At 70.1% G+C, this 56,262-nt stretch carries 54 protein-coding genes and 2 pseudogenes (2 of these 56 only partly in view); 25 read left to right on the top strand and 31 right to left on the bottom strand.

Features of this window, described 5'->3' with window-relative positions; all coding sequences use genetic code 11:
* Together FDO69_RS20060 and FDO69_RS20055 are read left to right on the top strand one after the other, a co-directional pair.
* Positions 1–235: the end of an alkaline phosphatase family protein gene (locus FDO69_RS20060; RefSeq protein WP_104781228.1), read on the top strand. It extends 962 nt beyond the left edge of the window; the window shows 235 of its 1,197 coding nt (coding positions 963–1,197); its start codon lies off the left edge, out of view; the stop codon is at positions 233–235.
* 64 nt (positions 236–299) lie between these two features.
* Positions 300–950 (top strand): thymidine kinase, encoded by a 651-nt coding sequence (locus FDO69_RS20055; protein WP_104781227.1) that lies wholly within the window; start codon positions 300–302, stop codon positions 948–950.
* 21 nt (positions 951–971) lie between these two features.
* Here FDO69_RS20055 and FDO69_RS20050 read toward each other — a convergent pair whose 3' ends face one another.
* Positions 972–1,775, bottom strand: coding sequence for a VOC family protein (locus FDO69_RS20050; protein WP_104781226.1), 804 nt, complete (start codon positions 1,773–1,775; stop codon positions 972–974).
* A gap of 250 nt (positions 1,776–2,025) precedes the next feature.
* On the opposite strand from FDO69_RS20050, the gene FDO69_RS20045 reads away from it, so the two are divergent.
* Positions 2,026–2,877 carry a sulfurtransferase gene (locus tag FDO69_RS20045; RefSeq protein ID WP_104781225.1) on the top strand — a complete coding sequence of 284 codons (852 nt, stop codon included), beginning with the start codon at positions 2,026–2,028 and terminating at the stop codon, positions 2,875–2,877.
* Positions 2,878–2,940: 63 nt separating this feature from the next.
* On the opposite strand, the gene sepH is transcribed toward FDO69_RS20045, so the two are convergent.
* The 3 genes from sepH to FDO69_RS20030 form a co-directional block, all read right to left on the bottom strand.
* A complete protein-coding gene (gene sepH / locus FDO69_RS20040; RefSeq protein WP_104781224.1) occupies positions 2,941–3,978 on the bottom strand; it encodes a septation protein SepH in 1,038 nt (345 codons plus the stop codon).
* A gap of 671 nt (positions 3,979–4,649) precedes the next feature.
* Complete coding sequence (locus FDO69_RS20035) at positions 4,650–5,969, bottom strand: D-arabinono-1,4-lactone oxidase (RefSeq protein WP_104781223.1); 1,320 nt, start codon at positions 5,967–5,969, stop codon at positions 4,650–4,652.
* Positions 5,929–7,167 (bottom strand): MFS transporter, encoded by a 1,239-nt coding sequence (locus FDO69_RS20030; protein WP_104781222.1) that lies wholly within the window; start codon positions 7,165–7,167, stop codon positions 5,929–5,931. Before FDO69_RS20030 ends, FDO69_RS20035 begins: the two co-directional genes overlap by 41 nt.
* A 173-nt stretch (positions 7,168–7,340) precedes the next feature.
* Here FDO69_RS20030 and FDO69_RS20025 point away from each other — a divergent pair, with 173 nt between their 5' ends.
* Together FDO69_RS20025 and FDO69_RS20020 are read left to right on the top strand one after the other, a co-directional pair.
* The gene (locus tag FDO69_RS20025; protein ID WP_104781221.1) at positions 7,341–8,468 is read left to right on the top strand and encodes a ferrochelatase; all 1,128 of its coding nucleotides are present in this window, start codon (positions 7,341–7,343) and stop codon (positions 8,466–8,468) included.
* Positions 8,469–8,476: 8 nt separating this feature from the next.
* The gene (locus FDO69_RS20020) at positions 8,477–9,292 is read left to right on the top strand and encodes an inositol monophosphatase family protein (protein ID WP_104781220.1); all 816 of its coding nucleotides are present in this window, start codon (positions 8,477–8,479) and stop codon (positions 9,290–9,292) included.
* A 118-nt stretch (positions 9,293–9,410) separates the two neighbouring features.
* On the opposite strand, the gene FDO69_RS41265 is transcribed toward FDO69_RS20020, so the two are convergent.
* Entirely contained in the window at positions 9,411–9,584 is a 174-nt protein-coding gene (locus FDO69_RS41265) for a hypothetical protein (RefSeq protein WP_167526644.1), read from the bottom strand.
* A 414-nt stretch (positions 9,585–9,998) separates the two neighbouring features.
* On the opposite strand from FDO69_RS41265, the gene FDO69_RS20015 reads away from it, so the two are divergent.
* The 4 genes from FDO69_RS20015 to FDO69_RS20000 all read left to right on the top strand — a co-directional run bounded on the left by FDO69_RS20015 (position 9,999) and on the right by FDO69_RS20000 (position 13,603).
* Positions 9,999–10,652: a response regulator transcription factor gene (locus tag FDO69_RS20015; RefSeq protein ID WP_053670977.1), complete on the top strand. Its 654-nt coding sequence runs from the start codon at positions 9,999–10,001 to the stop codon at positions 10,650–10,652.
* Positions 10,653–10,658: 6 nt separating this feature from the next.
* Positions 10,659–11,891: a sensor histidine kinase gene (locus FDO69_RS20010; protein WP_104781219.1), complete on the top strand. Its 1,233-nt coding sequence runs from the start codon at positions 10,659–10,661 to the stop codon at positions 11,889–11,891.
* A gap of 406 nt (positions 11,892–12,297) precedes the next feature.
* On the top strand, positions 12,298–12,594 hold the full coding sequence (locus FDO69_RS20005) for a DUF4193 domain-containing protein (RefSeq protein ID WP_003993510.1): 297 nt from the start codon (positions 12,298–12,300) through the stop codon (positions 12,592–12,594).
* A gap of 13 nt (positions 12,595–12,607) precedes the next feature.
* On the top strand, positions 12,608–13,603 hold the full coding sequence (locus FDO69_RS20000; RefSeq protein ID WP_104781218.1) for a hypothetical protein: 996 nt from the start codon (positions 12,608–12,610) through the stop codon (positions 13,601–13,603).
* Between the two features lie 145 nt (positions 13,604–13,748).
* Here FDO69_RS20000 and FDO69_RS19995 read toward each other — a convergent pair whose 3' ends face one another.
* Complete coding sequence (locus tag FDO69_RS19995; RefSeq protein WP_104781217.1) at positions 13,749–14,207, bottom strand: DUF3093 domain-containing protein; 459 nt, start codon at positions 14,205–14,207, stop codon at positions 13,749–13,751.
* Between the two features lie 58 nt (positions 14,208–14,265).
* Here FDO69_RS19995 and FDO69_RS19990 point away from each other — a divergent pair, with 58 nt between their 5' ends.
* From FDO69_RS19990 to FDO69_RS19955, 8 genes are all read left to right on the top strand, one after another.
* Complete coding sequence (locus FDO69_RS19990; protein ID WP_104781216.1) at positions 14,266–14,850, top strand: PaaI family thioesterase; 585 nt, start codon at positions 14,266–14,268, stop codon at positions 14,848–14,850.
* A 188-nt stretch (positions 14,851–15,038) separates the two neighbouring features.
* A complete protein-coding gene (gene dut / locus FDO69_RS19985; protein ID WP_104781338.1) occupies positions 15,039–15,608 on the top strand; it encodes a dUTP diphosphatase in 570 nt (189 codons plus the stop codon).
* Position 15,609: 1 nt separating this feature from the next.
* Positions 15,610–16,362 carry a DUF3710 domain-containing protein gene (locus tag FDO69_RS19980; RefSeq protein WP_104781215.1) on the top strand — a complete coding sequence of 251 codons (753 nt, stop codon included), beginning with the start codon at positions 15,610–15,612 and terminating at the stop codon, positions 16,360–16,362.
* 159 nt (positions 16,363–16,521) lie between these two features.
* A complete protein-coding gene (locus tag FDO69_RS19975) occupies positions 16,522–17,697 on the top strand; it encodes an alginate lyase family protein (RefSeq protein ID WP_104781214.1) in 1,176 nt (391 codons plus the stop codon).
* Between the two features lie 175 nt (positions 17,698–17,872).
* A complete protein-coding gene (locus FDO69_RS19970) occupies positions 17,873–20,416 on the top strand; it encodes a sensor histidine kinase (protein ID WP_104781213.1) in 2,544 nt (847 codons plus the stop codon).
* Positions 20,413–21,093 (top strand): response regulator, encoded by a 681-nt coding sequence (locus FDO69_RS19965; protein ID WP_104781212.1) that lies wholly within the window; start codon positions 20,413–20,415, stop codon positions 21,091–21,093. Before FDO69_RS19970 ends, FDO69_RS19965 begins: the two co-directional genes overlap by 4 nt.
* A gap of 135 nt (positions 21,094–21,228) precedes the next feature.
* Complete coding sequence (locus FDO69_RS19960; RefSeq protein WP_104781211.1) at positions 21,229–21,627, top strand: OB-fold nucleic acid binding domain-containing protein; 399 nt, start codon at positions 21,229–21,231, stop codon at positions 21,625–21,627.
* Between the two features lie 3 nt (positions 21,628–21,630).
* On the top strand, positions 21,631–22,365 hold the full coding sequence (locus FDO69_RS19955; RefSeq protein WP_104781210.1) for a DUF3159 domain-containing protein: 735 nt from the start codon (positions 21,631–21,633) through the stop codon (positions 22,363–22,365).
* Positions 22,366–22,457: 92 nt separating this feature from the next.
* Here the strand turns inward: FDO69_RS19955 and FDO69_RS19950 are convergent, their stop codons facing one another.
* Together FDO69_RS19950 and FDO69_RS19945 are read right to left on the bottom strand one after the other, a co-directional pair.
* Positions 22,458–23,132, bottom strand: coding sequence for a potassium channel family protein (locus FDO69_RS19950; RefSeq protein WP_104781209.1), 675 nt, complete (start codon positions 23,130–23,132; stop codon positions 22,458–22,460).
* Positions 23,132–23,803 carry a potassium channel family protein gene (locus FDO69_RS19945; RefSeq protein ID WP_094053911.1) on the bottom strand — a complete coding sequence of 224 codons (672 nt, stop codon included), beginning with the start codon at positions 23,801–23,803 and terminating at the stop codon, positions 23,132–23,134. Before FDO69_RS19945 ends, FDO69_RS19950 begins: the two co-directional genes overlap by 1 nt.
* A gap of 247 nt (positions 23,804–24,050) precedes the next feature.
* Between FDO69_RS19945 and FDO69_RS41260 the strand changes: the two genes are divergently transcribed.
* From FDO69_RS41260 to FDO69_RS19935, 3 genes are all read left to right on the top strand, one after another.
* On the top strand, positions 24,051–24,221 hold the full coding sequence (locus FDO69_RS41260) for a hypothetical protein (protein WP_159030628.1): 171 nt from the start codon (positions 24,051–24,053) through the stop codon (positions 24,219–24,221).
* A 299-nt stretch (positions 24,222–24,520) separates the two neighbouring features.
* On the top strand, positions 24,521–26,572 hold the full coding sequence (locus tag FDO69_RS19940; RefSeq protein WP_104781208.1) for an APC family permease: 2,052 nt from the start codon (positions 24,521–24,523) through the stop codon (positions 26,570–26,572).
* 121 nt (positions 26,573–26,693) lie between these two features.
* Positions 26,694–28,022, top strand: a complete 1,329-nt coding sequence (locus FDO69_RS19935; RefSeq protein ID WP_104781207.1) for a class I SAM-dependent RNA methyltransferase — start codon at positions 26,694–26,696, stop codon at positions 28,020–28,022.
* A gap of 360 nt (positions 28,023–28,382) precedes the next feature.
* Here FDO69_RS19935 and FDO69_RS19930 read toward each other — a convergent pair whose 3' ends face one another.
* The 12 genes from FDO69_RS19930 to FDO69_RS19875 form a co-directional block, all read right to left on the bottom strand.
* A complete protein-coding gene (locus FDO69_RS19930) occupies positions 28,383–29,369 on the bottom strand; it encodes an aldo/keto reductase (RefSeq protein WP_104781206.1) in 987 nt (328 codons plus the stop codon).
* A gap of 65 nt (positions 29,370–29,434) precedes the next feature.
* The gene (locus tag FDO69_RS19925; protein ID WP_104781205.1) at positions 29,435–30,391 is read right to left on the bottom strand and encodes an NADP-dependent oxidoreductase; all 957 of its coding nucleotides are present in this window, start codon (positions 30,389–30,391) and stop codon (positions 29,435–29,437) included.
* A 201-nt stretch (positions 30,392–30,592) separates the two neighbouring features.
* Positions 30,593–31,594, bottom strand: coding sequence for an aldo/keto reductase (locus FDO69_RS19920; RefSeq protein ID WP_104781204.1), 1,002 nt, complete (start codon positions 31,592–31,594; stop codon positions 30,593–30,595).
* A gap of 75 nt (positions 31,595–31,669) precedes the next feature.
* On the bottom strand, positions 31,670–32,941 hold the full coding sequence (locus FDO69_RS19915) for a multidrug effflux MFS transporter (RefSeq protein WP_199838297.1): 1,272 nt from the start codon (positions 32,939–32,941) through the stop codon (positions 31,670–31,672).
* Positions 32,938–33,108: a hypothetical protein gene (locus tag FDO69_RS41255; protein WP_159030627.1), complete on the bottom strand. Its 171-nt coding sequence runs from the start codon at positions 33,106–33,108 to the stop codon at positions 32,938–32,940. The genes FDO69_RS19915 and FDO69_RS41255 overlap by 4 nt, the downstream gene beginning before the upstream one ends.
* A 114-nt stretch (positions 33,109–33,222) precedes the next feature.
* Complete coding sequence (locus FDO69_RS19910) at positions 33,223–34,212, bottom strand: aldo/keto reductase (protein ID WP_104781336.1); 990 nt, start codon at positions 34,210–34,212, stop codon at positions 33,223–33,225.
* Between the two features lie 52 nt (positions 34,213–34,264).
* Positions 34,265–35,308, bottom strand: coding sequence for an NAD(P)-dependent alcohol dehydrogenase (locus FDO69_RS19905; RefSeq protein ID WP_104781203.1), 1,044 nt, complete (start codon positions 35,306–35,308; stop codon positions 34,265–34,267).
* Positions 35,309–35,888: 580 nt separating this feature from the next.
* Positions 35,889–36,851: an amidohydrolase family protein gene (locus tag FDO69_RS19895; RefSeq protein WP_104781202.1), complete on the bottom strand. Its 963-nt coding sequence runs from the start codon at positions 36,849–36,851 to the stop codon at positions 35,889–35,891.
* A gap of 59 nt (positions 36,852–36,910) precedes the next feature.
* A complete protein-coding gene (locus FDO69_RS19890; RefSeq protein ID WP_104781201.1) occupies positions 36,911–38,497 on the bottom strand; it encodes a Na+/H+ antiporter in 1,587 nt (528 codons plus the stop codon).
* Between the two features lie 67 nt (positions 38,498–38,564).
* Positions 38,565–39,368: a DUF2255 family protein gene (locus FDO69_RS42890; RefSeq protein WP_104781200.1), complete on the bottom strand. Its 804-nt coding sequence runs from the start codon at positions 39,366–39,368 to the stop codon at positions 38,565–38,567.
* Positions 39,369–39,433: 65 nt separating this feature from the next.
* Positions 39,434–40,450 carry a zinc-dependent alcohol dehydrogenase family protein gene (locus FDO69_RS19880; RefSeq protein ID WP_104781199.1) on the bottom strand — a complete coding sequence of 339 codons (1,017 nt, stop codon included), beginning with the start codon at positions 40,448–40,450 and terminating at the stop codon, positions 39,434–39,436.
* A gap of 242 nt (positions 40,451–40,692) precedes the next feature.
* Positions 40,693–41,025: a carboxymuconolactone decarboxylase family protein gene (locus tag FDO69_RS19875; protein WP_104781198.1), complete on the bottom strand. Its 333-nt coding sequence runs from the start codon at positions 41,023–41,025 to the stop codon at positions 40,693–40,695.
* Positions 41,026–41,627: 602 nt separating this feature from the next.
* Here FDO69_RS19875 and FDO69_RS19870 point away from each other — a divergent pair.
* Together FDO69_RS19870 and FDO69_RS19865 are read left to right on the top strand one after the other, a co-directional pair.
* Entirely contained in the window at positions 41,628–42,533 is a 906-nt protein-coding gene (locus tag FDO69_RS19870; RefSeq protein ID WP_104781197.1) for a helix-turn-helix domain-containing protein, read from the top strand.
* Between the two features lie 71 nt (positions 42,534–42,604).
* Complete coding sequence (locus FDO69_RS19865) at positions 42,605–43,474, top strand: helix-turn-helix domain-containing protein (RefSeq protein WP_104781196.1); 870 nt, start codon at positions 42,605–42,607, stop codon at positions 43,472–43,474.
* A 114-nt stretch (positions 43,475–43,588) separates the two neighbouring features.
* On the opposite strand, the gene FDO69_RS19860 is transcribed toward FDO69_RS19865, so the two are convergent.
* Positions 43,589–43,939 (bottom strand): helix-turn-helix domain-containing protein, encoded by a 351-nt coding sequence (locus FDO69_RS19860; protein ID WP_104781195.1) that lies wholly within the window; start codon positions 43,937–43,939, stop codon positions 43,589–43,591.
* Positions 43,940–44,259: 320 nt separating this feature from the next.
* On the opposite strand from FDO69_RS19860, the gene FDO69_RS19855 reads away from it, so the two are divergent.
* Positions 44,260–45,498, top strand: coding sequence for an MFS transporter (locus FDO69_RS19855; RefSeq protein WP_199838296.1), 1,239 nt, complete (start codon positions 44,260–44,262; stop codon positions 45,496–45,498).
* A 63-nt stretch (positions 45,499–45,561) separates the two neighbouring features.
* Positions 45,562–46,524, top strand: a complete 963-nt coding sequence (locus FDO69_RS19850) for an SDR family NAD(P)-dependent oxidoreductase (protein WP_104781193.1) — start codon at positions 45,562–45,564, stop codon at positions 46,522–46,524.
* 88 nt (positions 46,525–46,612) lie between these two features.
* Here the strand turns inward: FDO69_RS19850 and FDO69_RS19845 are convergent, their stop codons facing one another.
* From FDO69_RS19845 to FDO69_RS43085, 7 genes and pseudogenes are all read right to left on the bottom strand, one after another.
* The gene (locus FDO69_RS19845) at positions 46,613–47,545 is read right to left on the bottom strand and encodes an NADP-dependent oxidoreductase (RefSeq protein ID WP_104781192.1); all 933 of its coding nucleotides are present in this window, start codon (positions 47,543–47,545) and stop codon (positions 46,613–46,615) included.
* Between the two features lie 176 nt (positions 47,546–47,721).
* Positions 47,722–48,591: a helix-turn-helix domain-containing protein gene (locus FDO69_RS19840; RefSeq protein ID WP_104781191.1), complete on the bottom strand. Its 870-nt coding sequence runs from the start codon at positions 48,589–48,591 to the stop codon at positions 47,722–47,724.
* A 177-nt stretch (positions 48,592–48,768) separates the two neighbouring features.
* Positions 48,769–49,467 (bottom strand): type 1 glutamine amidotransferase domain-containing protein, encoded by a 699-nt coding sequence (locus tag FDO69_RS19835; protein ID WP_104781190.1) that lies wholly within the window; start codon positions 49,465–49,467, stop codon positions 48,769–48,771.
* 25 nt (positions 49,468–49,492) lie between these two features.
* Positions 49,493–49,885, bottom strand: a complete 393-nt coding sequence (locus FDO69_RS19830) for a nuclear transport factor 2 family protein (protein WP_104781189.1) — start codon at positions 49,883–49,885, stop codon at positions 49,493–49,495.
* A 51-nt stretch (positions 49,886–49,936) separates the two neighbouring features.
* The gene (locus FDO69_RS19825) at positions 49,937–50,536 is read right to left on the bottom strand and encodes a flavodoxin family protein (protein WP_104781188.1); all 600 of its coding nucleotides are present in this window, start codon (positions 50,534–50,536) and stop codon (positions 49,937–49,939) included.
* 32 nt (positions 50,537–50,568) lie between these two features.
* Positions 50,569–51,480, bottom strand: coding sequence for an alpha/beta hydrolase (locus FDO69_RS19820; protein WP_104781187.1), 912 nt, complete (start codon positions 51,478–51,480; stop codon positions 50,569–50,571).
* 205 nt (positions 51,481–51,685) lie between these two features.
* Positions 51,686–51,766 (bottom strand): annotated as a pseudogene (locus tag FDO69_RS43085) (IS5/IS1182 family transposase); the annotation flags it as partial.
* Between the two features lie 464 nt (positions 51,767–52,230).
* Between FDO69_RS43085 and FDO69_RS19810 the strand changes: the two are divergent.
* Entirely contained in the window at positions 52,231–53,493 is a 1,263-nt protein-coding gene (locus FDO69_RS19810; RefSeq protein ID WP_138430129.1) for an SGNH/GDSL hydrolase family protein, read from the top strand.
* A 241-nt stretch (positions 53,494–53,734) separates the two neighbouring features.
* Here the strand turns inward: FDO69_RS19810 and FDO69_RS42080 are convergent.
* The 3 genes and pseudogenes from FDO69_RS42080 to FDO69_RS19790 form a co-directional block, all read right to left on the bottom strand.
* Positions 53,735–54,035: pseudogene (locus tag FDO69_RS42080) on the bottom strand (histidinol phosphatase); the annotation flags it as partial.
* 202 nt (positions 54,036–54,237) lie between these two features.
* Positions 54,238–54,789: an EF-hand domain-containing protein gene (locus FDO69_RS19795; protein ID WP_104781184.1), complete on the bottom strand. Its 552-nt coding sequence runs from the start codon at positions 54,787–54,789 to the stop codon at positions 54,238–54,240.
* 134 nt (positions 54,790–54,923) lie between these two features.
* A protein-coding gene (locus FDO69_RS19790) for a molybdopterin-dependent oxidoreductase (RefSeq protein WP_199838295.1) crosses the window boundary here: on the bottom strand, positions 54,924–56,262 show its 3' portion. The gene runs 959 nt beyond the window's last position; only the last 1,339 of its 2,298 coding nucleotides appear in the window; the start codon falls outside the window, past its right edge; the stop codon is at positions 54,924–54,926.

Below are 56,262 nucleotides of genomic sequence, written 5' to 3'. Positions count from 1 at the left end.
GCTCGGCGAGCAGTTCTGGGTGGCATCGCGCGACGAGGCCATCGCCGCGGGCTGGTTCGGCCCGCGGATCGACGAACGGGTCTACGGCAGGATCGGCGACGTGGTCGCGGCCGCCCGGGACGACGTCCTGCTCATCGCCTCCGAGCGGGAGCCGAAGGAGTCGGCGATGGTCGGCAACCACGGTTCGATGACCCCCGCCGAGCAGCTGGTCCCCCTGCTCGAAGTACGCTCCTGAACCCGAAGTACGCTCCCGACACGGCCCGCCCCGACCTCCCATGCCGAAAGGTGCTCAACTCCACATGCCCGAGCTGGTGTTCTTCTGCGGAACGATGGACTGCGGGAAGTCGACGCTGGCTCTCCAGATCGAGCACAACCGCTCGGCGCGCGGCCTGCAGGGCATGATCTTCTCGCGCGACGACCGCGCCGGCGAGGGCAAGCTGTCCTCGCGTCTCGGCCTGGTGACGGACGCAGTGGAGGTGGGGGACGGGCAGGACCTCTACGGCTACCTCGTCGACCACCTCTCGCAGGGCGGCCGCGCGGACTACGTGATCGCCGACGAGGCGCAGTTCCTCGCGCCGGAGCAGATCGACCAACTCGCGCGTGTGGTCGACGACCTGAGCCTCGACGTCTACGCCTTCGGCATCACGACGGACTTCCGCTCCAAGCTGTTCCCCGGCTCGCAGCGGCTGGTGGAACTGGCCGACCGGGTCGAGGTGCTCCAGGTCGAGGCCCTGTGCTGGTGCGGAGACCGCGCCACGCACAACGCCCGCACGATAGGCGGGGTGATGGTCGTCGAGGGCGCCCAGGTGGTCGTCGGCGACGTCACCCACTCCGCGGACGAGGTCGGCTACGAGGTCCTGTGCCGGCGTCATCACCGCCGCCGGATGACCGCGGCGACGTCCCGCGCTGCGGCCCTGTCCCCGGACGTGCTGCCGGTGACGTCCGCGTGACCCCCGGCCGGCTCGCCGGCTTCAGCTCGGGCGTTGCAACAGCGCGAATCGCGCCCCTTCCGGGTCCGCCACATGCGCCACCCGCCCGTGGGCTGTGTCGTGCACCGTCTTGAGGACCTGCCCCCCGAGGTGGTCCAGGTGGTCCAGGGCGTCGTCCACGTCGGCCACTTGGAAGTACGTGACCCAGTGCGGTCCAAGGCCGCGGGGCAGCGCGTGCCCGAGACCGTGGATTCCGGCGACGGGTTCGCCGCCGAGAAGCAGGGACACGTAGTCGAAGTCGGCGGAGACCACCGGCTCCTCCTCGAAGCCGAACACCGTGCGGTAGAACTTGGCGACGCCGGCCGACTCGAAGGTCAGCAGTTCGTTCCAGGCGGGAGTGCCGGGGACGCCCGCGACGGTGGTGCCGAGGTGCGCCGCGGCCTGCCAGATGCCGAAGACCGCGCCGGAGGGGTCGGAGCCGATGGCCAGGCGGCCGGCGTCGGCCGCGTCGAGCGGGCCCACTCCGATCGTGCCCCCGCGGCTGCGCACCGTCTCGGCCGTCAGATCCACGTCCTGCGAGGCGAAGTAGGGCGTCCACGCGATGGGCAGATGGCGGTCCGGCGGCAGCCGTCCGATCCCGGCCACCTCACGCCCGTCGAGCAGCGCGCGCACATAGGGCCCGAGCTGCTGGGGGCCCGGCTGGAACTCCCAGCCGAACAGCGCTCCGTAGAACTCCTCGGTCGCGTCCGGGCCGTGCACCATCAGGCTCACCCAGCAGGGCGCGCCGGGCGCGTGCCGAGCGGGTGTGTCGCTGTTCGGCCCGGCGGACCCCCGTGCGTCGGTCATCGTCACTCTCTTCTCGGCCTCGCGGTGGCCGTGCTCTCCGCAGCCCGGTGGGGCGGCCCTGTGGGGCGTCCCTTGCCCGGGAGAATGCCCGATGCGCGGGCACCTGTGCTCACGGCGCGCTTGTCGGCGGGTGTCGCTCAGCTGTACAGCATGTGGCTGTTCCCGTACGCCACGTGATCGCCCCGCTCCGGCCGAGCAGAGTAGCCGGACACGGACGACTCGGCCACCCCCGTGCGCGAGGATGGGCACCATGAACGCCATCATCTCCGCATCCGACCTCGCCAGGGATCTCACGGGCGCCCGCCCGCCGGTCCTGCTCGACGTCCGCTGGCAGCTCACCGCGGCCAAGGCGGCCGGCGAGCCGCCGTTCGACGGCCGGGCCGCCTACGAGGCAGGTCACCTGCCCGGAGCCGTCTACGTCGACCTGGACCGGGAGTTGGCCTCCGCGCCGGGCGAGGGCGGGCGGCACCCCCTGCCCGACCTCGCGCGCTTCGGTGCCGCGATGCGCCGGGCCGGTGTCTCGGCCGGGACACCGGTGGTCGTCTACGACGGCGGCCAGGGGTGGGCGGCGGCCCGGGCGTGGTGGCTGCTGCGCTGGACGGGTCACCCGGATGTGCGAGTCCTCGACGGCGGGTTGCCGTCCTGGGAGGGTCCGCTGGAGAAGTCCGTGCCGGCTCCGGAGGAGGGTGACTTCGTACCCGAGCCGGGGGCGACGGGGCTGCTCGACGCGGATGCCGCCGCGGCGCTGGCACGGTCCGGGGTGCTGCTGGACGCGCGGGCGGGGGAGCGGTACCGCGGTGAGGTGGAGCCGATCGACCCGGTGGCCGGGCACATCCCGGGCGCGGTGTCGGCGCCGACCACGGAGAACGTGGGGGCCGACGGGCGGTTCCTTCCCGCGGGGGAGCTGCGGGAGCGGTTCAAGGGGCTTGGTGTGACCGAGGGTTCGCGGGTCGGCGTGTACTGCGGTTCGGGGGTCTCCGCCGCACACCAGGTCCTGGCGCTTGCGGCCGCCGGCATTCCCGCCGAGCTGTACGTGGGGTCCTGGTCGGAGTGGTCCTCGGACCCGGACCGGCCGGTCGCCGTCGGCCCGGATCCGCAGTGACCTGACCCGGAGGAAGGGCCGCGCCCGGACGGCGCGGCCCTCGTCCTTCGGTAGCCGGGTCGGCTACTCCTGCTTCTTGCGCCGCGTGCCGAACACGATCTCGTCCCAGCTCGGGACGGCCGCCCTGCGCCCGGGACGTACGCCGTCCGCTTCGGCCTGGCGGTCGGTGGCACCGATGAGCCGGTCACGGTGGCTGCCCACACTGCGCGGCATGAGGACATCCGCGTAGGCGGAACCGGCGGAGGCCGCGGGGGCCGGAGGCTCCTCCTCCTCGACCTCGGCGACGACGACGGGCTCCTCCTCGGTCTCCGCCGGGGGGAGTTCCGGAACCACCAGGTCGCCGCGGAAGCTCGGCACGGCCTCGAGCAGGCTCGTCAGCGAGTCTCTCTCGCCGGTGGTCTCCTCGATCGGCTCGGACGCCTGCGCGGGCAGACTGGGCCGCTCGCGTTCGGGGCGGTCCAGCGGTCTGTCGCGCGGCAGCCGGGCGATCCGGGGCACGAACGGGAAGCTGGGCTCGGGTGCGGACAGGTCGTCGGACTCGCCGATCAGGGAGCGCGCCTCGTCGTCGACGGCCTGGACGAGTCGCCGGGGCGGGTCGTACGTCCAGCTCGCCGAGTGCGGTTCGCCCGCGACGCGGTAGACCAGCAGGACCTCCCAGGTGCCGTCGTCGCGACGCCACGAGTCCCACTGGACGGTGTCCTTGTCGGCGCCGCGCAGCAGCAGCCGCTCCTGCACGGCCTCGCCGAGGGGTGGGCCGGAGTTCTCGCCGGGGCGGCGGACCGGGGTCTTGCGGGCCCGCTCGGCCATGAAGGCGCGCTCGGCGAGCACGGGGCCCTCGAAGCGGCGCACCCGGTCGACGGGGATGCCTGCCATCTGCGCGACCTCTTCCGCGGTCGCGCCGGCACGTATACGCGCCTGGATGTCGCGGGGGCGGAGGTGGCTTTCGACCTCGATCTCGATCTGGCCGAGACGGGGACGGTCGCCGCGCACGGCGGCGCGCAGGCGTTCGTCGATCGGGAGCGTGTACTCCGTAGAGTCGGCAGCCTTCAGCACCAGCCGTGTGCCGTCATTCGAGACGGCCACGACACGCAGTTCGGGCATGGGGACCTCCCGGGTGGTGCCTGCCGACGTCACGTGCGTCGCTGCTTCCGCTAGTCGAGTGTGGCCTGCCCGGGTGCAGCCTGCCACAACCTTGCCGAGTTGCCCGGCGTGTCGGGCGCTGGCCCTGGATCGCCGTTATGGCACGGTTACCTATTCGCAACGCTAAGTGACGAACTCTGTCACCCTGTGCAACTAGCCCCCTCCCGGCGTTCCTCAAGGCCCTGTACACCCTGACGGGAGACCGGACCCAGGGCTCGCAACAGTACTCCATTCGGGCCACGTGCGTGGATTGGCGCGCCGCCCAACTTCTGGCGAGGGGTGGGACTTGGCCTCTCCTGCCCTCATCTTGCGATCTTGAACGTGGGGTACTTCACGTAATCACCAAAATCGGAACCAAGGGTGTGGGCCGGGGGGTACGAGGCCGCCACGCGGGGTAGGCGGCAGCCGCCCCGGCCGACGGCCGGGCCGGCCGGGAAACCTCTCCGCGGTAGGCGAGTTCACTGCTGGCATGTGCTCCCACCCCCCGGCCCGTCCGGCGAAACCGCCGAGCGGGACCACCTCGTCCTCCACCGGCCTCCGTCGGCGAGAGCGGCGGTACGACGCCAAGTCCGGCCCCGACTCCGAGCGCCACGGGGAGCGAGGGCGCGGGGAGCGCCACCCCTGTGCGCCTCCTACGCCCCCAGAACCCTCCGCAAGTAGTCGTTCTGGAACAGCCGATCGGGGTCGAGCCGATCCCGCAGCGCCGTGAACTCGCCGAAGCGCGGATACACCCGGGAGAAGTACTCGGCGTCCCGGGTGTGGATCTTGCCCCAGTGCGGACGGCCCTCGTGGGCGGTGAAGATGCGCTCCGCGGACGTGAAGTACCGCTGGTACGGCGTGCCCCGGAACATGTGGACGGCGATGTACGCGCTGTCCCGTCCGGAGGCGGTGGACAGCGTGATGTCGTCGGCGGGGGCGGTGCGCACCTCGACGGGGAAGCTGACCCTGAGGCCCGAGCGGTCGACCATCGTCTTCAGCTCGCGCAGCGTCTCGACGACGGCCGCGCGCGGAACGGCGTACTCCATCTCCACGAAGCGCACCCGGCGCGGCGACGTGAAGACCTTGTAGGGGATGTCCGTGTAGGTCCGTGCGGACAAGGCCTTGCTGGAGATCTGGGCGATCGCGGGGATCGTGGCGGGCACCGCGCGGCCGACCCAGTTGGCCACCTGGAACACCCCGTTGGAGAGGAACTCGTCCTCGATCCAGCTCTTGAGCTGCGGCACGGGCTTCTCCGGGCCCGCGCTGCGGTTGTTGCGCTTGGTGTTGGTGCTGCCGGTGTGCGGGAACCAGTAGAACTCGAAGTGCTCGTTCTCGGCCCAGAGTTCCTCGAAGTCGGACAGGACCCGTTCGAACGGCATCGGCTCCTCGCGGGCCGTGAGCAGGAAGACCGGCTCGACGGCGAAGGTGATCGCGGTGACGAGGCCCAGGGCGCCGAGGCCGATGCGGGCGGCGGCGAAGACCTCCGGATTCTCCTTCTCGGAGCAGGTGAGAACCGAACCGTCGGCGGTGACCAGCTCCAGGCCCTTGATCTGGGCGGCGATCGAGCCGGAGTCGCGGCCCGTGCCGTGCGTGCCGGTGCTGGTGGCGCCGGAGACCGTCTGCTCCATGATGTCGCCCATGTTCGTGAGCGACAGGCCCTCACGCGCGAGGGCCACATTGAGCCTCTTGAGCGGGGTGCCGGCCTCCACCGTGACCGTCATGTTCTCGCGATCAATGCTGCGGATGCCGGTCAGCAGTTGAGGACGGATCAACACACCGTCCGTCGCGGCTATGGACGTGAAGGAGTGCCCGGAGCCGACCGCCTTCACCTTCAGACCGTCCTCGGCGGCCCGCCGCACCGCGGCGGCCAGCTCGTCGACGGAGGCAGGGGTGACCTCTCGCGCGGGACGCGCTGAGACGTTGCCGCCCCAGTTACGCCACGTGCCGTTCTTTCCGTTCGCTGTGCTGCTCAACGGAGCCTCCCCGACCCGGTGCCGGTCGCTTGAGCCGGCGGAACCCGAGGAAACCCACCGCGACCGCGACGGCCCCGGCCACCGCCGGAACCCCGTACCCCGCACGCGCCCCGGCCGCGTCGATCACCCAGCCGGCCGCGGAGGAGCCGAGTGCGACCCCCACCGCGAGCCCGGTGCTCACCCAGGTCATGCCTTCGGTGAGCTGCGCGCGTGGTACGTGCTCTTCGATGAGGGACATCGTCGTGATCATCGTCGGAGCGATGGACAGTCCCGCAACGAACAGCGCCACGGCCAGAAACGGCAAGTTTCCGACCAGTAGGAGGGGGATCATACTCACGGCCATGGCACATACGCCCAGCAGCCACCGACGTTCCGGCGCCCCGGCGAAGTGCAGCAGCCCGAAGACCATGCCCGCTACACAGGAACCCCCCGCGTACAGGGCGAGGACGACGCTCGCCGCGGCCTTGTGGCCCTCCTCGTCGGCGAAGGCCACCGTGACCACGTCGACCGCCCCGAAGATCGCGCCGGTGGCGACGAAGGTGGCCACCAGGACCTGAAGGCCCGGCGCGCGCAGCGCGCTGCCGCCACCCTTGCGCTCCCGTGGGTGCGGCTCGGGCTCGGTGGCGCGCTGCGCCGTCAGCCAGAACACGCCGACGGCCAGGAAGCAGGCGGCGAGCAGCGGGCCGGCCTCCGGGAACCAGGCCGTGGACAGGCCGATGGAGATGATCGGCCCGAAGACGAAGCACACCTCGTCCACCACGGACTCGAAGGAGTAGGCGGTGTGCAGTTTCGGGGTGCCGCGGTACAGCGCCGCCCAGCGAGCCCGGATCATCGCGCCGACGCTCGGTACGCAGCCGATGCCGGCGCAGGCCGCGAACAGCACCCAGTCCGGCCACCCATAGTGCGCGGCGAACAGCAGGACGGCGGCCGCCGTGAGCGAGATCAGTGTGGCCGGACGCAGCACTCGCCGCTGCCCGTACTGGTCCACCAGCCGGGACACCTGCGGCCCGGCCACCGCGGCGGCCAGCGCGATGGTCGCCGACAGCCCACCGGCGAGCCCGTACCGCCCGGTGAGCTGCGAGATCATCGTGACCACGCCGATGCCCATCATCGACAGCGGCATCCGGCCCAGGAAACCCGCAGCGGAGAAACCCTTGGAGCCTGGGGCTGCGAACAGGGCGCGGTAAGGGCTGGGCAACGGGGTCTCCGCAGGGCTCGGTAAGCTGCGAACGCAGTCGACACAGCTTACGGCTCCGAACGTGCCGACGCACCCGTCCGGCCCAGCGCCGGATCGCCCCGGGCCCGCCCGCCGCCGCGCGCGTGTCACCCCGCCGTTTCCCGGCTGTCGGTGCAGGGTGGCAGGATCGACTCATGCCAGACGCGCGCGATGTCAGCCCCTACGACGCCCTGCTCCTGCTCTCGTTCGGCGGCCCGGAAGGCCCGGACGACGTGGTTCCGTTCCTGGAGAACGTGACACGTGGGCGCGGCATCCCCAAGGAACGCCTCAAGGAAGTCGGGCAGCACTACTTCCTGTTCGGCGGCATCAGCCCGATCAACGACCAGAACCGCGCCCTGCTGGACGCCCTGCGCAAGGACTTCGCCGACCACGGCCTGGACCTGCCGGTCTACTGGGGGAACCGCAACTGGGCGCCGTACCTGACGGACACCCTGCGCGAGATGGTCCGCGACGGCCGCCGCCGCGTCCTGGTCCTCGCCACCAGCGCCTACGCCTCGTACTCGGGCTGCCGCCAGTACCGGGAGAACCTCGCCGACGCGCTCGCGGCCCTGGAGGCGGAGGGCCTGGAGCTGCCGAAGGTCGACAAGCTGCGGCACTACTTCAACCACCCGGGCTTCCTGGAGCCCATGATCGACGGGGTGCTCCAGTCCCTCGCCGAGCTTCCCGAGGACGTCCGGGACGGGGCGCACCTCGCCTTCTCGACCCACTCGATCCCGACGGCCTCCGCCGACACCTCCGGCCCCGTCGAGGAGCACGGCGACGGCGGCGCGTACGTGAAGCAGCACCTGGACGTGGCGCAGCAGATCGCCGACGCCGTCCGGGAGCGCACCGGCGTCGACCACCCCTGGCAGCTCGTCTACCAGTCCCGCTCCGGTGCCCCGCACATCCCGTGGCTGGAGCCCGACATCTGCGACCACCTGGACGAGCGGCACGCGGCCGGCGTCCCGGCGGTCGTCATCGCCCCGATCGGCTTCGTCTCCGACCACATGGAGGTCCTCTACGACCTCGACACGGAGGCGAGGGCCCGGGCCGAGGAGCTCGGTCTGCCGATGCGGCGCTCGGCCACCGTCGGCGCCGACCCGAGGTTCGCCGCCGCGATCCGCGAGCTCGTGGTGGAGCGTGCCGCCGTCGAACGGGGGCAGGACGTCACGCCGTGCGCCCTGGGCGCCCTCGGGGCGAGCCACAACCTCTGCCCGGTCGGCTGCTGCCCGGCCCGCGCCCCCCGGCCCGCCGCCGCGGGCGCCGACAGCACCTACGTCTGAGGAGCCCCGTGACCGACCCCCTGCACACGGACCTGCTCGACCTCGCCCAGGAGGCGGCCCGCCGCGCCGGCGCGCTGCTGCGGGACGGACGTCCGGCCGACCTCGCGGTCGCCGCGACCAAGTCCAGCCCCATCGACGTCGTCACCGAGATGGACATCGCGGCGGAGAAGCTGATCACGGGCCTGATCGCCGAGCACCGCCCCGACGACGGCATCCTCGGTGAAGAGGGCGCCGCCACGGAGGGCACGAGCGGCGTCCGCTGGGTGATCGACCCGCTCGACGGCACGGTGAACTACCTGTACGGGCTGCCCACCTGGGCCGTCTCCATCGCCGCTGAGCAGGACGGCGAGACCGTCGTCGGAGTCGTCACCGCCCCGATGCGCGGTGAGACGTTCCACGCCGTGCGCGGCCGCGGTGCCTGGGCCACCGGCGCCTGGGACGGCGAGCGCAGGCTGGCCTGCCGCCCCGCAGCGCCCCTGGAGCAGGCGCTGGTGTCGACGGGCTTCAACTACGTCTCCGACGTCCGCGCCCACCAGGCCGATGTGGCCCAGCGGCTGATCCCGCTGCTGCGCGACATCCGGCGCGGCGGCTCGGCCGCGGTCGACCTGTGCGACGTCGCAGCGGGACGCCTCGACGGCTACTACGAACGCGGCCTGCATCCGTGGGACCTCGCGGCGGGGGACCTGATCGCCCGGGAGGCGGGCGCGCTGACCGGTGGACGCCCCGGAGAGCGCCCGTCGGGGGCTCTGGCGGTGGCGGGCACCCCCGGCGTGTTCGAGCCCCTCCAGCGGCTCCTGGAGGACTTCGGAGCCTGGCACGACTGAGGACGCCGGACTGCCCGGCCAACGGCCGACGGCGCGATGAACACCGGGTGAACGCGTCCTGCGGCAACGCGGCGGGCCCCGGCGCTGGATTCGCCGGGGCCCGCTTCGTACTGCGTGATCAGACGCTCGTCGCACCGACCTGCACACCGTGCTCGGCGGCGAGACGGCGCAGGTCGTCGAGCTCGCCCTGCTCCACGTCGACGAGGAACTCGTCGCCCTCGTCGCGAGCCCGGGACAGATCGGACTCGGTCGCCCTTATGCGCTGCAGAAGTCCTGCGGTGAATGCGTCCATGCTGCGCCCCCTCGTCCTGGGTCGTGGGTCGATGGCACGGGGGTGTGCCGTTCGGAAGGGACGATCACGCCGCATGTGGATGCCCAGCGCCGCTCGGCTGGGCGGCGACGGTGCCGGACACCCACGCCCGCCCTGCGGAAAGCGGATTGATGCGCACCGCATGGTGGTGCGGCGCCAGCAGAGCGTGATCGTGGGATGTAAAGCCGTCCTCCCCAAGCTCCCTTCCGTGGAAACCTAACCGGGGGAGAAAATCTCGTATTCCCCCTCGGGCAACGGAGCCCTCACCCGCCTTACCTCCGACTTATGGCCGAAAAGGGCAGGATGGAGGGCAACACACCAAGCACTGTCGAAGACCCCTGCCCACGTGTGCCCGGTGAAGGGCTACGCGGGTGGACATGAGGAAGGACCAGCAACGTGCGCGTACTCGTCGTCGAGGACGAGCAGCTGCTCGCCGATGCGGTGGCCACCGGACTGCGCCGGGAGGCCATGGCCGTCGACGTCGTGTACGACGGTGCGGCCGCCCTGGAGCGCATCGGCGTGAACGACTACGACGTGGTCGTCCTCGACCGCGACCTCCCTGTCGTGCACGGTGACGACGTCTGCCGCAAGATCGTCGAACTGGGCATGCCCACGCGCGTGCTGATGCTGACGGCCTCCGGCGACGTCAGCGACCGGGTCGAGGGACTGGAGATCGGCGCCGACGACTACCTGCCCAAGCCGTTCGCCTTCAGTGAGCTCATCGCGCGGGTGCGGGCCCTGGGCCGGCGCACCAGCGTGCCCCTGCCGCCCGTCCTGGAGCGGGCCGGGATCAAGCTCGACCCCAACCGGCGCGAGGTGTTCCGCGACGGCCAGGAGGTCCAGCTCGCTCCCAAGGAGTTCGCCGTCCTGGAGGTGCTGATGCGCAGCGAGGGCGCCGTCGTCTCCGCGGAGCAGCTCCTGGAGAAGGCCTGGGACGAGAACACCGACCCGTTCACGAACGTCGTGCGCGTCACCGTCATGACCCTGCGCCGCAAGCTGGGCGAGCCCCCCGTCATCGTCACCGTCCCCGGCTCCGGCTACCGGATCTGATACCCCGTGGCGACGACTCCCGCGCCCCCGCAGGCGCCCCCCAAGCCCACCTGGGATCCCCGAAGGCCCGTGCCGCCCTTCCCGTGGCTGCGCCCGACCATCCGCATAAGGCTCACGCTGCTCTACGGCGGCATGTTCCTGATCGCCGGCATCCTGCTGCTGTCGATCATCTACCTGCTGGCGGCCCAGGCGCTGCATGTGGGCAGCGACCTGCCCTTCAAGATCGTCGAGGGCAAGGTCACCAGTGACATCTGCAACCTGCCCGACCAGGCCTCGCCCAGCGAGTTCAACGACGCCATGAACGCCTGCGTCAACGAGCAGCGCCGGCACGCCCTGGACGACCTGCTCAGCCGTTCCCTGCTGGCGCTGCTGGGCCTGGCGGTCATCGCCTTCGCCTTCGGCTACGCGATGGCCGGCCGCGTCCTGTCGCCGCTGGGCCGGATCACCCGCACCGCCCGGGCGGTGGCGGGCTCCGACCTGTCCCGCCGGATCGAGCTGGACGGCCCGGACGACGAGCTGAAGGAGCTGGCGGACACCTTCGACGACATGCTGGAACGGCTGCAGCGCGCCTTCACCGCCCAGCAGCGCTTCGTCGGCAACGCCTCGCACGAGCTGCGAACGCCGCTGGCGATCAACCGCACGCTCCTGGAGGTGCACCTGTCCGACCCGAACGCGCCGATGGAGCTCCAGCAGCTCGGCAAGACGCTGCTGGCCACCAACGAGCGCAGCGAGCAGCTCGTCGAGGGCCTGCTGCTGCTCGCCCGCAGCGACAACCAGATCGTCGAGCGGGGGCCCGTGGACCTCGCCGAGGTCGCCTCGCAGGCCATCGACCAGGTGAACGGCGAGGCCGAGAGCAAGGGCGTCGTGATCCGGGGCGAGCAGAAGCCCGCGGTCGTGCAGGGCAACGGCGTGCTGCTGGAGCGGATCGCGCTCAACCTCGTGCAGAACGCCGTGCGCTACAACGTGGCGGAGGGCGGCTGGGTCGAGGTCACCACCGAGGTCCAGCACGGCCAGGCGGTCCTGGTCGTCTCCAACACGGGTCCGGTGGTGCCGGCGTACGAGATCGACAACCTCTTCGAGCCGTTCCGCCGGCTGCGCACGGAGCGGACGGGCAGCGACAAGGGCGTGGGGCTCGGGCTGTCCATCGTCCGGTCCGTGGCCCGCGCACACGGCGGGCACATCTATGCCCAGCCGCGTGAAGGGGGTGGACTCGTCATGCGCGTCACGCTGCCCATCTGAGATCATGTCGCCGATCAACTCGGCGGCACACGGGGATGTTCGCTTTGCGCGGAATTTCTGAGCCTTCACCGCGCGTGCACCGTGTGTGATCGATCACAGGGACGCCTTTCCGGCCATCTACTCTCCGTGATCATGCACGCTGTCGTAAAGCCGGGAAAATCCCGGTTTTCGGGGGTCTTGATCACGGGAAGTACACGGTGAGACGCCTTTGGCGTGCAGCATTCGGACCGTGTACGGTCCCCATCGCCATCCAAGCCGATCACTCGTCAGGAGTCCGGTTGGGTGTCGATTGAGTAACAGACCTTGATGTGAGGCAAAATCTCCGCCTCAGGTCGGGCACAAGTCCGGCCTCTCACGCGTTACGTGCGCTGGAGACACCGCAGACACCCAGAGGGGGAGAGCGACCATGGCAACCGATTACGACACTCCACGCAAGACCGACGACGACGTCGACTCGGACAGTCTCGAAGAGCTGAAGGCCCGGAGGAACGACAAGTCGGCTTCCGCCGTGGACGTCGACGAGTTCGAGGCCGCCGAAGGCCTCGAGCTGCCCGGAGCCGACCTCTCGAACGAGGAGCTGGCCGTCCGGGTGCTCCCGAAGCAGCAGGACGAGTTCACCTGCATGAGCTGCTTCCTGGTGCACCACCGCAGCCAGCTGGCCCGGGAGAAGAACGGTCAGCCGATCTGCCGCGACTGCGACTGAGGGCGGGTCGGCCGTGACTGGCTCGACCCCTCCCTGGAAGCGCCGCTTCTCCAAGCGAAAGGCGGACGAAGGGCCGATCACCGGCCCGCAGTACGGCGTGCGTGACGACGAGCGAGGCTCAACCGGTCCGGGGACGGCCTCGCTCGAACCCACAGCGGACCGGGGTGACCTCCCGGCATCCGTGGACGTCCCCGCACCCGTCGCGAGACGGCGGGCGGGGACCATCCGCGAGCGGGCCAGGGAAGGTGCCCGCAAGGGCGGCGACCGGGCCCGGGCCGGACTCGCCTACCTCGCCGACCGGATCATCGAACTGGCCCCGCGCGTCCCCGTACGGGACCTGGCGACACTGCGCAGGCAGTTCCCGGGCCTCGGCCCCGAGGAGCTGGCGGACAAGCTCGTGGCGGGTGCGGCGAAGGCGACGGCGACGGTCGGAGCGGGTGTCGGCGCGGCCGCGATGCTCCCCGTGCCCCCGGCGATGCCGACGGAACTGGCCGCAGAGGTCACCGGCGTCGCGGTGATCGAGCTGAAGCTGATCGCCGAACTCCACGAGGTCTACGGCGTACGGCCGCCCGGCAATCTCAAGCAGCGCAGCACCGCGTACCTCGACTCCTGGTCGGGGGAGCGCGGCATCGACGCGTCCAAGCCGTCGACCTTCAGCACGGCGCTGAACAGCCGCATGAAGCGCGAACTGCGGCAGCGGATCATGAAGCGCATGGTCCGCAACATGCCGAACCTGATGCCGTTCCTGGTGGGAGCCGCCGTGGGGGCGGTCATGAACCGCGGCGAGACGAGAAAGCTCGCCGGCCGGATCCGAGGGGACCTGCGCAAGATCCAGGTGCCCTGGGAGGCCCTGGAGGCGCTCCCTGCCCTCGAACGTCCGGTGGACGCCCTGGAGATGGGCGAGATCACGCACGATCCCCTGGGCCGCCACACGGACCACCGGCGGGACGGCGGACACGACGGCAAGCAGGGCGACGGACGCGACGGCAAGCAGGGCGACGGACGCTGAGAGGGTGGCCTGCCGTACGGAAACGTGATCTGCCGTGCGCAAACCCGGCCTGCCGTACGGAGCCGTCGAGCGCCGGCGGTCGTCGAGGAGCCGACTGCGCGACCGCCGTCGGCACGGCGGCCGGGTGACGCCTCGTTCAGGTGTGCTACTCCGGCTTCGCCGTCCGCAGTGCCTCCGCCAGGCGCTCCGGCTCGCGCGTGGACAGGTACAGGTACGGAGTCGGATCCTGCGGGTCCGTGACCTCCACGCGCAGAGCCGTGGGGATGTATGCGCGCAGCAGGAGGAAGGCGCGCGGGTCGGCCTTGTAGGTGCGCCAGGCGCGGGTCTCCTCCGCGTCCAGCACCTCCGCCTCGCCCAGGGCGGCCAGCGGGATCTTCGCCTCGCCCGCGATCAGGGAGTCGCCGACCACGCGGATGCGCACCGAGCCGTACGAGCTCGCGGCGACGGCCGCGACCGCGGTGCCCCCGGCCAGGCCGCCGAGCATCGGCAGGGTGCCGAACGGGAGCAGGATCAGGGCCATCGAGACGCCCACGAGGAACGAGATCAGCCACCAGGTCCGCGGAGCGGTCAGGCGTTCTTCGTACGGAGCGGCGGAGAGCTGCATGGGGCCTAGCTTGACACGGTGTCCGAAAGGGGCCGACGCGCGGGTAAGGTCTCCGGCTGTGAGTGGTACTTCCGCAGCTCTTCACCCCCCGGCCGACGCCGTGCAACCGGTGCGGCACCCGGACGCGCCCGCGCCCGGTGAGCCCCTCGGCGCGCACTACGGCGAGTGTTTCGGCTGTGGTGGCGACCAGCCGCACGGGCTGCACCTGGAGGCGCGGGCCGGCGAGGGCGTGTCGCTCACCGCCGAGTTCACCGTCCAGCCCGCCCATCAGGGCGCCCCGGGCCTCGCGCACGGCGGTGTGCTCGCCTCCGCGCTGGACGAGACCCTCGGTTCGCTGAACTGGCTGCTGCGCACGATCGCGGTGACCGGGCGGCTGGAGACCGACTTCGTACGGCCCGTGCCCGTCGGCACCACGCTGCACCTGGAGGCGGAGGTGACGGCCGTGGCGGGGCGGAAGATCTACTCCACCGCGACCGGACGCGTCGGCGGTCCCGACGGCCCGGTCGCCGTGCGCGCCGACGCCCTCTTCATCGAGGTGAAGGTCGACCACTTCGTCGACCACGGCCGCCCGGAGGAGATCCAGGCGGCCATGAACGACCCGGACCAGGTCCGGCGCGCCCGCGCCTTCGAGGTGAACCCGTGAGCAGCACCGCCCGCCCTGCGCCGACCGACAGCACCGCCGACACCGCCGACACCGTCGACACAGCGGACACCGTCGACACAGCCGACGCCGTCGGCACAGCCGGCCCCGTGAGCTCAGGGAGCTCCGTGAGCCCGGGCGGCCCCATAGGCCCGGGCAGCCGCGTGAGCCCCGAGAGCACGGAGCGTCCCATGACTTCCACGAGCCCGGTGAGCAGGCAGCCGCTGGACGTGCTGATCCGGCGCGTCGATCCGGACGTACCGCTTCCGTCGTACGCGCAGCCCGGGGACGCCGGGGCCGATCTGCGCACCACCGAGGCGTGCCGACTGGAGCCGGGCGAGCGGGCCGTGCTGCCCACGGGAGTGTCTGTGGCGCTGCCGGAGGGGTACGCGGCCTTCGTGCACCCGCGATCCGGTCTGGCCGCTCGCTGCGGCGTCGCCCTGGTGAATGCCCCGGGGACGGTTGATGCCGGGTACCGTGGGGAGATCAAGGTGATCGTGGTGAATCTCGACCCGCGCGAGGCCGTGCGGTTCGAGCGCTTCGACCGGATTGCCCAACTGGTGGTTCAGCAGGTCGAGAGGGTCCGCTTCCAGGAGGTGGCGGAACTTCCCGGCTCCGCGCGGGCCGAAGGGGGCTTCGGGTCCACCGGCGGCCATGCCGCGGTGGACGGGACGAGCGGCACAAGCGGTCAGGCCGCCCTGGGCGGTCGGACGGGTGGGAATCGATACGCTTCGGTCGTATCCGACCGGGAAGGACAGTGACGTGTTCGGACGTCGCAAGAAGAGGGATGCCGCCGAGGACGCGGCCGGCGAGGCCGAGCAGGTCGTCGACGGTGTCGACACCGAGGCGGACGAAGAGCGCGAGCGCCTGAGGCTGGAGCCCGCGCCTCGCCCCGACGGGCCCTGGGACGACTCGGAGGTCCGTGACCCCGGCGAGGGCCGGGTCGACCTGGGCGGTCTGTTCGTGCCGGGCGTCGACGGCATGGAGCTCAGGGTCGAGGTCGCGGGCGACGCGATCGTGGCGGCCACGGTCGTGCTGCGCGACAGCGCCATCCAGCTGCAGGGCTTCGCCGCGCCCAAGCGCGAGGGCATCTGGGGCGAGGTGCGCGAGGAGATCGGCTCCGGCATCACCCAGCAGGGCGGCATCGTCGACGAGGTCGAGGGGCCGCTGGGCTGGGAGCTGCGCGCGCAGGTGCCCGTGCAGCTGCCGGACGGCACCGGCGGCTTCCAGGTCGTGCGGTTCGTCGGCGTGGACGGCCCCCGCTGGTTCCTTCGCGGGGTCATCTCGGGCCAGGGCGCGGTGCAGCCGCAGGCGGCAGGGCTGCTGGAGCAGATCTTCCGGGACACCGTCGTGGTCCGCGGTGAGGGCCCCATGGCGCCCCGTGACCCGATCGTCCTGAAGCTGCCGAACGATGCCCAGATGGTCCCCGAGGGCGTCCAGCAGGAGGAGGGCTCCCGTTTCGCGGGCGGAATGGGCCAGCTCCAGCGCGGACCGGAGATCACCGAGGTCCGCTGAGCTCACGGAAACACCAGGGCCGCATCCCGCCGGGGATGCGGCCCTTTCTCGTGCGCGGAACCTTGACGGCGCATTGGTCTGTACCTAGCTTCGCCTTTCAACGCGTCTGTTCATAAAGGCGCTTCACGTTCACGTACGAGAACGGAAGGCCCTCCACGCATGCGCAGAACCGTTTTGCTTGCGGCCGCGGTCGCCCTGGTCGCCGGAGCCCTCGCCTGGCCCGCCGACGCCGCCCCCAGCGCCCCCGCCGCCTTCGTCCATCCCGGAGTCATCGTCTCCAAGGGGCAGTTGGACTTCACCCGCTCCGAGGTCGACGCCGGCGCCCAGCCCTGGAAGGGCGCCTTCGACCGAATGATGGCGAGCGAGTACGCCGACCTGAACCGCACGCCCAAGCCCCGGGCGGTCGTCGAGTGCGGGTCGTACTCCAACCCCGACCACGGCTGCACCGACGAGCGTGAGGACGCGATCGCCGCGTACACGCAGGCGCTGGCCTGGTACATCACCCGCGACGAACGGCACGCCCGCAAGGCGATCGAGCTGATGGACGCCTGGTCCGCCGTGATCAGGGACCACACCGACAGCAACGAGCCCCTGCAGACCGGCTGGGCCGGCTCCTCCTGGCCCAGGGCCGCCGAGATCATCAAGTACACGTACACCGGCACCTGGGCGAACTCCGGCCGCTTCGCCACCATGCTGCGCACCGTCTACCTGCCCGAGATCGTCAACGGCTCCAACTCCAACGGCAACTGGGAGCTGTCGATGACGGAGGCCGCCGTCGGCATCTCCGTCTTCCTGGAGGACAAGGCGTCGTACGACAAGGCCATGGCGAGGTTCCGCACGCGCACCGCCGCCTACGTCTACCTGACCTCCGACGGTGCCCTGCCGAAGACCGTGCCGAGCCAGAACCTGAACACCCGCGAGAAGATCGTCACGTACTGGCAGGGCCAGTCGACCTTCGTCAACGGGCTCAGCCAGGAGACCTGCCGGGACTTCACCCACACCGGCTACGGCCTCTCGGCCATCTCGCACGTCGCCGAGACCAGCCGCATCCAGGGGCAGGACCTCTACGCCACCGACGTGGGCGAGCGGCTGCGGCACGGGCTCGGCTTCCACGCCAGGTACCAGCTCGGCGCCGGTGCCGAGGGCTGGCTGTGCGGCGGCTCGCTGAAGCTCGGGCTCGGGCCGGTCTCCGAGGTCGGGCACAACGCCCTGGCCAACCGGATCGGGCACGCCATGACCAACACCGCGACGCTGACCCAGCGGAACCGCCCCGCCGGCAGCAACAACCTCTTCGTCGCCTGGGAGACCCTCACCCACGGCGACAACCCGGCGTGAGCCGCTGACCCACCGGGCGCCGGGCGGGGCACCCCGGCGCCCGGTCCGCCCGCCCGGCCGCGTCAGAGTTCCGTCAAAGTGCGCCCCGGAGCCGGGCCGGGGACCCGGACCCCGTGCCTTCCGGCCGTAGGGTCGACGCTGCGCAGTCGGCACACCACCGGAAGACAATGAGGCCATGGCACGCGGCAAGCTTCGGATCCACCTCGGCGCGGCACCGGGCGTCGGCAAGACGTACGCGATGCTGTCCGAGGCCCACCGCCGGGTCGGGCGGGGCACGGACTGCGTGGTGGGCTTCGTCGAGCACCACGGACGGCCCCGCACCGAGGTGATGCTGCACGGCCTGGAGCAGGTGCCGCGCCGGGAGCTGGAGTACCGCGGTGGCGTCTTCCCCGAGATGGACCTCGACGCCGTCCTCGCCCGCCGCCCCCAGGTCGCCCTGGTGGACGAACTCGCCCACACGAACGTCCCCGGCTCCCGCAACGCCAAGCGCTGGCAGGACGTGGAGGAACTGCTCGCCGCCGGGATCGACGTGGTCTCGACCGTCAACATCCAGCACCTGGAGTCCCTCGGCGACGTCGTCGAGTCGATCACCGGCGTGCGGCAGCAGGAGACCGTGCCGGACGAGGTGGTGCGCAGGGCCGACCAGGTCGAGCTGGTCGACATGACGCCGGAGGCGCTGCGGCGGCGGATGGCGCACGGCAACGTCTACCAGCCCGACAAGGTCGACGCCGCCCTGTCGAACTACTTCCGTCCCGGCAACCTGACCGCCCTGCGAGAGCTGGCGTTGCTGTGGGTGGCCGACCGGGTCGACGCCTACCTGACCCAGTACCGCAGCGAGCACCGGGTGTCGAGGATCTGGGGCTCGCGCGAGCGGATCGTGGTCGGACTGACCGGCGGTCCCGAGGGCCGCACGCTCATCCGCCGGGGCGCACGGCTGGCCGAGAAGGGCGCCGGCGGTGAGGTGCTGGCCGTCTACATAGCCCGCAGCGACGGGCTGACCTCCGCCTCGCCCAAGGAACTCGCGCTGCAGCGCACCCTGGTCGAAGACCTTGGCGGAACGTTCCACCATGTCGTCGGCGACGACATACCGGCCGCGCTCCTCGCCTTCGCCCGGGGCGTGAACGCCACCCAGATCGTGCTGGGTTCCTCGCGCCGCAAGGCCTGGCAGTACGTCTTCGGACCCGGCGTCGGCGCGACGGTCGCCCGGGAATCGGGTCCCGACCTCGACGTGCACATCGTCACCCACGGCGAGGTCGCCAAGGGCCGCGGACTGCCGGTGGCCCGGGGCGCGCGCCTCGGGCGCTCCCGGCGGGCCTGGGGCTGGATCGCCGGTGTCCTCGGCCCGCCCCTCCTCGCCGCGCTGCTCAGCGCCGTCGACCTCGGCCTCGCCAACGACATGCTGCTGTTCCTGGCGCTGACGGTGGCGGCCGCCCTGCTCGGCGGGCTGCTGCCCGCCCTGGCGTCGGCGGCGGTCGGCTCCCTGCTGCTGAACTACTTCTACACACCGCCCCTGCACCGGTGGACCATCGCCGACCCGAAGAACATCGTCGCCATCGTGATCTTCGTGGCGGTCGGCGTCGCGGTGGCCTCCGTCGTCGATCTCGCCGCCCGCCGCACCCACCAGGCGGCCCGGCTGCGGGCCGAGTCCGAGATCCTCTCCTTCCTCGCCGGTAACGTGCTGCGCGGCGAGACGGGCCTGGAGGAGCTGCTGGAACGCGTCCGGGAGACCTTCGGCATGGAGTCGGCGGCCCTGCTGGAACGGGCGAGCGACGTCGAGCCGTGGACCTGCGCCGGCCGCGTCGGCCGGGGGCGCCCCGTCGAGCGGCCCGACGAGGCAGACGTGGACATGCCCGTCGGTGACCACATGGCGCTGGCGCTGACCGGCCGCGTGCTGCCCGCCGAGGACCGCAGGGTGCTGGCCGCCTTCGCCGCCCAGGCCGCCGTCGTCCTGGACCGCCGCCGGCTCCAGGAGGAGGCCGACCGGGCCCGCACGCTCGCCGAGGGCAACCGCATCCGCACGGCCCTGCTGGCAGCCGTCAGCCACGACCTCCGGACGCCCCTCGCCGGGATCAAGGCGGCCGTGACCTCCCTGCGCTCCGAGGACGTCGAGTGGTCGGAGGAGGACCGGGCCGAGCTGCTGGAGGGCATCGAGGAGGGCGCCGACCGCCTCGACCATCTCGTCGGCAATCTCCTCGACATGTCCCGCCTCCAGACCGGCACCGTCACCCCGCTGATCCGCGAGATCGACCTCGACGAGGTGGTGCCGATGGCGCTCGGCGGCGTCCCCGAGGGCAGTGCCTGCCTGGACGTGCCCGAGACCCTGCCCATGGTCGCCGTGGACCCTGGGCTGCTGGAGCGGGCGGTGGCCAACCTCGTCGAGAACGCCGTCAAGTACAGTCCGTCCGGCGCGCCCGTGCTGGTCGCCGCCAGCGCGCTGGCCGACCGGGTCGAGGTGCGGGTGGTCGACCGGGGGCCCGGCGTCCCCGACGAGGCCAAGGACCGCATCTTCGAGCCCTTCCAGCGCCACGGCGACGCCCCGCGCGGGGCGGGGGTGGGTCTGGGGCTCGCGGTGGCGCGCGGCTTCGCCGAGGCCATGGGCGGCACCCTGAACGCCGAGGACACCCCCGGTGGCGGGCTCACGATGGTCCTCTCCCTCCGTGCGGCGGCATCCCGCCCGGAGCCGTACCCCACCGCAGAACCGGAAAGGCAGGCCTCATGACCCGCGTCCTGGTGGTCGACGACGAGCCGCAGATCGTGCGTGCCCTCGTGATCAACCTCAAGGCACGCACCTATGAGGTCGACGCGGCCCACGACGGCGCCACCGCCCTCCGGCTCGCCGCCGCCCGCCACCCCGACGTGGTCGTCCTGGACCTGGGCCTGCCCGACATGGACGGCGTCGAGGTGATCAGGGGGCTGCGCGGCTGGACCCGGGTGCCGATCCTGGTGCTGTCCGCCCGGCACTCCTCGGACGAGAAGGTCGAGGCGCTGGACGCGGGGGCCGACGACTACGTCACCAAGCCGTTCGGCATGGACGAGCTGCTGGCCCGGCTGCGGGCCGCCGTGCGGCGGGCCGAGCCGGCCGGCGGTGAGGGCGACGTGATCGTCGACACCGGCGAGTTCACCGTCGACCTGGCCGCGAAGAAGGTCGACCGCGCCGGCAAGGACGTACGGCTGACGCCCACGGAGTGGCACCTGCTGGAGGTCCTCGTGCGCAACAGCGGCCGCCTGGTCGGGCAGAGGCAGCTGCTCCAGGAGGTGTGGGGGCCGTCGTACGGGACGGAGACGAACTATCTGCGCGTGTACATGGCGCAGTTGCGACGGAAGCTGGAAGCGGATCCCTCGCACCCGAAGCACTTCATCACCGAGCCGGGGATGGGGTACCGGTTCGAGAAGTGAGGGGTGCGGCCGGGGGGGCCGGGGGGCCGGGGATTGGCCCCCCGGGGGATGGGCTATAGCCGGGCCGGGGGTGGGCTGTCGGATCGGGAAATGGGCTCCTCGCCCTTCGTCAGTAGGCCCCGGTACGCTTCAGATATGAGTGCTGTTCCTCGTTCCGAAAAGCCGGTGGGCCGGTTCCGGCGCATGCTCGACCGGCTCTCCTCGTCGCAGGAGGACCTGGAGTCCGAGGAACTGCGGGAGGACACCGAGACGGCCGGTTGTATCCGGATCGGAGACTGTCAGGACCGCCAGATAGTGACGGTAACTGGTACCTTGCGCACGGTCACCCTTCGGCCGCGCGCAGGAGTCCCCGCCCTGGAGGCCGAGCTGTTCGACGGCTCCGCCGCGCTGGACGTGGTGTGGCTCGGCAGGCGCTCCATCGTGGGGATAGAGCCCGGACGCAAGCTGATCGCGTCGGGCCGGATCTCGATGAGCCGGGGCCGCCGAGTGCTGTTCAACCCCAAGTACGAACTGAGACCCCTCGGACGGGAGTAGCCGGTGACGTCGCTCGACAAGCCGACCGAAGAGACATCTGCGGACGACGCCCGGGCGGTGACCGAGGCCGCCCTGTTCGAGGCGTTCGGCGGCGTGCGGGGCATGGTGGAGACGGTGGTTCCCGGCCTCCTCTTCGTCACCATCTTCACGATCAACAAGGACCTCCACCTGTCGGCGATCGCGGCGCTGGCCGTGTCGCTGGTGCTGGTCGTCGTCCGGCTGGTGATGAAGGACACCGTCAAGCACGCCTTCAGCGGCGTCTTCGGCGTGGCCTTCGGCGTGGTCTTCGCGATGATGACCGGCAACGCCAAGGACTTCTACCTGCCCGGCATGCTCTACACGCTGGGACTGGGCCTCGCCTACATCGTCACCACCCTGTGCGGGGTGCCGCTGATCGGGTTGATCCTCGGCCCGGTCTTCAAGGAGAACCTCTCCTGGCGCACCCGGAACCCGGGCCGCAAAAAGGCCTACGCGAAGGCCAGCTACGCGTGGGGCACGATCCTGCTCGCCAAGTGCGCGATCCTCTTCCCGCTGTACTGGTGGGCCGACACCGCGCAGCTGGGCTGGGTCCTGGTCGCCCTGAAGATCCCGCCCTTCCTGCTCGCGGTGTACCTGACGTGGGTGTTCCTCGCGAAGGCACCCGCGCCGATCGACGTGTTCGCGGAGATGGAGGCGGAGGAGAAGGCGGCCGAGGAGCGGGAGCGGCAGGCCGCGGCCGCCCGGTCCGCCGAGCAGTGATCCTCCCGCGCGCAGTGCCCTCGCGCTGACGGAAACGGAAGGGGCGTCCCGAGCACGCGGGACGCCCCTTCCGCCGATTCGGAAAGACGCGCTCAGTCCGTCGCGTTCCGTCGTACCGACAGCAGGTCTTCCAACTGCTCCTCGCGGGCCTGGGCGGCCACGAAGAGCAGCTCGTCGCCCGCCTCCAGGGAGTCCTCCCGGGAGGGGGTCAGCACGCGGTTGCCGCGGATGATCGTCACCAGGGACGTGTCCTGCGGCCAGTCGACGTCGCCGACCTGCGTGCCGGCCAGAGCCGACTCCTCCGGCAGGGTCAGCTCGACCAGGTTGGCGTCGCCGTGGCTGAAGCGGAGCAGACGGACCAGGTCGCCCACGCTCACCGCCTCCTCGACCAGGGCCGACATCAGTCGCGGAGTGGAGACGGCCACGTCCACGCCCCAGGACTCGTTGAACAGCCACTCGTTCTTGGGGTTGTTCACGCGGGCGACGACGCGCGGGACGCCGTACTCCGTCTTGGCGAGGAGCGAGACGACCAGGTTCACCTTGTCGTCGCCGGTCGCGGCGATGACGACGTTGCAGCGTTGGAGCGCCGCCTCGTCCAGGGACGTGATCTCGCAGGCGTCGGCGAGCAGCCACTCGGCCTGCGGGACGCGTTCGACCGAGATGGCGGTCGGCGCCTTGTCGATCAGCAGGATTTCGTGGCCGTTCTCCAGCAGTTCGCCCGCGATCGAGCGGCCGACGGCGCCGGCTCCGGCAATGGCGACCCTCATCAGTGACCGCCCTCCTCTTCGGGACCCTTGGCGAACGCCGCCTCGACCTTGTCGACCTCGTCGGTGCGCATCATCACGTGCACCAGGTCGCCCTCCTGCAACACCGTCTGCGAGGTGGGCAGGACCGCCTCGCCGAGCCGGGTCAGAAACGCGACGCGCACGCCGGTCTCCTCCTGGATCCGGCTGATCTTGTGGCCGACCCAGGCGGTGGAGGTGTGCACCTCGGCGAGCTGGACGCCGCCGGTGGGGTCGCGCCACAGCGGCTCGGCGCCGGAGGGGAGCAGACGGCGCAGCATCTGGTCGGCCGTCCAGCGGACGGTCGCGACGGTGGGGATGCCCAGGCGCTGGTAGACCTCCGCGCGGCGGGGGTCGTAGATGCGGGCGGCGACGTTCTCGATGCCGAACATCTCGCGGGCCACGCGTGCGGCGATGATGTTGGAGTTGTCACCGCTGGAGACGGCGGCGAAGGCGCCGGCCTCCTCGATGCCCGCCTCGCGCAGGGTGTCCTGGTCGAAGCCGACACCGGTGACCCGGCGGCCGCCGAACGAGGAGCCCAGCCGGCGGAAGGCCGTGGGGTCCTGGTCGACCACGGCGACCGTGTGCCCCTGTTGCTCCAGGTTCTGGGCCAGTGCGGAACCCACCCTTCCGCAACCCATGATCACAATATGCATCGCGTCACACCGTGCTTCCTGCAGGCCCTCTGGGCTTCATGAATGTCGTGCTCATGTCTCTCTCTCGGCTCGCCAGGCATCACGTCGCGGCCTGCGTGCGGGCCGCCGGGCAACATCATGCCGGTGGAATCACGCCATGATGCCCTCCGGGGGCGGAGCCGCGTTCGGCTGCCCGACTCCAACGTATCCGCAAAGCCGAGGCCGTTGCCGAGGCCCTGCCGGGCCCCCGGCGGGGCAGGCGGCTGCCGTGAGTCACGAGATCGACAGCCGCGAGATCGGCAGCCGCGAGGCCGAGGACCGTGGGGTCGAGAGCTGTGAGATCGACAGCCGTCAGATCGGGGGTCGTGGGGTCGTGGGTGGTGCGGTCGGGTCGGCGGAGCTGGAGTGGTCCGAGCAGCCGCCGGCCCCGAACGCCTAGCGCGCCCCGGGCGAGACATCCTTGCGGCGGCTGATGCTGCGCACGCTCGCCAGCGTCAGGATTCCGAGGGCGACAAGAGTGGCCGCGGCGCCGATCAGCTGGGCGGGGGTGTGCATGGGACCTCCAGGGGCGGCAACGGCTGGGAAGCGGACGGGGCTTAGTCATATAGGCATGGGAAACGGGTGACCTGCGGAATCCTCAGCCGCATGCGCCACTGAATTCACTCGGAGAGCAGACGGAACGCCGATGGGGGGTGGCGGGTGGGCGACCCAGCAATCGAACGCCTACGATCCTCTGTTGTGTCCAAACTGACCGACGTGCCCAAACGGATCCTGATCGGGCGCGCACTGCGCAGTGACCGGCTGGGCGAAACGCTCCTGCCGAAGCGCATCGCACTCCCCGTCTTCGCCTCCGACCCGCTCTCCTCCGTGGCGTACGCGCCCGGCGAGGTGCTGCTGGTCCTGTCGATCGCGGGCGTGACGGCCTACCACTTCAGCCCGTGGATCGCCGTCGCGGTCGTCGTGCTGATGTTCACCGTGGTCGCCTCCTACCGGCAGAACGTGCACGCCTACCCCAGCGGCGGCGGCGACTACGAGGTGGCGAACACCAACCTCGGGCCCAAGGCCGGCCTGACGGTCGCGAGCGCGCTGCTCGTGGACTACGTCCTCACCGTCGCCGTGTCGATCTCCTCCGGCATCGAGAACCTCGGCTCCGCCGTCCCCTTCGTGGTCGAGCACAAGGTGCTGTGCGCGATCGGGGTGATCGTGCTGCTGACCCTGATGAACCTGCGCGGGGTGAAGGAGTCGGGCTCGCTGTTCGCGATCCCGACGTACGTGTTCGTCGCGGGCGTCTTCGTCATGATCGCCTGGGGGGCCTTCCGCGGACTGGTCCTGGACGACACCATGCGGGCACCGACGGCGGACTACGTCATCAAGCCCGAGCACCAGGGCCTGGCCGGCTTCGCCCTCGTCTTCCTGCTGCTGCGCGCCTTCTCCTCCGGCTGCGCCGCCCTCACCGGCGTCGAGGCGATCTCCAACGGCGTCCCGGCCTTCCGCAAGCCCAAGTCGAAGAACGCCGCGACCACCCTCGCCATGATGGGCCTGCTGGCCGTCACCATGTTCTGCGGCATCATCGCGCTGGCCGCCGTGACCGACGTCCGCATGGCCGAGAACCCGGCCAAGGACCTGTTCCACAACGGTGTCCCGCTCGGCGGGGACTACGTCCAGAACCCGGTGATCTCCCAGGTCGCCGAGGCCGTCTTCGGCAAGGGCAGCTTCCTGTTCATCATCCTGGCCGCGGCCACCGCGCTGGTGCTGTTCCTCGCCGCCAACACCGCCTACAACGGCTTCCCGCTGCTCGGCTCGATCCTCGCCCAGGACCGCTACCTGCCGCGCCAGCTGCACACCCGCGGCGACCGGCTGGCCTTCTCCAACGGCATCGTGCTCCTCGCCGGTGCCGCCGGGCTGCTGGTGGGGATCTACGGCGCCGACTCCACCCGTCTGATCCAGCTCTACATCGTCGGCGTGTTCGTGTCCTTCACGCTCAGCCAGACCGGCATGGTCCGGCACTGGAACCGCCACCTGGCCGCCGAGAAGGACCAGGCCAAGCGCCGCCACATGATCCGCTCCCGGGCCATCAACGCCTTCGGCGCCTTCTTCACCGGCCTCGTGCTGGTCGTCGTCCTCCTCACCAAGTTCACCCACGGTGCCTGGGTCGCCCTGCTCGGCATGGTGATCTTCTACGCGACGATGACGGCCATCCGTAAGCACTACGACCGGGTCGCCGCCGAGATCGCCGCCCCCGAGGGCCCGAGCGACGACCTCGTACGGCCCTCCCGCGTCCACTCGGTCGTGCTGATCTCCAAGATCCACCGCCCGACGCTGCGCGCCCTGGCCTACGCCAAGCTCATGCGCTCGGACTCGCTGGAGGCCCTGAGCGTCAACGTCGACCCGACGGAGACCAAGGCCCTGCGCGAGGAGTGGGAGCGCCGCGGCATCGACGTACCGCTGAAGGTCCTGGACTCGCCCTACCGCGAGATCACGCGGCCGATCATCGAGTACGTCAAGAGCCTGCGCAAGGAGTCGCCGCGCGACGCGGTGTCGGTGATCATCCCCGAGTACGTCGTCGGCCACTGGTACGAGCACCTGCTGCACAACCAGAGCGCCCTGCGGCTGAAGGGCCGGCTGCTGTTCACGCCCGGGATCATGGTGACCTCGGTGCCGTACCAGTTGCAGTCCTCCGAGGCGGCCAAGCGCCGGGCCCGCAGGCAGCAGGACTGGAACGCGCCGGGCTCGGTGCGACGCGGTCCCGCGCAGGTGCGGTCGAAGGAGTCCTCCGAGCCCAAGTCCTGAGGGTTTCCCGAGACGACGGCTCGTGTGAAACGGCCGGGCGGCAGCCACGTAGACTGGTGGGCTGTTGTCCGGCCGTTTCCGTTCGGCCCTTTCCCCTCACGTGTTTTGGAGTCACCCCGCCATGCAGGCAGAACCGAGGAAGTCGCTGGTGGGGGAGGAGTACGAGGTCGAGGTCGGCCCCGTCGCCCACGGCGGTCACTGCATCGCCCGCACGTCCGAGGGCCAGGTGCTGTTCGTACGGCACGCGCTGCCCGGGGAGCGGGTCGTGGCGCGGGTGACGGAGGGCGAGGAGGGCGCGCGGTTCCTGCGCGCCGACGCCGTGACGGTGCTGGACGCCTCCAAGGACCGCATCGACGAACCCTGCCCGTTCGCCGGTCCCGGCCGCTGCGGCGGCTGCGACTGGCAGCACGCCAAGCCCGGCGCGCAGCGTCGCCTGAAGGCCGACGTCATCGCCGAACAGCTCCAGCACCTCGCCGGGCTCACCCCGGAGGAGGCCGGCTGGGACGGCACGGTGCTGCCCGCCGAGGGCGACAAGGTGCCCGCGGGCCAGGTCCCCGCGTGGCGCACCCGGGTCCAGTACGCCGTCACGGCCGACGGCCGGGCGGGCCTGCGCCGGCACCGCTCGCACGAGGTGGAGCCGATCGACCACTGCATGATCGCGGCGGAGGGCGTCAGCGAGCTGGGCATCGAGAAGCGGTCCTGGACGGGCATGGACTCCGTCGAGGCGATCGCGGCGACGGGCTCCCAGGACCGCCAGGTGATCCTCACGCCGAAGCCGGGCGCGCGCCTGCCGCTGGTCGAACTCGACCGCCCCGTCTCCGTCCTGCGCGTGGACGAGCGCTCCGGCGGTGTCCACCGCGTCCACGGCCGCCCCTTCGTCCGCGAACGCGCCGACGGCCGCACGCACCGGGTCGGGGGCGGCGGCTTCTGGCAGGTCCACCCGAAGGCCGCGGACACCCTGGTGACCGCGGTGATGCAGGGCCTGCTGCCCCGCAAGGGCGACATGGCCCTCGACCTCTACTGCGGCGTCGGCCTCTTCGCCGGCGCCCTCGCCGACCGCATCGGCGACCAGGGCGCGGTCCTCGGCATCGAGTCGGGCAAGCGGGCGGTGGAGGACGCGCGGCACAACCTCGCGGACTTCGAGCGGGTGCGGATCGAGCAGGGCAAGGTCGAGAGCGTGCTGCCGCGCACGGGGATCTCGGAGGTCGACCTGATCGTGCTGGACCCGCCGCGGGCGGGGGCGGGCCGCAAGACGGTCCAGCACCTGGCCTCGCTGGGGGCGCGGCGGATCGCGTACGTGGCGTGCGATCCGGCTGCGCTGGCACGGGACTTGGGGTACTTCCGGGACGGGGGGTACCGGGTGCGGACGCTGCGGGCGTTCGATCTGTTCCCGATGACGCATCATGTGGAGTGCGTGGCGATTCTGGAACCTGGTACAAAGGTGCTCTGAGCTGCGGTTTTGCTAGATTGCTCGGGTGGTGTGGGCGTGCTCGACCTGTTTTTCGGGGTGCAGCGGGTGGAGCACGTCGTTCGCCGTACGAACGCCCCTGACCTGCTATTCCGGTCATTGCCGGGAAGACGGGGGTGTGGTGCCCCCGCGGCGTCGCCGGGCCCCGCACGGCAGTCCTGACGCTCATGTGACGCTCCCGCTGATAAGGCGTCAGGTTCTGGCGCGGCCATCGGACACCGCCACGTCCCGCGGAGGCGTTCGCGCCCGCCTTCAAGTCACGTTGCCCCGGCCAAGACGAGTGGTGCGGGCGGGCAGCACCGGCACCCGGCGCCGCCCGCCCGCAAGCCTTACGTGTCTCGGCTACTTGTCGACCAGGGACATGTGGTGCTCGTTGTAGCGGTCGCCCTGCACGCCGATCCGGCCGGCCAGTTCGTTCAGGTCGGCCAGTTCGTCGGCGGAGAGCGGGAGCCCGGTAGCGCCGATGTTCTCCTCGGCACGGGACAGGCGCCGTGTCCCGGGGATCGGCACGATCGACGGATTCTGGGCGAGGAGCCAGGCGAGGGCGACTTGGCCGGGTGTGGCGCCCTTGGCTTGGGCGAGCGTCGCGACCTGGTCGACGAGAGCCTGGTTCGCCGCGCGGTTCTCGGCGGTGAACCGGGGGATGGAGGTGCGGACGTCGCCGTCCGTGAACGATGTCGAGGCGTCCACCTTCCCGGTCAGGAACCCCTTGCCGAGCGGGCTGAACGGCACGAAGCCGATGCCGAGGGCCACACACGTGGGCAGCACCTCCGGCTCGGGGTCCCGGGTCCACAGTGAGTACTCGCTCTGCACCGCCGTCACCGGATGCACGGCGTGGGCGCGGCGGATGGTCTGCGCACTGGCCTCGGAGAGTCCGAAGCAGCGCACCTTGCCCTCTCGGACCAGCTCGCCCACCGTCCCGGCGACGTCCTCGATCGGTATGTCCGGGTCGACGCGGTGCTGGTAGAACAGATCGATCGTGTCCACTCCGAGGCGCCTGAGAGAAGCGTCGGCCACGGCGCGGATCTGCTCGGGGCGGCTGTTGAGCCCGGCGGGCGCGCCGTTCTCGATGTGGAACCCGAATTTGGTGGCGATCACCACCTGGTCGCGCAGCGGGGCGAGGGCCTCTCCGACGAGTTCCTCGTTGACGTAGGGGCCGTACACCTCCGCGGTGTCGAAGAACGTGATCCCTCGGTCGACGGCGCCGCGGAGTACGGCGATCATGTCCTTTCGGTCACCGGGGTTCGGGCCGTAGCTCTGGGACATGCCCATGGCGCCGAGCCCGATCGCGGAGACGCGCAGGTCCCGTCCCAGCGTTCGTGTGTGCATCGTTCTCCTCCTTGCCGGGCAACCGCCCGATCGGCCGAACGGGTCTGTCTTGCCGAGTGGGCTGGTCACCTGTTGTGGTCGAAGGTCAGGACGATCCGCTCACGCAGGGCGCCCTGTTCGAGCCGTGTGTGTGCGGCGGCAGCGTCGTCCGCGTCGAAGGGCAGGGCGGGACGCAGGGTGATCGTGCCGTCCTCGGCCTGGTCGCGGAGCCGCAGGATCGTGTCGCGGTCCCCGTCCCGTTCCCGGACGTTGAGGTGCTTGACGGTTATGCCGCGCCCGGGGTCGCCGTCCCAGAAGCGCAGGATGCCGATCTGGCCGCCGTCGCGGACGGCGGGAGCGATCCGCTCGTGTAGCAGGGCCGCGTCCGCCACCGCGTCCACCGGGCCGCCGACTTCCTTCAGCACCCGTTCGGCGATGTCGGGGCCGCGGGGCACGAGTGTCTGCGCGCCGAGTGAGCGCAGCAGGTCCGCGTCGTCCTCGGCCGCGACGGTCACGACGTGCAGGTCCTCCGCGGCACCGAGTTCGACCAGGTAGCCGCCGACCGAACCGGCGGCGCCGGTGACCAGGAGGGTGGCGCCCGGGGGCAGTTGGAAGGCGTCGAGGACGTTTCGGGCGGTGAGCGCGTTGTTCAGGAAGCCGGCCGCGTCGGCGGCTGAGGTGCCTCTGGGGGCGAGGACCACGGACCGTGCGGGAAGCGCGAGATGTTCGCTGTAGCCACCGTGGCTGCCCAGATTGTCCACGAACCCGACGACGTGGGCACCGGCCACCAGGCCCCAGCGGGGATCCACCCCGCTGCCGACCTCCTCGATCGTGCCGGCGACCTCCATCCCGGGGACGAACGGGGGTGTCTGCCCCTGGTACATCTGCTGCAGCTGCCCGGAGCGGAGCATCGCGTCGACGGGGTTCACACCGGCGGCGCGGACCCGCACCAGCACTTCCTGCGCCCCGGGGCGAGGGTCGGGGAGCTCGAACGGTCGCAGCACTTCGGGGTCGCCGTACTCGCTGAATCCGATGACTTTCATCCGGGTGTTTCCTTACGTTCCTGTGTTCGCCGCGATGTGCGGCAGAGAGGTGAAAATTCGCTCGGCCGACGCACGCTCCAAGACCGAGCGATCCGGTTACGGCACCGCTGGACGTGAGCATCGATCGCGCACTGCCTCGTCACCCGTAAAGCGAAACCACGCAGCGGAACCGGCATCGCGTGGCAGGCCCAACGGCTTCTGTCAGCGCGCCGGCGGGCGGTCCGCGGCGCTCATGCCGGTGGCGAGCCGAGGGGTGTAGTGCTCTTCGAGCGTGGTGATTTCTTTGTCCGTCAGCGTGATGTCGAGGGCCGCAGCTGCGTCCGACAGGTGACGTGGCTTGGATGCCCCGATGATCGGTGCACTGACCACGGGGTTTGTCAGGACCCACGCGAGTGCGATAGTGGCCATGGACACACCGCGTGCCTGGGCTACCGACTGCACTGCCCCGATGATCTTCCGGTTCGACTCTTCTTCAACGAAGAGGCGCCCGTATGCGGGGTCGGTCTCCGATCGTCGGGTCTCCTCGCCCCAGGGCCGGGTGAGCCGGCCGCGGGCGAGTGGGCTCCACGGGAGGCTCCCGACGCCCTGATCTGCCAGCAGGCCGAACATCTCCCGTTCTTCCTCACGCATGAGGAGGTTGTACTGGTCCTGCATGGACACGAACCGCGTCCACCCGTGCAGATCAGCGGTGTACTGCAGCTTGGCGAACGCCCAGGCGAGCATCGACGACGCGCCGATGTAGCGGACCTTGCCCGCCTTCACGATGTCGTGGAGGGCCTCCATCGTCTCCTCTGCGGGAGTGTCGTAATCCAGGCGATGGATCTGGTAGAGATCGACGTAGTCGGTGCCGAGGCGAGTCAGCGACGCGTCGATCTGCTCCATGATCGCCTTGCGGGACGTTCCGGAGCCGCCTGGGCCGGAGTGCATCGGGTAGAAGAGCTTGGTGGCCAGCACGATGTCCTCACGGCGCGAGTACTTCCTGACCGCCCGCCCGACGATTTCTTCCGAGGTGCCGTAACTGTAGGCATTGGCAGTGTCCCAGAAGGTTATTCCCAGTTCGACGGCCTGCCGGAAAATCGGCTCCGATTCCTCTTCGCTGAGCGCCCATTTACTGAAACCGCTCGCTGTGTCCCCAAAAGTCATGCAGCCGAGCGCTAGACGGCTGACAACGAGTCCTGAAGTGCCGAGTCGTGTGTACTTCATTGCGATATCCAATACTCCGGTTGACGAATGCGGGAGATTCTGTGAGCGATTGCATTTTCATTGCCGACCCGGCTCTCATCGCCCTCGTCGTCGTGCCCGGCCGCGCCCACGGCGGCCCTGACCCGGCTGCTTGACGAACACCGCTTGGGCGACGGCGGCGAGTGCGATCGACGCGGCGGTGACGAGGCCCAATGGGAGGACGGCTCGGGCGCCGCCGAGGCCGACGAGCGGTGCGGTGACTCCTCCGAGCCCGAAGCGGGCGCAGCCGAGTACCGAGGACGCGGTGCCGGCGAGTTCCGGGTAGCCGGCCAGGGCGAGCGACGTGGTCGCCGGCGCGGCGAACGCGACGCCGCAAGCGAGAACGAACAGGGAGGCGAGGACGGCGGGAAGGGGCAGGTTCCACAGTCCGGTCGCGAGGAGGCCGAGTGAGCCGGTGGCGGTCATGGCGATGCCGATGGCGAGCGCGCCGCGTTCGGACCACCGCTCGGCGGTGCGGCCGCCGATGTAGCCGAAGACCATGAAACCGGCGGAGTTCGCACCGAAGGCGACCGAGTATGCCTGCGCGGAAAGCCCATAGGCGCCCTGGAGGATGTAGGTCGCCCCGGAAAGGTAGGCGAACAGGGCGGCATACGTCAGACCGGTGATGAAGACCGATCCGACGAAGAGGCGGTCGGAGAACAGACGGCGGAAGTCGCGGCCGGTCTGCTTGATGCCGCCGCTGGTGCGCTGATCGCCGGGAAGTGTCTCGCCGAAGACGGGCAGGGTGGCGAACAGAAGCACCACTCCGATCACGGCGAGGAAGAGGAACGTGCCGCGCCATTCGGTGATGCGGGCGAGTTGCCCTCCCAGCACGGGGCCGACGATGGCGGCGAGACCGCCCAGGACGGTGAGACGCCCGTAGTAACGGATCAGGGCACCGCCTTCATAGACGTCTCGGCCGGCCGCCTGCGCGATGACGATCCCGACCGCGCCCGCGAGCCCCTGCACGAGGCGGGCGATGACCAGAGTCACAAGGCTCGGACTGATCGCGCACAGCACGGACGCGGCGATGTAGGCGGCGATGCCGATGAGCAGCGGTGGGCGGCGACCGAAACGGTCCGACAGCGGTCCGGCGACGATCTGCCCCACGGCGAGTCCGATCAGGCAGGCGGTCAGGGTGAACTGCGCCGCCGAGGTGGCCGCGCCGAGATCGCTCGTCAGCAAGGGCAGGACCGGTAGGTAGAGGTCCATCGAGACGGGGCCGAAGACGGTCAGCAGCAACAGCAGAGTGGACAGTGCCGGGCCGACGCGTCGCGTGGGGCGTGCGGCCGAGTGGTGACCGGTGGGAAGTGTCGCCTGGTCGTTCACGCGATGGCCTCCATGGCCACGTCACGGCCTTCGAGCCGGTCGAGGTCATCGAGCGTGGCGTCGAAACCGCTGAGTACGGGGGAGTCCTGGCCTTCACGAGACATGTCCATGGATGTGAGGTCGAGGGCCGGGACTCTCGGGTCGCTCCCCGGCAGGTGCTGATGCATCGTGTCCTTCTTGGTGGCCGTTGCGATGGCGGGGTGCAGTAGGGCAGCCGCCGCAGCGTCGGACGTCGGTTGCAGCGACGGGGTACCCGGGCGGGCGGTCGTCCTGTGGCCGGGCTACCAGGCGTACGCTTCGGGAGCTTCGCCTCCAGGGCCCGGCCAGATCTCGTCGAGCTCCCGGAGGGTCTCGGGCGACAGGGCGAGGTGCGGCGCTCGCAGCGATTCGGCCAGCTGCTCGGGGGTGCGCGGTCCGACGATGGTGGTCGCGACCGCCGGGTTGTGCAGCAGCCAGGCGAGAGCTACGTCCGCCGGTCGCTCGCCTAGGTCCGCGCACAGAGCCTCGTAACGTTCCAGCTGCGAGCGGTGCCGCTCGACGTCGGCCAGGAAGTCGGGAGACGAGCGCCGGCCGCTGTCGGCCTTCTGCAGGGCGCCGCCGAGCAGGCCACCGCCCAGCGGACTCCACGGGATCAGGCCGAGGCCGTAGTGGCGCAGGGCGGGGATCAGTTCGAGCTCGATGGTGCGGGCGTTGAGGTTGTAGAGGCTTTGCTCGGACACGAGGCCCAGGAAGCGGCGCTTGCTCGCTTCTTGCTGGGCGGTCGCGACATGCCAGCCGGCGAAGTTGCTGCTGCCGACGTAGGTGACCTTGCCCTCGCGGACGAGTTGCTCCATGGCCTGCCAGATCTCGTCCCACGGCGTCGAACGGTCGACGTGGTGCATCTGGTACAGGTCGAGGTGATCGGTCCGCAGCCGTCGGAGACTGTCCTCGGCAGCCTTGCGGATCCTGTAGGCGGACAGGTGCTTGTCGTTCGGACCGGTTCCCATCGGCTGGTAGAGCTTGGTCGCCAGCACGATCCGGTCACGTCGGCCACCGCCCTGGGCCAGCCACCGGCCGATGATCTCTTCCGAGAGGCCGTACCCCCTCTCCATGTCGGGAGACTGCGGCCCGCCGTAGACGTCGGCGGTGTCGACGAAGTTGATGCCTTCCTCGACTGCCCGGTCGAGGATGGCGAAAGCGGTGGGCTCGTCCGTGACCCAGCCGAAGTTCATGGTTCCCAGGCCGAGCCTGCTCACCTTCAGACCTGTTCGGCCGAGGTGGTCGTAGGTCATCGTCATCGGTGGTTCTTCCGTTCCCGCGGCCATACCGCGAATGCGGTGCGGGTCAGGCCAGGGTCGCGACGTCGATCACGAAGCGGTAGCGCACGTCGGAGGCCAGGACGCGCTCGTACGCCTCGTTGATCTGCTCCACCTCGATGGTCTCGATCTCCGCGCCGATGGCGTGCTCACCGCAGAAGTCCAGCATCTCCTGCGTCTCATGGATTCCGCCGATCGACGAGCCGGCGTACGACCGTCCGCGTGCGAGCAGTGAGAACACGTTCAGGGACAGTGGCTCCGGCGGGGCGCCTACGTTGACCATGGTGCCGCCCACACCCAGCAAGGAGAGGTAGGCGTCGACGTCGAGTCGGGCGCTGACCGTGTTGACGATGAGGTCGAAGGTGCCCGCCAGTTCCTCGAAGGTGGTGGGGTCGCTGGTGGCGTGGTAGTGGTTGGCGCCCAGGCGCAGACCGTCGTCGATCTTCTTCAACGACTGCGACAGGACGGTGACTTCCGCGCCCATCGCATGGGCGAACTTGACGCCCATGTGCCCGAGCCCGCCCAGACCGACGATGGCCACCTTCTTGCCGGGACCGGCGCCCCACCGGTGCAGCGGCGAGTAGGTCGTGATGCCCGCGCACAGCAGCGGGGCGGCCTGGTCCAGGGCGACGCCTTCGGGTACGCGGACGACGAAGTGCTCGTCGACGACGATGTGGGTGGTGTATCCGCCCTGGGTCCAGGTCCCGTCCCGGTCCAGGGAACCGTAGGTGAGCGTAGTGCCGTTGAGGCAGTACTGCTCCTCACCGTTGCGGCACGAGTCACAGGTCCGGCACGAGCCGACCATGCAGCCGACGCCGACGCGGTCACCCACGGCGTGCTTGTCGACCTCGGAGCCCACCTGGGTGACGACTCCGGTGATCTCGTGCCCGGGGGCTACCGGATAGTGCACCGGGCCCCAGTCCCCACGGACGTGGTGGATGTCGGAGTGGCAGACACCGGCGTACTTGATCTCGATGAGGACATCGTGCGGGCCGACGTCACGGCGCTCGACGGTGGTCCGGACAAGCGGTTCGGTCGCGGACGTAGCGGCGTAAGCGTTGACGGTGAACACGTTTCTCCCAACAGGTGGTTCTGGTGGCTGTCCCGGCGACAGCCATCGCGGCATGTCCGGCAGATCGGTCAACCGGGCCGTTGTGTGCCCGCGTACCCGGTGGTCAGCGGGTCATCGAGCATCTGCGGGGGAGGAATCCATCGGGGGGAAGAATCCCTCCCCCCTTGGGAGATCGGGTGCGGGGTGCGGTGCCTGAGGACTCGGCCCATGGGCCGGAGACCCAACGCCGGTGACCGGAGCGACATGATCGCCGTGCTCCGCGGAGCCGTCGATCAGGGAGTCACGTTCTTCGACACCCGCGGAGGTGTACGGGCCCTACGTCAACGAGAAACCCGGCCCGCTGACGGCGCGCAGGGCGCATCGCACGGCCTGTACCTGGGCGGTCGAGGCGACGATCGGCCCGAGCGGCATGAAGACGCACAACGGACACCTGGGCGTATGCCTCGCGGGACGGCGGGAGTGGCGTTTCCGGAGGCAGGGCGACAGGGTGCGGCGCCGCGGAGCAGGGGCGGAATCCGAAGGGTTCGCTGCAGAGGCCGCCGTCGCCAGCGTGCTCGGGCTGACCGCGGCGTCAGGTGGTTCAGCGCGGGGCCGCTCGGGGGAACAGGCGCTGAGCGTTGGCTGTGGTGAGCGAGCGCCATGTGGCCCCTTCCACTGGTGGCTCGGCGGCGTCGATCGCCGCGATGTGCGTGTTGGCCAGCGGTGCGGGCGTCCAGCAGTAGTCGCTGCCGAAGAGCACGCGGTCGGGGTCGACCAGCTTCAACAGTGCGGGCGCCTGGCGTGGGAAGGCCGTACCCGCGATGTCGTAGTACAGGGAAGCCAGTTGCTGCAAGGCGTCACGCGGGGGTGCCTCCTGCGTGGGTACGAAAGGCCGCATGAACTCGTTGATGCGGTCGGCCAGGACCGGGATCGCGCCGCCGCAGTGCGGGACGATCACGCGCAGGTCCGGGTGGCGGGTCAGGACGCCCGCCATGACCAGGTCCGTGACGGTGCGGGCCGTGTCGAAGATGTACTCGACCATCGGACGCGGCCTGCCGAGTGCGGACTGCTCCCAGCACACGGGTGAGGTGGGGTGGATGAACACCACGGCCCCGCGGCGGTCCAGCTCCGCGAACACCGGTTCGAGGCGCGCGTCGCCCAGGTACACGCCATGGGTGTGCGTCAGCAACGCCACGCCGTCGGCGCCCAGTTCGTCGAAGGCGAAGGCGATCTCCTCCAACGCCCTGTCCACGTCCGGCAGCGGAAGCGACACGAAATTCCCGAAGCGGCCTGGGTGGTCCCGCGCCACTTCAGCGGTGTACTCGTTGACCCGTCGGGCCAGGAGACCGGCCGACTTGTCGTCGCCGAAGTGCACACCGGGGGAGGAGAGGGAGAGCATCGCGGTCTCGATGCCGTTGCGGTCCATCAGATCAAGGTGGTCTCGAACCGACCACGCGGGCCAGGCGCCCATGCCGTCGGGGTGGGCGTGGCCGGCCTCGGTCGCCTGCTGGACGTAGAAGTCGGGGAGGTGGTGGGCGTGGACGTCGATGAGGCCGGAGGTCATGGCGGCGGGGTTCCTTCGCAGGGGGACTCGGGTGGTCGGGGTCGTTTGTGCGCCGGTGTCTACTCGACCTGCTCGCGTCCGCTCAGCCGGACCTCTTCGTTGTCCAGCGCGGCTTGCAGCCGGCGGAGCACGGTGTCGTCGATTCTCGACTCGTCCCTGAGGCGGACGACGGTCGCGCGCTTCGTGGCGATCAGGGCGAGGCGGAGGTCGGTGTAGTGGCGGTTGTGGAGCAGGGCGGGATCGTCGTCGGTGCCCGCGCCCCTGGCCTGTGCCGTCGCCAGGTTTGCCTCGTACTCCTGGCGCAGCCACTCCTTGACCTTGGGAGTGGTGCCCAGTTGCGCCGCGAGTTCGGGCAGTGCCTTGAGGGCTTCCTCGGTCGCCGCCGTCTCGGCGAGGAGCTGCTCCTCGTCGACGGAGGTGTCGCGGGGCAGCCTGGCCCAGCGCACCACGCCCGGCAACAGCAGACCCTGCACCACGAGGGTCACCACGATGACGCCCGAGGTGACGAAGACGATGAACGCCCGGCCGGGGAACGGTGCACCCGAGTCGAGTGTCTCCGGCACGGACAGCGCCACCGCCAGCGACACCGCGCCCCGGAAACCCGCCAGCCCGCTGACCACGCGCGCCCGGTCGCTCATCCTGCGCAGGCGCTGCTCGGGACGCCGGTCGATCGCGCGGATCAGGTAGGCGGAGGAGAACAGGAACGCGAACCGGACCGCGACCAGCACCACGCTGACCACCCCGATCGCGATGAGGGCGTCCCGCAGATCGGCTCGGCTCAGGTGGCGCAGCGCGTACTGCAGTTCCACGCCCACCAGGACGAACAGCGCGCCGTTGATGATGAACGTGGCCAGCGGCCAGAAGGCCAGTGCCTGGCGACGGTGCTCCGCCCGGATGAGGCTGGGCGCCACCTGGGCCATGATCAGGCCGCTGACCACGACCGCGAGGACACCGGAGGCGTGGATCAACTCGGCCAGCAGGTACGCCGTGAACGGCGCGAGGATCATGACGAGGTTGCCGAGCAGGGGGTCGTCGAGCCGGCGGCGCAGGTTCATGTTGACCCAGGCGACCGCGACACCGACCGCGGCCCCGCCACCGTACGCCAGCAGGAACAGCGCGCCCACATGAGGGAGGGTGAGGTGCTCCTCGCCCACGGTGATACCGACGGCCAGACCGTAGATCACCAGCGCGGTGCCGTCGTTGACGAGGCTCTCCGCACGCAGAACTGTGACCTGACGGCGCGGCAGGGACCCGGCCAGGGCACTCACCGCCGTGGCATCGGTGGGCGCCACGGCCGCGCCCAGAGCCCATGCCGGCCCCCACGGCAGTCCGAGTGCGTGTCCGGCGACCGCCACGGCCCCCGCGGTGAGGATGACCAGCACCGTGCTGAGCAGGACGATGCCCCGCAGGTTCGAGCGGATCTCCCGCATCGACGTGGTCAGGCTCTCCCAGTACAGCAGCAGGGGAAGGAAGAGCAACAGCACCACTTCGGGGGGCAGTTGAGTCTGCCGGACAGCGGGGACGAGGCCGATGAGAGCGCCCACGACCAGCAGCACGACAGGGGGCGCGACCCGGAAGCGTTGTCCCAGGACGTTGCCGGCCAGCACGGCCGCACCCAGGACGACGACGAGTTCGAGACCGAGCATGAGACCTACTCCTGTGCGGGGCCGGCCGGCGAGAGTGGCTCAGCGGCTTCGATCGGGACTGCCGTGGTCATCTGGGCACCAGCCGCAGGGTCGTTTCGCGTGCGGCCACCATGGGGTCGACGTACGCACCGCCGAAACGGCCGTACTTGGTGCGGTACGCGGCGTCGACGCGGTCGTTGGTCCCGGGGTCGGGCACCTCGGCGAAGGTGACGTCCTTGTCGACCCCGCCGGAGCGGACGTGACCGGCATGGCTCGCGCGGGCGGTCCGCCACCAGCCGCCGTCCGTACCGCGGAAGGAGCGAACGTAGAGGTCGTCGCCGTCGCGGACGACCCAGATCGGCACCGGCTTGCGTAGCGTGCCGTCACGCCGGAGCGGGGCCATCTCCAGTTCGTCGGCGTTGGCGACGCGGTCGAGCTCGTCGCTGGTCCAGGTCGTCATCGGTGTCGTCCGTTCCTGGGGAAGGGTCTGCTCACCCAGGTGAGTCCGGGTGATGCCGAGTGAGTCTTCGAAGACGCGGTAGTCGGTGATCAGGCCGTCGGTGACGGTGAAGCGCAGGATCATCTCGCTTTCGAAAACCTGCCCCGAGGGGTGGAACCGGGAGGCGTACCGCCCCGGTGCCAGGACCCGTCCATCCGACTCCACCAGCGTCCCCAGTTCGAACGCGAGCGGTTCGACGGCGGCGAAGAACGCGGTGAGCGACTGCCGGATCTCCTCCGGCCCGGTGCGGCTCCCGGCCCACGGGGTCAGAGCCGGATCGCCCGGGATCGTCCAGGTCGCGGCGGGTGCGAAGTGGGAGAGGATGGGCTCCACGTCCCGAGTGCCGAATGCCTTGAGGTATGCCTCGACGGTGGAGATCGCCTCACTCGTCATGGCTGTCGGTCCGTTCTGTCCGGTGGCCGCGGCTGGTCCGAGGCCCACCGCAGCCGGGCTTCAGGTCACGGACGCAGCAGCGTCTTGACGGCACGCCGCTCGTCCATGGCCTTGTAGCCCTCGGCGGCCTCCTCCAGGGGCAGGCTGAGGTCGAAGACCTTGCCCGGGTTGATGTGACCGGCGAAGACGCGGTCGATCAGGTGTGGGAGGTAGGCGCGCACGGGCGCGGGGCCGCCGCGCAGGCCGACGTGGGAGAAGAAGAGTTCCTGGCCGTCGATCTGTGTGCCGTGCGGGAAGCCGACGAACCCGACGTTGCCACCCGGGCGGGCGGACTGCAGCCCCTGGTGCATCGACTCCTGCGTGCCGACGCACTCGAGCACCGAGTCGGCGCCGATGCCGCCGGTCAGCTCCTTGACGCGGGTGACGCCTTCCGCGCCGCGCTCGGTGACGATGTCGGTGGCGCCGAACTCCAGGGCCAGCTTCTGCCGGGAGTCGTGCCTGCTCATGGCGATGATGCGTTCGGCGCCCAGTTCCTTCGCGGCGATGACCCCGGACAGGCCCACCGCGCCGTCACCGACGACCACGGCCGTCGAACCTGGCCTGACCTCAGCGGCCTTGGCGGCGTACCAGCCGGTGCCCATGACGTCGGACAGGGTCAGCAGGCTCGGGATCAGCTCGTCGTCGGGCTGGTCCGGGGTGGCGACCAGGGTGCCGTCGGCGAGAGGGACGCGGAGGTATTCGGCCTGTGCGCCGTTCACCCACTGCGCGTGCCGGCAGGAGGTCTGGTATCCGGCACGGCAGTTGGGACAGGTGTTGTCGGAGGCGACGAAGGAACCGATGACGAACTGGCCTGGCCGGATGCTCGACACGGCGCTGCCGACCGCTTCGACGACGCCGACGTACTCGTGCCCGATCGGCTGTGGCCCGGAGACCGGCAGCACGCCGCGGTAGCTCCACAGGTCGGAGCCGCACACACAGGTGGCGACGGTGCGCACGATCGCGTCCGTGGGCGCTGCGATGTTCGGCTCGGCAGCCTTCTCCACCCGGATGTCCCCCGGCGCGTGAATGATCGTGGCTCGCATGGTGTGCCTTCCCGGTTCTTTTCGTGTCTGTCGTGGCGTCAGGGGCGGATGCGGGTGCCGGCGCGCGGGCCGTAGCACTACCTCGGAAAAGTGTTCGAGCCGGGTGGTGTCGTCCGTCTCCCACAGGGCGAGGTGGGTCATGAACCGGTCGGGTGCCGCGCCGTGCCAGTGCTCCTCACTCGGGGATGTGTGGATGACGTTGCCTTGGCCCGCGACGTGGGGTGCGGGCGGGTGCGGAGACGTCAGCCGGACAGGTCGGCCTTCTCCACGATGTCCTTGAGCTGCGTCATCGCGGTCATGGCGTTGGGCCATCCGGCGTAGAAGGCCAGATGGGTGAGGGCCTCGATCAGTTCGTCCTTGGTGACGCCGTTCTCCAGCGCCTTGCCGAGGTGGAAGCCGAGCTGGTCGGTCCGGTACAGAGCGGCGAGAGCGGTGACGGTGACCAGGCTGCGGTCACGCGGAGACAGGCCCGGCCGCTCCCAGACGTCACCGAACAGGACGGTGTCCGTCACCTCGGCGAGCTTGGGGGCGAACTCCTGAATGGCCGGAGGCGCGAACTTCTTCCGTTCGGACATGAAGTGGTGCTCCTGATGTGTCTGTGGGTGGGGGGATCTCATGCCGCCCGGTCCAGGACCCAGGACTGTTGGGCGGCTCAGCGAAGAACGACGAGACGAGCCTCGCGTGGGCGGGGGGACACGTGCACGGGTCTGTCGTGCAGGTCGCGAGCCTCTCGGTGCCGGCGGATGCGTCGTACCGGACGATCCGGTCGACACTGGGTGGCACCCGCACGTCCTTGACCCGTCGGTGCGGGCCGCGTTCGGTGCGGCGGCTCTGGACGATCGGCGCCGGGGCCGGGAGGGTGCAGGTGACCGGCCGGTGCGGGGCCGTTGCCGAAGAAGGTGGACGTCCGTCCACACGGTCTCTGTCCACCTCCTCCACCTGCCGCAGGAACATCGAATACCGGTGGCAGGCAGAAAACAGCCTCATTTCCTGAAGCCTGCCGCCCGCTCGTCCGGGTGATTTCTCTGTGTCAACCGGTCCCGGTCAGCGGATATGCCCTCGACCCTGTCACTTTTGCGGGCGTCCGCAAAGGGGAGGATTCCATCCGGGGAATTCCTTATCCAGGGGAGAGATCCTTCCCCCCTTTCCGCAGGCGGAGCGGTGCGACACTTGCGCCATGAGCGGCGACGCGCATCCGAACGAGTTGGGAGAATTCCTCAAGTCGCGGAGGTCCGAGCTGACCCCGCGCACTGTCGGTCTGCCCGACACCGGGGGCCGACGTGTGCCAGGGCTGCGCAGAGAAGAGGTCGCCGTACTCGCCGCCATCAGTACGGACCACTACACGCGGCTGGAGCAGGGTCGCGTCCAGCCGTCCGCGTCGGTGCTCGCCGCCCTCTCCCGAGTCCTGCATCTGTCCGACCACCAGCGCGACCGCCTGTTCGAGCTGGCCGGCCGGCAGAGGACACGACATCGCCGGTCGACCGCACAGAAGGCGCACCCCCAGTTGCGCCGCCTGCTCGACGATCTCACCGCGAGTCCCGGCGTGGTGATCGGCCGTCGTATGGACATCCTGGCCTGGAATCCGCTGGCCGCCGCCCTGTTCACCGACTTCGCGAAGGTGCCGGAGAGTAAGCGGAACTGCGTGCGCATCCTCTTCACGGATCCCTCCATGCGGACCCTGTACGCGGACTGGCGGGCCGTGGCCCGCGAGTGTGTGTCCCATCTGCGCGCGGCGGCCGCCAGGCACCCCGAGGATCAGCGGCTGACCAGCCTGGTGGGTGAACTCTCCGTGGAGGACAGGGACTTCGGGCGGTGGTGGGGGAGCCGCCATGTGCCGTCGCTCGGGTCGGGTGTCAAGAGGCTGCGCCATCCCCTCGTGGGTGAACTCGTCCTCGACTGGGACATTCTCACCTGCGGCGGCGATCCCGATCAGGAACTCGTCGTCTGTACGGCCGAGCCCGGCACGCCGTCGTACGACGGGTTGCGCGCCCTCGCCTCGCGGGTTACCAGTCGGCCCGGCGGGCCCACGGACAGCCGGGCCGACCGACTCGACGGGCTGACCGGTCCCGCGGGGCCGCAATGAAACGGCGGTCCCAGACCGGGGAGTAAAACCTCCCCCTCACATTCCAGGTGGATGCTGCGATGCTCGATGCTATGTACACCAAAGAACCTTTGCCCGAACTGGGAGAATTCCTCAAGGTGTGCCGGGCCAGACTCAGCCCGCGGACCGTCGGCCTGCCCGAGTCCGGGGCGCCCCGGCGGGTGCCGGGGCTGCGCCGTGAGGAGGTCGCCCAACTCGTCGGGATCAGCCCCGGATCTTACGCCCGGCTGGAGCAGGGGCGTGCCCCGGTGTCGAGATCGGTGCTCACCACGCTCGCCCGGGTCCTGCACCTCGACGACGACCAGCTTGCTCACCTGATCACGTTGGCCTCGCAGGGCGGCCAGGAACCCCGTCGCCTCGCGGCGCAGAAGCTGCACCCGCAGCTCAGGCGCATTCTGGACAACCTGACGACCACTCCCGCACTCGTCCTCGGCCGACGCCTGGACATCCTCGCCTGGAACCCCCTGGCAGCGGCTCTGCTCACCGACTTCGACAAGATCCCCGCGAGGAAGCGCAACTACGCGCGGCTGCTCTTCACCGACCCCGCCTTCCGGGAACTCTGCCTCGACTGGCGGACGAACGCCCGGACCTGCGTGGCCCATCTGCGGCTGGAAGCCGCCCGCTATCCCCGTGACCCCGGGCTCGCCGCCCTGGTCGGCGAGCTGTCGGTCGCCGACGCCGACTTCCGGCAGTGGTGGGCCGGCCGCCAGATGAGCGGCCTGCGCATGGGCACCAAGAGGCTGCGCCATCCGATCGTCGGCGACCTCACACTCGACTGGGACAGTCTGACCTGCGCGGCCGACCCGACGCAGAAGCTGACGGTCGCGACCGCGGCTCCCGGAAGCCCGTCCCACGACGGCCTTCTCTTCCTGGCGTCGTGGACGGCCGACCCGCCCCGGCCGGCAAGGGACGCGGCAGCCTGAGACAGGCGGCGGCCCGGTTCGGGCGGTGTCACGTGCGGCCGACGGGCCGTCGTGGCCGCCGGGACGCCGTCGTAGGGCCCGGGCTCGGCAAACCCCGCCCCACCGCCCCTGGGATCACGTCGTGCGACGTACGCAGGTCCGGAGCGCCGGCACGTGCGGTCGTTCTCTGTCGGAGCCCGACAGCTGTGCAACCAACTCCTCGACCAGTTCGACCAGGTCCGTCGGCCGGTCAGGGCCCCACCAGTCGCCCAGCAGCTCCGCGAAGGAGTCCTGACGGGCAGCCGAGAGCCGTGCCGCGGCCTCACGCCCAGCGTCGGTCAGGATCAGGTCCATGCCCTCACGCGTGGCCAGACGACGCTGTTGGATCTCGTCCAGGGCCACCTGGATGACCGGCAGCGGCACCTGGCTGTACTCGGCGAGCCTGGTCGGCGACAGCGACCGCTCCGGCCGCAGAGCACGCAGCAAATCGCGACAGACACCGCACACCGGGCCATTCCATTCCCATCGCGACGGGGAATCGGACCCGCTGCTTCCGCCCGGGTCGCGCCAGTGACCATATCCGCGGGTATTCCACCTGCCCATGAATGCATGGGGGGAGAAAACCATCCCCCGGAAAATCGATGCCCGGGTAAGGAAAAGACCTCTTCATTTTCTCCTCCGCAGGGGGAAATCTGCCCATGGTCAGCCGAGTCCTGCCTGAACCCCAGCAGGCCGCCACGGCTGAACAGATCTGCCCCACCCCGGCGGCACCGCCGGCGGGCCCGTACTCACCTGGACACCCACCCATGGCTACCCCGGACACCCCCACGCCGCCCACCGCGAGCCCCCCTGCCGGCGCGAACAAGAACCGCATGGGCCGTGGCTTGCCTCTGCTGTTCGCGGTCGCCGGCGGCACCGCCGTCGCCAACCTCTACTGGGCACAACCGCTGCTCGACTTCATCGCCCGCGACCTGCACGCCTCCACCGCACTCGCGGGCTGGCTCGTGACAGCCACGCAGATCGGCTACGCGGCCGGGGCGTTGCTGCTGGTGCCACTCGGCGACGTGCTCGACAGACGTCGGTTCGTCCCCGGGATGATGCTCTGCGCGGCTGTTGCCCTCATCGCCTGCGCGCTCGCGCCTTCCATCGGCACGCTCTTGGTCGCGATCACCTTTCTGGGCCTGACCACCGTCAGCGGCCAGCTGCTCACTCCGCTCGCCGGTGACCTCGCCGACGACACCGACCGCGGGCAGGTGGTGGGGACGGTCGTCTCCGGACTGCTCATCGGCATCCTCACCTCCCGCACCATCAGCGGACTCCTCGCAGATGCCGCCGGATGGCGCACCATCTACTTCGTCGCCGCAGCGGTCTCTGTGGCTTTCGCGGTCCTGCTTCGCCGCACGATCCCTCCACTCGCCCCGAAGACGCACCTTCCCTACCCGCAGCTGCTGCTCTCGGTCTGGCAGGTGATCCGGCAGGAACGCGCGGTGCGCTGGACCCTGTTCCTCGGCGCCACCGCCTTCGGCGTCTTCACCATGTTCTGGACCGCACTGACCTTCCTGCTCAGTGCGGAGCCCTTCGGCTATTCGGTGTCCGCCATCGGCATGTTCGGCCTCGTCGGCCTGGCCGGGGCGCTGGCCGTCCAGCGTGCGGGGCGGCTCCACGACCGGGGCTGGTCCCTGCCGGCCACCGGATGGGGTTGGGCCGCGATCGTGGTCTCCTTCGTCGTCGCGGCCTTCGCCGACCGTTCCGTCGCGGGGATCATCGCGGTCATCGTGTTGCTCGACATCGCCGTGCAGGGCGTGAACATCCTCAACCAGACACGGCTTTTCGCGGTCGCACCGCAGGCCCGGAGCCGACTCAACACGGCCTTCGTCACCTGCAACTTCCTCGGCGGCGCGGTCGGCTCCGCCGCCGCCTCCGTCCTGTGGTCCGCCGGCGGCTGGACGGCCGTCTCCCTGACCGGCGCCGGCCTCGCCTGCGCCGCCCTCCTCGTGTGGGCCCTCGGCCGCCGCGGACCGCTCCTCAGCGAGCGGAGCAGCTGAACGGACCGATAGAGCCCTACTCGAACCGCAAGATGTCCCTACCTCGGTTTGGAGCGGTTGAGCATGACTACCGCACAGCACAAGATCGGCTCCGGTTTCGGCGCGGGGAGCACCGCCGACGACGTCCTGCAGGGCATCGACCTCAGCGGGAAGCTCGCCATCGTCACGGGCGGCTACTCGGGCATCGGCCTGGAGACCACTCGCGCGCTCACCCGGGCCGGCGCCCGCCTCATCGTCCCCGCGCGTCGGCCCGGGGATGCGCGGAAGGCCCTGGACGGGGTTCCCGGTGTCGAGGTCGACGAACTGGACCTCGGCGACCTGGAGAGCGTGCGCGGCTTCGCGGAGGGGTTCCTCGCCTCGGGCAGGAGCATCGACTTCGTCATCGACAGCGCCGGGATCATGGCTTGCCCCGAAACGCGGGTGGGGCCCGGCTGGGAGGCGCAGTTCGCGATCAACCACCTCGGCCACTTCGCCCTCGTCAACCGACTGTGGCCGGCCCTCGCGTCCGGCGGCGCCCGGGTGGTCTCCGTCTCCTCCGGCGGCCACCACATGTCCGGCATCCGCTGGGACGACGTCCAGTGGGAGCGAGGTTACGACAAGTGGCAGGCGTACGGGCAGGCCAAGACGGCGAACGCGCTGTTCGCGGTGCACCTGGACAGGCTCGCCCAGGACTTCGGCGTCCGCGCCTTCGCCGTGCATCCCGGCGTGATCATCACACCGCTCCTGCGGCACGTGCCCGAGGAGGAGAGGGTGGAGTTCGGCTGGTTCGACGAGGACGGCGACCTGCGCGACCCGGACTTCTTCAAGACCCCGCAGCAAGGGGCGGCCACGCAGGTGTGGGCGGCGACCTCGCCCCGGCTGGCCAACATGGGCGGTCTCTACCTCGAGGACTGCGACGTGGCAGACCCCGCTCCCGGCGACGGCGGGATGCGGGGTGTGAAGGACTGGGCGACCGACCCCGAGCAGGCGGCACGGCTGTGGGAACTGTCGGCGCAGCTGACGCAGGTCGACGCGTTCGCCGTGTAGCGGGTGCGGCCGGACTTCTTGGGCTGTCCTGCTGCACCCGCTGCACGGCGTCGAGGGCAGCCGTGTCAGCGTCCTCTCGTGCTCCGCGTCAGAACGTCAGGACCAGTCGGCCCCGCACACCGCCCGCCGCGAGCAGACGGTGTGCTTCGGCGGCCTGCTCTGCGGGGAATGTCCTGGCGACCCGGAGGGTGATACGGCCTTCTTCCACCTGCTGCCGGAGCCGGTCGAGCTTGGCGTGCTCCCGGGCGTAGCGGAACACGACGATCGGCTCGTAGACGATGCCTCGCTCGCCGGGGCCGTCGTAGCCGCGCAGGGTCACCACCCGGCCACCGTCACGCACCGCCCGGGCGGTGAGCGCGCCGAGGGACGCGCCGTCGAGGAGCCCGTCGACGCCCTCCGGGACCTGAGCACGGACCCGGCCCGGGTACTCGGCTCCGCGACGCAGCACGATGTCGGCGCCGAGTTCCTTGACCAGGGTCTCGTCCTGCTCCGAGGCGTCGGCCACCACCCGCAGCCCGTCCGCCTTGGCCAGCTGGACGGCGTAACCGCCCACCGCGCCGGCCGCTCCGGTGACGGCGACGGTCTGCCTGGCCTCCAGGCCGAGGGTGTCCAGCGCCAGGCGCGCGGTCAGGCCGTTCATCGGCAGCGACGCGGCCTGCTCGTCGCTCGCGCCGCGGGGAGCGCGCACCACCGACTCCGCCGGCACGACGACCTGCTCGGCATAGGCGCCACGAGAGCCGTCGGCCAGGACGATCGCCATGACATGGTCACCGACGCTGAGGTCCGTGTCCGTACCCGCGCCGATCTGGTCCACGACGCCGGCGGCCTCCATGCCGGGGACGAACGGCGGCCGGGCTTCGGGGGACCGGGCAGGTCCGCTGCGCTGCAGGGCGTCGACCGCGCTGACGGTCGCCGCACGCACGCGGATGCGCACCTCGCCGGGACCAGCCTCCGGGACGGGCAGCTCCAGGATCTGGAGCACCTCCGGCCCACCGAATTCCGTGAAACCTACAGCCTTCATGCGAAGCACCTCGTCTTGACGAGCGGTCGTTGAGGTGTCCGACTCTCGCGTCTCGCATGAACCCGCAAAAGGGGAGAGATCTTGGCGGGGATGCTGCCATAGGAGGGACGGATTTCTCCCCCGCGCAGGACAGGGCACGGCGAGCCGAGCTGTGTGGGCCTCTGTGGGGAGATGGCTCAGCTGGTCGCGTCGGACGCCGTCGGTTTCTGCTCGGCGGCCCAGGAGGCGAGGACCCGCAGCCCGTCGTGGGACGGCGAGCCGGGTGCTGCGTTCCACACGATGATGTGCTGGTCGGGGTCCGTGCCGCAGGTGAGCGTGTTCCAGTCGAGCGTCAGCTCGCCCACGACCGGGTGGCGCAGCTTCTTGACGCCGTTGCCCCGCATGGCGACGTCATGTTCGGTCCACCACTGCCGGAACTGAGCGTCACGGGCGGACAGCTCCTCGACCAGTGCGGTCAGAGGCTGGTCGTCGGGATAGCGCGCGCTCTCCATGCGCAGCTGGGCGATGGCCAGCCGGGTGACCTCCTCCCAGTCGACGTACAACTCGCGCATCCACGGTTCGGTGAACAGCAGCCGGACGAACACCCGCTCCTGCTCGGGATAGCGCCCGAAGTCGGTCCACAGGGCGGCGGCGAGCCGGTTCCAGCCGAGGATGTCGGTGCAGCGGCCGATGACGAAGGCCGGGGAGGTCGTCAGATCGTCCAGCATGCGCTGCAGCTGCGGGTCCACCTGCTGCCGCTCGCGATACGTCGACGGGCGCACCCTCTCCTTCGCGGCGAGGTGGAAGAGGTAGATGCGCTGGGCGTCGTTGAGACGGAGCACCTGGGCGATCTCGTCGAGGAGGGGAGCAGACGCCTGGAGGCGGCCCTGTTCGATCCGCGTGTAGTACTCCGTACTGATCGCGGCGAGGAGGGCCACTTCCTCGCGGCGCAGACCCTTCACACGCCGCCGATGCCCGCCGCGCAGGCCCACCTCGGAGGGGGTGAGCTCAGCACGGCGGGCCTTGAGGAACTCACCCAGCTCGTTCAGATGAGGGTTGCGGTTCATGACCTTCAGCCTGGCACAAACGGCGCGATTTATAGGGGGGACAGATTCCTCCCCTGTCTGTTCGGCCAGTGGGCGGTGAGCCCCGTCGTTCTGCGGGCGCTTCCGGAGCCGGAAAAGGGGAAGGTGGCCAGGTGCGCGCGTACGCACCCGGCCACCGCAGCGGATACCGCCCGGCAGTCAGCTCAGTGCTTTGACCAGCTCGTGGGCCAGGGGAACGGCCGAGTACGGGTTCTGGCCGGTGTACAGCGTGCGGTCGACCTGGACGTGCGGGGTGAAGGGATCGGCCTCGCGGTAGTCCGCCTCGAGGTCGCTGACCAGGCGGTCCTGGAGCAACCACTTCGCGCGGTCCGCGAGCCCGTTCTGCTTCTCCTCGGCGTTGGACAGGCCGGTCAGCCGGTAGCCGGCGTACGGGGAGGTCCCGTCCGGGCCGATGGTGGCCAGCAGCGCGGCGGGGCCGTGGCAGACCAGGGACACGGGCTTGCCAGAGGCGAGCCACTCGGTGAGCAGCCTGCCGGACTCGGCGTCGTCGGGCAGGTCCTCCATCGGACCCCAGCCGCCCGGGTAGAAGACGGCCACGTAGTCGTCGATGTCCACGTCCTCGATGCGCATCGGGTGCGCCAGCTCGGTGGCCTTCCGCAGCGCGGTCCGCATGCGCTCGGCGCCCTCCTCGCCGCCGTTGAACTCCGCGGTGAGGCTGAGGGCGTCGGCGGTCGGGGGCACGCCGCCGGGGGTCGCCGCCGCGATCTCGTATCCGGCCTCCTTGAAGACCTGGTACGGGCCGAGGGCTTCCTCGGCCCAGAACCCGGCCGGCTGGCGGGTTCCGTCGGCCAGCGTCCAGTGGTCGGACGCCGTGATCACGAAGAGGATCTTCGCCATGGTTCTCGGTCTCCTGACGCGGGTGTCAGCCCTTGAGGGCTTCCTGGAGAATGTGGCTGTCGGCGGCCTGGCGCATGCTCACGGCCTTGCCCTCGCGGACGGTCCACAGGTGGATGAACCGGACGTCGGCCTTGTTCCCGGTCTTCGTCTCGGCGTGGTAGTGGCCGAACACGAAGACGTGGCCCTCGTCGTCCGCGTAGAACTCCTCGGGCACCGCGCCGAAGGACTCGTAGTTCGGCATCGTCCTGCCCAAGAAGTTCTTCGCCGCGTCGTCCCAGCCGTGGTACACGCCGCTGTTGGGGAAGCCGGGGGTGATGTCCCAGGCGAGGTCCGGCGCCATGACCTCACTGGTCACTTCCGGGGCCATCCCGGATTCGTACACGCGGCGGATGAGGGCGAGATGCGGGGAGTCGGACACGGTGTGCTCCTTGCGGGGGGTGGATTGATGTGGTGGGAAGGGCATGTGTGATCAGGCGGCGAGGACGGTCCGTCCGGCGCGGAAGATCGCGGCCTGGCGTGCGACGCGGGCGCCCAGGTGCTCCGCGGTGGCGATGTCCGACGTGTGGACCGCTTCCGGGCCGGCATCGGTAGGGCTCTGGGCGCCGGCGCCGAGGAAGAAGCCCAGTCGGTTGATGTCGTCCTCGCTGCCGGTGGTGGAGTCCCAGCCCGGCAGCAGGCCCAGGCTGATCCAGTGCATGCCGTGCTGGGCGGCCAGGGTGGCGAAATAGCCGAGGGTGGAGGACTTGTCGCCGCTCTTGGCTCCGGAGTTGGTGAAGCCCGCGGCGAGCTTGTCCACCCACGCATGCGGGAACCAGCGCTTGCTGCTGGCCTCGGCGAAGGCATGGAAGGCCGCGGAGGCGGTGCCCATGTAGGTGGCGGAACCGAAGATGATCGCGTCGGCGGCGTCCAGCCGTGCCCACTGCTCGTCGGTGATGGTGTCGACGGGGATCGCGACGGCATCGGCGCCGGCTCCCGCCGCACCGCGCGCCACGGCTTCGGCGATGACGGCCGTGTGGCCGTAACCCGAATGAAAGGCGATGGCAATGGTGGGACGGCCGGGATCAGGCATGATGATAGTGCTCCTCGAATGAATTTCTGCTGTCAGAGGACGGCGAAGAACTTCACCATCTTGGTGATCGCCTGATCCATGTACTCGGGGACGTCGTACATGGCGATGTGAGTCGCACCGTCGACGACGAACAATTCCTTCGGGCCGTTGGAAAGCTCGTACGCCTGGTCGCTGAAAATCTTTGTGTCGGCCTTGCTTCCCGCAACGAGGAGCAGCGGCTGGGTCAACAGTTCCGGAATCTGGTCGAACGCCGAGAAGGCGTACATCTTGTCCAGGCTGGTCAGCAGGAAACGGCCCTTGGAATTGGGATGCTGACCGCGCGGAGTTCGGTAGTAGTCGTATCCCTCACGCAGGAGGTCCGGTGTGTTGTCGTCGATCTCTTCCAGCGTCTCCGGGACGAACGGGGCGTAGGCCGGTGCCGCTCCGCTCGCCTCCGCCGTGCGCTGCTGGGCGACCGCTTCCAGGGTTTTGATCTGCTCGGCCACCGGGGATAGCTGCCCGAGGAAGGCCCGGGAGCCCTCGCCCATCGGGGCCGCGCTGACGGTGGCCACCGCCTTGAAGCGGCGTTCGGTCTGGGCCACGCTGATCGCGTAGCCGCCGCCGGCGCAGATGCCGAACACGCCCATCCGCTCGGTGTCGACGTAAGGGAGAGTGGTCAGGAAGTCCGCCGCACAGCGGGCGTCCTCCACTCTGGTCGGCGGGTCCTCCAGAAGGCGGGGCTCGCCGCCGCTCTCCCCTTGGTAGGAAGAGTCGTAGACCACGGTGACGAATCCGTGCGCGGCCAGCCGCTTCGCGTACTGGCCGATGGTCTGTTCCTTCACACCGCCGGCCGGATGAATTCCGACGAGGGCGGGGTACTTCTTTTCTTCGTTGAAATCGTCCGGCAGGTGAAGGTGTGCCGAGATTTCCACGGCCTTGTTCCTGAATAGAACGGTCTGGACCATGGCGCCTGTCCCTTCGTCGCCGTCGATTCGCCAACCGGCGGTCGTGACACCATGATTCGCGGGTGCGGAGATGCTGTCCACTCGCGATGGGGGGAGGAATTCGTCCCCTGGATGCGAATTCCCGGGTAGGCAACTACTGCCTTCTCATTCCCCGGGCAGGTTCCCCAGCTTCGGCAGTTCGGTCGGTGAGTCTTGGCCATCCTCCGTCTGAGCCGGCCAGACGGAGGATGAGGACAGCTCGGACGAGGCTCGTGACCTGGGTCGTCGAGCAGCGGAGCTTGCGGAGGGGCTCTTCCTCGAACCCGTCTACCAGGAGATTCCCCGTTATGTTCTTCGCAGTTCTGCAAGAGGGCCGCTGGCCTCCGGGCCCGGCATGACCGTTGCCCCCTGTCGAACGCATGACCTGGGGGTTGTGTCACCGGGTCCGGGCCGGACGCACCGCCTCCGGAGGAGGGCGACACTGCCGCTTTCGTCCGCCGGGCGCCCACTGACTCCCTCCGGCCGGCAGACGCGAGTGGTGCTGCACCCTCCACCCGACGGCTCGTGATTCACCGTCACGTCCCCGGCGACGCGATGCAAGGCGCAGACTCGTACCCCCTCCGCGGGAAGCAAACGGGGAAGATTTCTCCCCCCTCACAACGCCGAGCCGCCGTGCAAGGCTGAACGGCACATCAGCGTGCCTTACCGTACAGCGGTGTCTACCAGGGCTGGGTGAGCGCGTGCAGCGACTTATCGGTGGAGTGGATGAAGATGACATTCGGTACGCGACGCACTCTGAGGGTCACGGCGGCACTGTTGGTGTCCGGGATGCTCGCCGCATCCGGGACGGCGACGGCGACGGCCGACGCCGCAGGGCAGCCCTGGATCGGCGGCTGGGAAGCCGGCATGACGGCTGGCGGGCCGAGTTTCTCTGACCAGACGGTGCGGATGGTGGTGCACACCGACGTCGCGGGCCGGAAGGTGCGGCTGCGGCTGACCAATAAGTACGGCAGCGCGCCGCTGGTGATCGGTGCCGTCAACGTGGCCGTGCGCACCTCGGGCGGGAGTGTCGCCGCCCGCACCCGGCAGAAGGTCACCTTCCACGGCGCTACCGGAACGGTGATCCCGGTTGGGCGCGAACTCAGCACTGACGCCGTCGACTTCACCACCGCCGCTGACGAGGACCTGTTGGTAAGCGTCTACCTCCCGAAGACGACCGGCTCCGCCACCTTCCACTCCGTCGCCCGGGACACCAGCTACGTCTCCGGGAAGGGCGACCACACCGCGGATACCGGCACCGCGAACTACCCCAGCACCACCAGCTCCTGGTACTTCCTGGACGGCCTGGACGTTCTCACCCCCCGCGCACGCGGCACGCTGGTCGCTTTCGGCGATTCCATCACCGACGGATGGGGCTCTTCACCGGGCACCAACACCCGCTGGCCGGACGACCTCGCCCGCCGCCTCGCCGCGCAGCCGGGTGGCAGCCGTATGGGCGTCGTGAACGCAGGCATCAGCGGCAACCGGGTCCTCACCGACGCGCCGGCTGCCGAGCCCGAACTCGGCGTCAGCGGACTGGACCGCTTCACCCACGACGCCCTCGGCGAACCCCGGGTCCGCAGCGTGATCCTCCTCGAAGGCATCAACGACATCGGCAACAACGCCGGCCTCGACGGCAAGGCACTCACCGCCGGGGATCTGATCGACGGCTACCGCGCCCTGATCGCGAAGGCGCACGCAGCCCACGTCCGCATCTACGGCGGCACCCTCCTCCCCTACAAGGGCGCCGCCTACAGCAACACCAAGGGCGGCCCCTACTACACCGCCGCCGGCGACGCGATCCGCCAGAAGGTCAACCACTGGATCCTCACCAGTCACGCCTTCGACGGCACCATCGACTTCGCCAAGACGATGGCCGACCCGTCCGACCCGCTGAAGCTCCGCCCTGCCTACGACAGCGGAGACCACCTGCACCCGAACTCCGCGGGCGACCAGGCCATGGCGAACGCCATCGATCTCGCTCAGCTCCGCTGACCCGCACGCTGCGGTGCCGCCGGGCTTCCGGCAGGCTTCGTCATGCGCCTGGGCGCGAAGAGGGCAATGAGCCGACGGTGGCCTGCTGAGCCTCGGACGCTCCTACAGCAGTTGGCTCTCCTGGATCGGGCACGCCAGGAGCAAGTCGTGGTGCATTGTTTTGACGCTCGGCTGGCGCTGCACCTGATGATGTGTCAAAGGGGGACGGTCAGTCGCCCCGCCCGGCACCGCCTCTGTGCGTTCAGCCGCAGGACGAAGAGGTGCGAGGTGGTGCCTCTGCCGCTTCGGCCGGGTGCGGCTCTCCGAGGAGGAAGGTCACCTGCGGCGCCCGTGCGGGGATGAATGGCCACCTCGCTTGTCACGCCGTAGACCTCGGCCAGCAGCCGGGACGTGAGGATCTCCACGGGCGGGTCGCCGGCGGCAAGCCGACCGTGGTCGAGTACGTAGAGGCGGTCGCGGTAGTAGGCGGCGAGGTTCAGGTCGTGCAGGGCGGCGAGCACCGTGGCCGGCAGGCGGCGCAGCGTGCGCAAGCACGCGATCTGAATCTGCTCGACCGCTACAGCTTCACCGCCTCGCCCCCGGCCGCCGGTGCCCTGTGCCCGCTGCGCGACCCGGACGCGCCGGAGCTGGACGAGAACGACGAGTCGGACGCCGACCGACGGGACGCGCCGGGGACCGCCTAACCTGGCGCCTCGACGCCGACCGCCCGCACAGCAGTGGTGTGGGCGGTCGGATCCCGGGCTGTCAGGCGGTGACCCTGCCGAAGAGGTGGTTGGCGGGAGCATCCGGGTCGTTGCCGTAGAAGAACTCGGTGAGGGCCTGGTGGAATTCGGCGCGGTCCAGCCCACCGGAGCCGTCCCTGTCCAGAGCGGCGAAGATCGTGGCGCAGTCCTCGCCGGGCACACCGGCGACCGAGTCGAACATCTGCTGGAACTCGGCCTGGTCGATCTTGCCGTCCGCGTTGAGGTCGACGAGGTCGAAGAAGCAGTTGGTGACTGGCGCGATTTGCTGCGGATAGAGGGCGGGGTCGGTCAGGACGCTCCTGAAGCCTTCGGTCATCTCCCGCAGATCGACCTTCCCGTCACCGTCCTGGTCCATGGGGGCGATCACATTCGTCCAGAACCCGTCCATTCCCTCGATGAGTCGGCGGGCGGTCGCGGAGTCCGGCGCGGTGTCTCGGGCGGCGATGTAGCGCTCGCTCATCGCGCGGACGTCTTGCTGGGTGATGAACCCGTCGCCGTCGACGTCGGCGCCCCTGAACCACTGGCCGTACTTGAGGTCTTGAAGTGCAGTCACGACTGCGCACAGTATTCATCTGATTACGCACTTGCAACACGGGGGGTGGAGCCTCTGGCAGCCGGGGCGGCCCGCTGCGCGCTTGACGACGGCGAACACGAAGGACCTGCTCGAAGGGGCAGGCAGCTTGCGTGTCAGTGTTCGAGGTGTGGTGGTGCGAAGGCGAGCACATCCGGAAGGGGGCCGTCGTAGAGCTCGACGTCGACGAGCGCGCTGTGGGCGCTCGGTCCCTGGGACAGGCGCGAACACCCTCGGTCGGCCGTGAGGGTGTTGGGATTGCCGTGGCGGTCCAAGGTGCCGCTCTGGCCCGGCTGGGCCGGGTCCCACCATGCTCCGGTGGACAGTTGGATGACGCCTGGCATGACGTCGTCCGACAGGACTGCGCCCGCCAGGCAGCTGCCGCGGTCGTTGTGGACGCGTACGACCATGCCGTTCTCGATGCCACGGGACGCGGCGTCCAGCGGATTGATCGTCACGGGCTCACGGCCCCGGATCTTCGACTTGAGGCTGTGGCCGCCGTTGTCGTACTGGCTGTGCAGGCGTGAGGCGGGCTGATTCGAGATCAAGTGCAGCGGGAATCGGTCCGACAGGCCGGCACGGAGCCACTCCACTGGTTCGAACCACGCCGGATGCCCGGTGCAGTCGTCGTAGCCGAAGGAGTCGATCTCCTCGGAGAAGATCTCGATCCGGCCCGACGGGGTCGTCAGGGGGAAACGCTGCGGATCTGCGCGGAGCGCCTCGAAGCTGCCGGGGAACGGGCCGCTCAGCGCCGGCAGCTCAGCCGTGGAGCTTCGCCAGAAGTCGTCGAAGCTCGGCAAGGCCCCGTCGTCGCCGAGGTCGGCCCTCGTCTGCTCGTAGAGGTGCCTGACCCATTCGATCTCGGAGCGTGACTGCGTGAACTCGCGTTCGTATCCGAGCCGCGAGGCCAGGGTGGTGAAGATGTGGTGGTCGGTGCGTGACTCGCCCGCCGGCTCACGGACTTTCGGCATCGCGACGAGGTGGGGGTCGGAGAATCCGGCGGCGAAGTCGTCGCGCTCCAGACTGGTGGCGACGGGAAGGACGATGTCGGCGAACTTGGCCGTGGTGTTCCACCAGGCTTCGTGAACCACCACCGTGTCAGGGGTCTGCCAGGCGCGGGTCAATCGGTGGAGGTCTTGGTGGTGGTGGAACGGGTTCCCTCCGCACCAGTAGATCAGGCGGAGCTCGGGCAAGGTCAGGCGCCGGCCGTCGTAGTCGATGGTCTTGCCCGGATGCAGCAGGGTGTCGGCGATCCGTGCGACAGGGATGAAATCCGCGACAGGGTTGGGAACCCGGGGAATCGACGCCACGGAGGGCCGGCCGGGGGCGACGCCGGTCGCGTCCATCGTCGCGTAGCCCGCGCCCCAGCCGCAGCCGGGCCGCCCCATCGAGCCCGCCATGGCAGCCAGCACGACCGACATCCAGATCGGCTGTTCGCCATGGTCCGCCCGCTGT

It is taken from the genome of Streptomyces tibetensis, from assembly GCF_007655005.1.
Classification (GTDB): Bacteria; Actinomycetota; Actinomycetes; order Streptomycetales; family Streptomycetaceae; genus Streptomyces; species Streptomyces tibetensis.
The sequence above is the reverse complement of the archived record's forward strand: the minus strand, read 5'-3'. Positions and strand labels throughout refer to the sequence as shown.

What these genes read in the sequence shown, in the direction of transcription:
- FDO69_RS20055 (WP_104781227.1), top strand. Translation starts at nt 300, where the DNA reads ATGCCCGAGCTGGTGTTCTTCTGCGGAACGATGGACTGCGGGAAGTCG.
- FDO69_RS20050 (WP_104781226.1), bottom strand. Translation starts at nt 1,775, where the DNA reads ATGACCGACGCACGGGGGTCCGCCGGGCCGAACAGCGACACACCCGCT.
- FDO69_RS20045 (WP_104781225.1), top strand. Translation starts at nt 2,026, where the DNA reads ATGAACGCCATCATCTCCGCATCCGACCTCGCCAGGGATCTCACGGGC.
- sepH (WP_104781224.1), bottom strand. Translation starts at nt 3,978, where the DNA reads ATGCCCGAACTGCGTGTCGTGGCCGTCTCGAATGACGGCACACGGCTG.
- FDO69_RS20025 (WP_104781221.1), top strand. Translation starts at nt 7,341, where the DNA reads ATGCCAGACGCGCGCGATGTCAGCCCCTACGACGCCCTGCTCCTGCTC.
- FDO69_RS41265 (WP_167526644.1), bottom strand. Translation starts at nt 9,584, where the DNA reads ATGGACGCATTCACCGCAGGACTTCTGCAGCGCATAAGGGCGACCGAG.
- FDO69_RS20005 (WP_003993510.1), top strand. Translation starts at nt 12,298, where the DNA reads ATGGCAACCGATTACGACACTCCACGCAAGACCGACGACGACGTCGAC.
- FDO69_RS19995 (WP_104781217.1), bottom strand. Translation starts at nt 14,207, where the DNA reads ATGCAGCTCTCCGCCGCTCCGTACGAAGAACGCCTGACCGCTCCGCGG.
- dut (WP_104781338.1), top strand. Translation starts at nt 15,039, where the DNA reads ATGACTTCCACGAGCCCGGTGAGCAGGCAGCCGCTGGACGTGCTGATC.
- FDO69_RS19975 (WP_104781214.1), top strand. Translation starts at nt 16,522, where the DNA reads ATGCGCAGAACCGTTTTGCTTGCGGCCGCGGTCGCCCTGGTCGCCGGA.
- FDO69_RS19970 (WP_104781213.1), top strand. Translation starts at nt 17,873, where the DNA reads ATGGCACGCGGCAAGCTTCGGATCCACCTCGGCGCGGCACCGGGCGTC.
- FDO69_RS19965 (WP_104781212.1), top strand. Translation starts at nt 20,413, where the DNA reads ATGACCCGCGTCCTGGTGGTCGACGACGAGCCGCAGATCGTGCGTGCC.
- FDO69_RS19960 (WP_104781211.1), top strand. Translation starts at nt 21,229, where the DNA reads ATGAGTGCTGTTCCTCGTTCCGAAAAGCCGGTGGGCCGGTTCCGGCGC.
- FDO69_RS19950 (WP_104781209.1), bottom strand. Translation starts at nt 23,132, where the DNA reads ATGAGGGTCGCCATTGCCGGAGCCGGCGCCGTCGGCCGCTCGATCGCG.
- FDO69_RS19945 (WP_094053911.1), bottom strand. Translation starts at nt 23,803, where the DNA reads ATGCATATTGTGATCATGGGTTGCGGAAGGGTGGGTTCCGCACTGGCC.
- FDO69_RS19935 (WP_104781207.1), top strand. Translation starts at nt 26,694, where the DNA reads ATGCAGGCAGAACCGAGGAAGTCGCTGGTGGGGGAGGAGTACGAGGTC.
- FDO69_RS19930 (WP_104781206.1), bottom strand. Translation starts at nt 29,369, where the DNA reads ATGCACACACGAACGCTGGGACGGGACCTGCGCGTCTCCGCGATCGGG.
- FDO69_RS19925 (WP_104781205.1), bottom strand. Translation starts at nt 30,391, where the DNA reads ATGAAAGTCATCGGATTCAGCGAGTACGGCGACCCCGAAGTGCTGCGA.
- FDO69_RS19920 (WP_104781204.1), bottom strand. Translation starts at nt 31,594, where the DNA reads ATGAAGTACACACGACTCGGCACTTCAGGACTCGTTGTCAGCCGTCTA.
- FDO69_RS41255 (WP_159030627.1), bottom strand. Translation starts at nt 33,108, where the DNA reads ATGCATCAGCACCTGCCGGGGAGCGACCCGAGAGTCCCGGCCCTCGAC.
- FDO69_RS19910 (WP_104781336.1), bottom strand. Translation starts at nt 34,212, where the DNA reads ATGACCTACGACCACCTCGGCCGAACAGGTCTGAAGGTGAGCAGGCTC.
- FDO69_RS19895 (WP_104781202.1), bottom strand. Translation starts at nt 36,851, where the DNA reads ATGACCTCCGGCCTCATCGACGTCCACGCCCACCACCTCCCCGACTTC.
- FDO69_RS19890 (WP_104781201.1), bottom strand. Translation starts at nt 38,497, where the DNA reads ATGCTCGGTCTCGAACTCGTCGTCGTCCTGGGTGCGGCCGTGCTGGCC.
- FDO69_RS42890 (WP_104781200.1), bottom strand. Translation starts at nt 39,368, where the DNA reads ATGACGAGTGAGGCGATCTCCACCGTCGAGGCATACCTCAAGGCATTC.
- FDO69_RS19880 (WP_104781199.1), bottom strand. Translation starts at nt 40,450, where the DNA reads ATGCGAGCCACGATCATTCACGCGCCGGGGGACATCCGGGTGGAGAAG.
- FDO69_RS19875 (WP_104781198.1), bottom strand. Translation starts at nt 41,025, where the DNA reads ATGTCCGAACGGAAGAAGTTCGCGCCTCCGGCCATTCAGGAGTTCGCC.
- FDO69_RS19870 (WP_104781197.1), top strand. Translation starts at nt 41,628, where the DNA reads ATGAGCGGCGACGCGCATCCGAACGAGTTGGGAGAATTCCTCAAGTCG.
- FDO69_RS19865 (WP_104781196.1), top strand. Translation starts at nt 42,605, where the DNA reads ATGTACACCAAAGAACCTTTGCCCGAACTGGGAGAATTCCTCAAGGTG.
- FDO69_RS19855 (WP_199838296.1), top strand. Translation starts at nt 44,260, where the DNA reads ATGGCTACCCCGGACACCCCCACGCCGCCCACCGCGAGCCCCCCTGCC.
- FDO69_RS19850 (WP_104781193.1), top strand. Translation starts at nt 45,562, where the DNA reads ATGACTACCGCACAGCACAAGATCGGCTCCGGTTTCGGCGCGGGGAGC.
- FDO69_RS19845 (WP_104781192.1), bottom strand. Translation starts at nt 47,545, where the DNA reads ATGAAGGCTGTAGGTTTCACGGAATTCGGTGGGCCGGAGGTGCTCCAG.
- FDO69_RS19840 (WP_104781191.1), bottom strand. Translation starts at nt 48,591, where the DNA reads ATGAACCGCAACCCTCATCTGAACGAGCTGGGTGAGTTCCTCAAGGCC.
- FDO69_RS19835 (WP_104781190.1), bottom strand. Translation starts at nt 49,467, where the DNA reads ATGGCGAAGATCCTCTTCGTGATCACGGCGTCCGACCACTGGACGCTG.
- FDO69_RS19825 (WP_104781188.1), bottom strand. Translation starts at nt 50,536, where the DNA reads ATGCCTGATCCCGGCCGTCCCACCATTGCCATCGCCTTTCATTCGGGT.
- FDO69_RS19820 (WP_104781187.1), bottom strand. Translation starts at nt 51,480, where the DNA reads ATGGTCCAGACCGTTCTATTCAGGAACAAGGCCGTGGAAATCTCGGCA.
- FDO69_RS19810 (WP_138430129.1), top strand. Translation starts at nt 52,231, where the DNA reads ATGACATTCGGTACGCGACGCACTCTGAGGGTCACGGCGGCACTGTTG.